We start from the raw sequence: 41387 nt of genomic DNA on the forward strand, positions 1-41387 counted from the left end.
ACTAACCATTTTCGGTTACCCAAATCCAAGAGGGGTCAATATGACCGTTGGAGGGGTCAACATCACCGTTATTTCCAGAAGGCTTATTTGTGAGGTGATTTTAAAAATATTGGGCATAAATTATAAGTTTATACCCTTGAAAGCTAGAGTTGCTAAGATAGTATTTTTAAGGTTGATGTGAAATGGCCAGTTTAATTTACTGGGGGACTATGCCATTTGAATATGGTATTATGTATTTCTGCTTGCCATTTCTTAATATTATCCAAAACCCCAATAGTAACAATACTACACTCTTCTTTGCCTATCTCATTTACAGGTAGTTCTTCATGGTTATAGTATTTTCCACTTCTGATTACACTTTCTTTTCCCGGATAAATGAGTGCTACTTTTTTTGCATTATAGTATTTCATATATACAAACATCTGTCTCAAATCATCCGGAGAGGGATTATAACCATTAAGATTCTTCCATTTTGTATCTAATACAATACAGTCCTCTGTGTTTTTATTTAAAACAATATCTGGTTTTAGTTTTGAGCGATTTCCATTATCCGGCTTCCAAAAGTTCTTTGTATTCTGAGCTACAATACTAGAGCCATTAACTTTGTTTTTTCTTAGACTAAAATAAACGAACTGTTCCCATAACAGATTCATGTCAAACATAAGTGCTAGCACATTGTTACTTCCGTTGCTAATATCAGGATGGTAATTAAGTAATAATAGGCGAGCTATTTCAATGGCATTTTTGTATGGTTCAGTTTTCCTATCTAATATAATTTGATTGAATAACTGCTCCGACACTTTGATATCTCTAAATTCAGGGAAGTTAAGAAACAGAGAACCCAAACGGCTACTTAACTGGTTGTTTGTATTGATATATTTCAGGAGCTTAAGCGCTTTGTATAGGATAGAGTGTAATATGTGTTCCTTGTCGTATGTTGAATAGTTGACATAGAATCGTTCTTGATGAATCAAATTATGTGTTAAGTGCTTCGCAAAATGTATATTACCCTTTAATGAAGTAATATTTCCTTCTACCTTCCTATATTTTTTCACTAAACCTCGATGTAATAGGTATTCGAGTTCTTTGATGAATAGTTCAAAATATAAATCAAGTATGGAATTACTTTTTAAGCTTAGTTGACTACTACTTGGAGCATGAATATCAAATATACCAACGGTATGAAGCATGTCAATCAGTACATTTCTCCAACGGCTTTTAGATTCTTCAGAGTGGTTACTTGATTTGTCGGCTTTCGGCAATACCTCGATAATTGTATTACCTACTTGAATTACACCTACGAATTCGCAAAATTTCACACCATGATGTATTAAAGAATAATACGGAACTCCTTTCTCCCCGTAATATCTTTGCAAAGATTCAAGTTGAACAGGAGTAAGCTTCTTTTCTCCTTTGTCAACACGTAAGCTTTCATGTTCAAATACAACAATATGGTTGTTCTTTTTTGCCAATTTTTATTTTCTTAATAATGTATTTAGAGCTTCTTTGAATTTTACGTCATTCATCTCGATAGTATTGAGAAGGTGATATACTTCGCGTTCAACTAATGAACCACTGTCATAACCATTAAAAGAAGCAAAGAAGTTATCGTTATCTTCTTCAATCTTTTCCGTAAAAAAGCCTTCTCCTAAAACAAGTCCAATTTTTCCATAATCGCCGAAGAAGTACTCTTGTAAAAGAGGAATGATATTATTCTGAAAAGCAACCTTAAGGTCAAATAGGCTTGTTACGTTTAGGAAGTAACTGTGCCCAATCATGTGGTCTTTATCAAGAAGTTTTTCTATGCGCTTATTAATAATTTCCAGAAGTTCTTTTAAATTGATTCCGGTAAAAGTATTGTTTTGAATATCATCAAAATGTTCTATTGTCCACAATCCATCATCCAATTTGTCATCGTGAAATGGTTCTTCAAAATTCTTATTTATGCCGATTAAATCATATAGAGCATCAGCTTGTTTTCTAAACTTTTCATCCTCCCAAGCAACCTCAAATAAATCTTCCTTATTCCATAAGGACAATATCATATTTTTAGGCTCAAGGAGTTCTGAAACCGGAGGCATTTCTTTGAAACTAAATCTTCTTCTCAGAGCAGTATCCAGTGCTTCCACACTTCTGTCTGCTGTATTCATTGTTCCAATTATATAAAGGTTTGGTGGTACACCAAACCATTCTTTACTATAGGGCAGTTGTACCTGTAAGGCTTCGTCAGTTCCAAGGCGTTTATCTTTTTCAATCAAAGTAATAAGTTCTCCAAAAATCTGTGAAACGTTTCCTCTATTAATCTCATCTATAATTAAAATATGTGGAGTACCTTCTTTGCCTTTGTAGTCATCCTTTTTTAAAGCTTGAACAACCTGTTTTTTATCTTCCCACGTGTATTTGCGTTCTTCTTTCTTTGGAGCCTGAGCCTTATAGTTGTTTTTTCTAATAGCATTTAAAACTGACCAATATGCAGATGAATTACTACCTCCGATTATAGCCCTAAACTGGTCGTTAATATTATTTACATCATCTAAATCAGAAATTTCCTTTTGTAATTTAGAAGTTCTTGCTTTTGATACAGTATACGGTCTTGAACCACCATGATGCTTAATAATAACATTGCCATTGGGTGAAATACTATCTACCAAAACCTTACCTCCAGACTTGGTTTCTAATTCAACCTCTTCATTAGAGCTGAGTTTTTCTTCAACTTCTTCCACGAACTTATCAAATGCTAAAGAGAAGTCCAAAACACTTTCAGTTTCTTCAGATTCATTTTCCTTGGCCAAAGAAAATGAAGCATTAACACATAGCTTTCTAAAAATCCCTTCTTCTATTCTATAAATGACCGGGTCACCTTCTTTTTCCGGCTCAATTGGTTTAATGCCTTCAACGAAATCCTCATATGTCATGCTTTGATGAAAGGTGGTAAACACAATTTGACCTTCATCCACTTTCTGTTCAAATAGTTCTTTGATTTCTTGCCTCGATAAACCAGATAAGTTTTCTCCACAAATATCAAGTGCATGATTTATTGTATTGTAGGTCTTTCCAGTTCCCGGTGGGCCATAAAGAATCTGATTTAGAGGTATGTTTTTCATCATTGAACTATTTTTTTCTTCTATTAGATTGTTAGGGTTGGAGTTGTATCTATACCAAAGGCTAATTACTTTCTCTTTAATTCCCTTCTGCTGAACTTTACGAATACCTTGTCTTAGTTTATATTCAAACTCATCAGTAGAACTTAATTCTACGATATCCGCTGGAGCAACATTAACCCAATCTTCAAAATCAACTTCATAGCTTTCAAGAGGGTTTTGTAAATCGGCATTCTTTGTAACTTGAATAGGAGTTTCTTTAATTTGCCCTATTGCTTTGACATTGTATCCTTCAGTTATTGCAATTAAATCTCCAACCTTATATTTGAATTTATCGACTCCTAAGACAAATTTATTTTCAACTAAATAGTCATAGAATATTTTCGTTCCATTTTCTTTCCAAACACAACCTAATTTCCATACATCTCCCTTAAACTTAGGTATTAAGTGTTGATTAAAAATTCTTTGCCTGTAGTTTTTATCGAAAACTGCTTTCTGAAAGGCAACATTCTTATAAGATTCGTTTTTAGCTGAATGTCCTCTGTTAAACTCATTTTGAGTTGCTTCAGTAAGTTCATTAAAATACTTTAGTAGTGTATCACCTGTATTGTTTTTATACCAATACGCTTCAGGTTCTCCATTAAAAGGTTCTTCCTGTACTCCCGAAAAATCTAACTTCTTGGAGGAAATAAACCCAAACTTATCCTTGAATAATGATAGGCAGTACCGGGAGCCAATATGAAAGCTAAGTCTATTCTGACTAACACTAAAAATTAAGCTATCCTCTTCCGGTATTTGTAAATCATTAATTAGCTTATCAATCGAATTAAAGAATAGCTCATTTCCAGATATGCTTGATTGCTTTATGCGTTTGATAAAATCCTTTTCATCTGCATGAAGAGTGAAGTTAACTTTTGAGTTTTCCTCTTTCCACTGAGGCACAATAGCGGTTGTGGCATCTAAATAGTCATCCCATGAATCATACTTTAAATCATTTGTTTTGAAACTACTATTGGCAAGTTTGTGACCTTTTAATAATCCGCCATTAACTCCAGATTCGCTAACTCTAAAAAATATTTGATATGCTTTTTGTACATTTTCTGCTTGTTCCGGAATAACTGCTCCCCAAATGGCATCATCACCATAATTTTGAGAACCATCAAAGCCTACCGGGTGAATAACAACACCTTCAAGGTTGTTTTTGTCAATTATTTGCTGTCCGATTTCTTTGATGCATTCGGTAACGTCGGATTTTAATTGCTCCGGATAGAAAAATGTGTACAATATATTAAAGGGATTCTTCCATTGGGGAAACATACCTTTCTTGCTATCCTTGTAATTGGTCAAGCTCTCAATAAATTCAGGAGTAGCATCGTAGTACTCTGAAATATCACGATTCTCAATAGCTGTTTTTAATTCATCAATTACAGAAGCATTTACTTCCTTTTTTTGAAGTAGTAATTGCACTACTAAAAACCGAAGTAACACAACCGGACGAAATACACTATCAGGTTGTATTTGTTGCTCAATATTCTTTAATTCAGTTTCGCTTAACTTTTTAAGCTCGTCAAAAAGATTGTTTGCATCTTTTATCTTATTGAAGAAACCTGCTTTTGTAATTAATTCTTGAATCGTCATATTTTAATTAGTTCAGCCTATAGCAGTAATAGCTATGTTTATATCATTTTTTAGAAAATGATACTATGATTGTTGATTCCAAATAATTCTATAAAAATCAGATACAGATTTTTCACCCAAACCACTCAATGACAATAAGAACTTTCTATTTTCTTCACTTTCAGTTTCTAATAGTGTTCCTTGCACATTTATATCCTTCTCAGTAATAGTTTTGGCTGCACTTACCAATCTATCTGACATCATAAAGGTTAGTGAACCTCTATCATAACCTGCTTGCTTTAAACGCATTCCCACATCTTGAAAATCTGATTGCGCGATAAAATCCACATCAAATATTTTTTTCTCTTTTAACTTTGCGTAAGAATCTAAGGTTTTGGTTAATTCCCATCTATTAACAGATAAAATTAAACACACTATTTTTTCCCAATCATTCATAATAATAGATTTAGTTTAAACATAGATATTATTTGTATTCACATTAAACACTTCCATTAGAGAATTAATATTGAATAAAGCCATCTAATTCTTTAAGGAAACTCTATTTAATTCATCTTCAAATTTATTTTTGGTAAGGGCTTCATTGTAGAAAGGCATACCCCAAATAATATAATTTTTTCCTTTCCATAATTGTTCTAAAAAGTGAACTTCCTTCAGCTGCATTAAGAATTTTTCTTTCCATGCGTCTTTCTTTAAAAGGTGTTCACCTTTAGGTTCTATAAAAATTTGATAATGCATACTTTCTTCAGGCTGATGGTTCATTACAAACAAAACAAAGTCTGGTTCCGTAGGTCTACCATCATCAAAATTGTATAGTTTAAAATGCCTTTCATTTCGAACTAAGTAGATTTCCTCAAATTTGGTTTTTAATTTCTCGTATGCTTTATCTATGAATTTAATGAGTAATTTTTCTTCCGATGTACCAAAGCAATCTTCAAACGCATACCAATCCCTACTACTTAAATCGAGATGGTAATTTGTCTCTGTTGGGTTTATCATTGATTTTCCAAATTCTTTATCTGTACTATCGCTAAGTGCAAAATTTAAAACCTTATCAGTAATCTTATCTTTTATCATAAATGGCTTAAATTCTTTACTTCCCTTAAATTCAATCTTATCAGAAGCAATTACAGTTGCAATATCTTCCAGTACTTTTATAGTAGCATCAAGTTTCTCTCTTGCGGTTAATTTTTCAATTTGCTCTGGTAATCCTGATACATCCAATTTTACTTTACCCAAATAGTTCTCTGAGGTAATAAATTCTGAAATAGATGTAAGATTAGGAAGGTGTACTCTAAGATTAGAGAACTTATAAAAATCAAGTTTATTGATTGCTTTACGTACAATATGCTCTCCGAAATCAGCTAATTTGTATTCCTTTTCTTTTTTATCTACCGCAGCTGTAGAAGTTTTGCCGAAGGCAATACTTGACTTGGTGTAACCTGTTTTAAGAGAAACTTTGTGTGTTTGCTCAATAAGGGTGGATTTTAAACTGAATACATCTTCACGATTGTATTTTTCTTGCTTATTAAGGAATATGAAGCCCGCTTTATAAAAGGATGTTTCCTTGAATTGAGGTTTTAGCTTCATAGGTCTTTCAATAGACTGTTTGGCTTTAATACCGATTTCTTCTAAAGCTGTATTTAACTCCTGAATATATCTTGGATTGTAAGCACTGTGATAGTATAGTTCTTCACAAACTCTCAATTCATTGGTAACATCTTCATCAAACTTACGGCTAAAGAATTGCTGTTCTTCTGAAATTTGAAACGGACAATATCTTGCACCTCTACCAATAAGTTGAGCTTCCGCCATTGTGGTTTTACCGGGCTTTCCTTTTTTGGCATCCCTGGTATCATACAAACGAACAATATCAAAGAGGTTTAATACATCCCAACCTTCGTTTAACTTATCTACTGCAAATACAGCACGGTATTCGTTTTCTTCATCTTCTAAGGAATTGACAGCTAATTGCTTTTCCTCACTTTCATTCTTACTGTTTACAGAAATGAGTTTTTCTTCTGAGAAATCTTCTTTTAGCTCGGTAATAAGGTTTTCAAGACTAATATTATTATCCTCTAAATATTGAAACACTTTGGCTATTGCTTCATCAGGATTAGAATTTTTAATCTTTTCCAAATCAGAAACCTTTAGGTTTTTGATACCTTCTGCAAATTCATCAAAGAAGTTTTGACTATCCTTAATGGTTTTGGACTTAAAGAGAATTACAGGCTTGATAAGTTTTTTGTACTTCTCAAATACCTTACGTCTGTATTGACTTAATAAAACTCCCTGAATTGCTCTGTCGAATTGGGAAAGGTCTGCTTGCAGTACCTTGACTTCTTTAGAATAACCATCAATACGGAATTGCTTTAATGGATAATCAAAAATGAGTTTATCACTGTATTTTTCCTCAATTTGTGGGTTGGATAAATCGGCTGTTGCAGTAAACTCTAACAGTAGATTTTCCCTGTTGGCATTAAAAATACGGTTTACTGTTCCTTCCCAACTTAGTATATCTTCAACCTCATCTTTATTAAGCTCGTTTTTCTTTTTGGTTTCTGCGTTAATATGGTGGGCTTCATCTGAAATAAGAACAATCTTAGTTTCTTCAAAATCATCATAAGTAAGGCTGTTTTCTTTAGGTGTGTTTAGCCTTGAATGTAAGCCCTGAATAGTAGAGAATACAATATTTATATCTTCTTGGTTTGCCGCTTGAAAATTATCTACCTCTTTAATTTTAACCTGTTTATCGCCAATAGAAATACTATCTGCAAACAAATATTTAGATGATGTGGTATTAAAGAAGTTATCCCTTGTTTTCTCAATAATATTGGTGCTGTTTACAAAGAATAGAAAATTACGATACCCTTGCTCATACAGGTAAATGATAAGCCCCGCCATAACAAGCGTTTTACCACTACCAGTTGCCATATGATACAATAATTGTGTAGGTACTCCTTTTGGTCTATCGTGATAATCTTTCCAAAAGAAATTGAACCTACCAAAAGCTTCTTGCTGATAAGGTCTTGGACTGAAATCTGCTCTAAGATTTGAATAGACATATTCTGGAACCTGATTTTTGTAAAAATCGGGACCATTAAATTTTAAAGCTGCATCTAATATTTCGTGTAGTTTATCCATTAGCCTTAAATCAATTTTGTGATGTGAGGGTTAATAACCACTTCTTAAAAACTCCAAAGTCTTCAGTAATATTAGCGGTGGGTGGCACATCATTTTGGTAAAAAATACGGTTGTAATTAATTGAGTTTACTTCCGTATAACCAAATTTATTGCCGCTCTTTGTACTCAGCGTTAAAAGAACTATTGGCACACCATAAGCCTTTTTAAGATATACCATTGGAAGCCACGTCTTAAAATCACCACCTTTTCTTTGTGTACCTGAAAAATAATTTGCAGGGTCATATCTTTCAATAGGAAAACTCCGTGACTGACGGACTTCTATTGTTGCTATAACTGCATTATTTAAATTATTGAGGATAAAGCCATCCATATTACCACCCCACGAAAATCCATTTCTTTCGATAATATCATCAAATACAGTTAAGGCTTGTCTTGGCCTTGCTTCAACGGTTGGTTTAGTTTGACCTAATTTCTTAATAGAACGCCACCAATCAATAAAAGCAACCTCGTCTTGAAAATCAGTAACAGAATTGAAATTAATCTCATTACCATTTTTGACAACTTCGTGAAGTTTAAATAAGACTGTATCATTCGGCATATATGAAAGTAACAGTAAGCTGCTACCGAAGAAATTGGCTGATTTTATTTTATTTAACCATTCTTCATTTGTGAAGATGTTTTCGGGTATAAACTCTTCTTCGTTATCATACTCAACCGCTTCTAAACATTGAATTGGAATGTTACTATCGCTTGATTTGGTTGCCTCAATTAATTCATCATCTGTACAAGTAAAAACAAAACCTTGTATTTCAGATACAGGAAACTCTTTAATTAGCTGCTCCCAAATTGGATGAGGGTGTTTTTCAGTAGTTCTTATTCTTATTGGCATTTTTCAAATATGGATTAGGATTAAGGCTTAGCTGTAAATAAATCTTTATTGATTTTAATTATTTGATTTGACAAGCCATAGTCCAAATCATCTATTTCAGAGAGTGGCACGTATAACATATTTTTATCTAACACTTCAATTAGTGCTGATTTTTGTTTGTCTAAATCAAGTGATAGAAAATCCTCATTATCAATTGATAGTTCGGAGCTATTCAACTGATATTTAAGAAATGCTTTTTCCTTAATCGTATTCAATACCTGTTTTAACTCAGACAGATTTGTAGACTGTTCTATTAAATCAGCAAATTTCTGGTTGAACTTTAAAAGCTCACAATAAACAAATGAAGAACCACCAGACCAGTTTACATTTTCAGAAACACCTCCTTGTTCACCTTCAACCACTTTCTTCAATCGTAGTTTAGTTACACTTTCTACATAATCCATTTGCTCTATTGTTATGAAACGTCTTTTAAGTTTTAAAGCCGTTGCAGCTGTAGTTCCACTTCCAGCAAAAAAATCAAGAACATAATCTCCTTCATTTGAACCAATTTCAATTACCCGTTTCATTAACCTTTCGGGTTTTGGTGTTTTAAAAAGGTCTGTTTCCAGTAGTTTATTTAATTCTTGTTTCGCCTCTTGGTTATGACCAACTTCTGAATGAGTCCAAATAGTTAAAGGTGTTTGACCATCTTTTACGTCTGAAAGAAAGCGTTTTAAGCGAGGAACATTACTTCCTTCCGCACCAAACCAAACACGGTTATCACTAACTAATTCCTGAAATTTTGCTTTTGAAACTCTCCAACAAATTCCTTTAGGAGGATTTATTTCTTTCCCTGATGGAGTTGTTATAGTATAATCGTAATCTGCATTATATGTTTTAACGGTAAGGTCACCAGAAGTCCAAGGTCCACGAGGGTCTTCATCTGGGTTCTTATAACGAGCAATGGTTTTTTCGCTACGAGGTAAAAGGTTAGGTTTCCAAACCTCTTTATTTTTAGCATAAACAAGAATATGGTCGTGATTATCTGAAAAATATTTTGCATCATTTTGAGGTGCAAACTTCTTTTGCCAAATGACATTAGCAACAAAGTTTTCACGACCAAACATTTCATCACAAAGAACTTTAAGGTAATGAGCTTCTACATCATCTATATTTATCCATATTGAACCATCTTTAGTAAGTAGCTCTTTTGCTACTTCCAGACGGTTTTTCATAAAAGTTAGCCAACTGGAATGGTTAAATCTATCATTATATCCAAAATCATCATTCCCTGTATTATAAGGAGGGTCTATGTAAATAAGCTTAATTCTTCCTTTATGCGTTTCTTTTAAAGTGTAAAGAGTTAATAGATTATTTCCCTTTATTAAGTAATTATCATTAACGGAGGGATGTAAATCTTCTTTTTCATTGCCTGGGGTAACACGATTAAAGTTAGTTAGAACTTTTGCTGATAATATTCTATCTATTTCATCAGGAGCTAATATTTCATTCCAAAAATGTTCTTTTCGCTTTTCTTTATCAGAAACTTGATTGCCTTCCAAAACACAATCCTTATATGGCCAAGCCAATACAACATCTTTATTTTCTTTTATAAACTCATCATCATCAGTTAAACCAATACGGTTTTTAAAAGACGTATAGCTGTCAGGTAAAAAAGCTTTATTACTTACAAACTTTTGGAATTTAATTTTATCAAATACTAAGATACCCTCCACATTTTCAAAAAAATGCTTTTTGATACTTTCGTGTGAAAGGAGCATTTTAATTAATGCGGGGTCAAGTTGTAAAGCCAACTCAATAATTTTGTTTTTGAGTAGCTTACCATCTACTACAAGCCTTTCATCTTGTTGAAGTAGTCCAATTAGGTCATTTAATAAGTTTTGCATTCTAATATGCTATTTTATTTCGTTTATTATTCTTTTTAAAGCTTCCTTTAGATATGGTTGTCCATCAAAATCTATTTTAATTTTCGTACAAATGTATTTGACTTGTATATCTTGAAAATTAATATCCAACGTTTCAGCCCAAGGCTTAACCATACTAATTGTAATTGGTCTTTCTCCAAGCTCCATCTTTGATAATGTGCTTGTATCAACGTCTACTGCATGCGCAACTTTTCGTTGTGGAATACCTTTGTCTTCTCTAAGAGCCTTTAAATAAGCCCCAAATTCTACGCTCTTCATTAGAAAAATATTTTTAGACAATTTAGTCAAATATAGAAAAACAAAATGAAGAATTACGCAAGAAAAAGATTATTCTAAACAGATTTTATGAAAAAAGGGTACTTAACTTACTTAGCTTCTATTATACGTTTGAGTAACTGTAATTTGTACATATTAGAACTTTAGAATTTTGCTAAGTACCCAAGTGGTCACTAAGTAATGAATTACATATAGGATGATTGATTAAGTAACTCTAAGTAATCTCAAGTAACCAGATAGAGTTAATGAAGTTGCCATAACTCTTTAGTATTTAATAAATAATCCTATTCTAAGTATTATAAGTTACCTAAGTAACTGAATTTGTAAGAAGATTTCGTGTTTTAAGAATCTATTCCAACTGCTTTTTAATTTTACCCAATAAAAAATCGAGAGCTTCTCCAGAAGAAACCCTCGTTTTGCCAATAAGATTGAATGTAATGTTATTGCCTTTTTGCACTTTCCAGATTAAGATTAAGTTGGTCGAGATAGAATACAAAAGCGGTGGTACTGGTAAACTTCTTATTGCCATTTTCATCGTATTCCTGCATTCCGCTTTTGGCATCAATTTTCTTAAAGCTTACTTTCTTGGTATCACAAATAAAAGATGGACTGTTTTTGAGGTAATACTCAACCGTAGCTTCCGGGAGAGGTTTATCACCTTCTCTTAATGCCTGTGATTTATACAATCCAAAAACCCGGCTTACAGATAATAAAAGAATATCCTGTGGTTCGGGAAGTACAATTTCGCTTTTTTGCCATTCGCCATTTTGCTTAAATGTTCGGTTAATCCTGTCCATATACATTACCTTGTAATCACCACCTTCAAATAGCATATTGGAGCTGATAAGGTATTGCACGGTTTTCCAGAACACACCCAAATCATCGTTACGAGCTGTTTCTTTGTTCTGGGTTGTCATCATCTTTACAAACAAACGAATGATTTCATCGTAATTAAACGGCAACTCTACAATTTTTGCAACAGTAGCATAGGCCGATGCAATGGTGAGCCAGTTATTGAAAATCCGGGTTTCAATTGAGGTATCAGCTAATAATTCCCGGAACTTCTCACTAATGGCACTTACCGTTTGGTTGTAATGCTTGGAAAATGCTTCACGGTGCTTGAGTAATTGATGAGTGATTTGTGTCAATCCCTGTTTGTTTATCTTCTCCAGTTCGTGAAAGGCTTGTTCTTCTTCTTGTGAGAATACTGTTTTTGAAAAACCCAATGCCACAAAGCGACTGAACAAAGCAATATCAGCTGTGGCGATTTGCTGACCGCAGACAATAATACCCTGATTTACTTTTGAGGTTTCTTTCTTCTTATCCTTGTCCATGTTCATCCGGGTACGTCCGGTTTTATCCCAGAATCCTTTAAGTAGTTCACGTTTCTCCATTTCAAGGTCGTTCCGGTATTCATCCAGAACACATACAGCATTGGCGCTTGTAGCCACATGGTCGGCAATGGATGGTTTACTGGAGTTATGCAGGTTAGGTACTTTGCCTTTTTTACCAAACATGTACAAGATGCTTTCGGCACAGGTGTTTTTTCCAGAACCTTTCTGGCCATACATGTTCAGGATGGGAAATTTATCGAAGCGTTTAGCAACCACATCCATAAACAGACAAGCAAAGTAAAAAGCCAAGGTTACTATGCCATTGTCACCGAATACAGCCGTGTATTTTTGAGCGTATTCATAAAGCGTGACATTACCTTCGTTATGAATGAAATGGCGTTCAAACTCAAACAAGGTATCGTCATCGGAATAAATTTCAGAACAGGCAGGAATGTAGTAGTAGCGGTCTGTATGTTTTACAATGCCGTAGCGGTCTGCTTTTATAAATTCATCGCCATTGAAAATGCCATTTCCCCAACAAAAGAAACCTTCACGCTGCCAACCTAGTTGAGTAATCTCTTTACAGCTCTTTGTCTTTTCGTAAAGCCATGCTTTGAGCTTGTTGAGTTCGCTCTCACCACCAGTCCAAAGAAAGTTGCCTAAAGATTCAATTTGCAGTTTAAAGTTGGTAATACTGACCAAATCCCTTTGCGGTAGTTCAACAATCTTAGTCAGGTTGTGCCTGTTCTTAATCTCATATAATCGCTTGGCATTAATGGTACTCTCAATATGAAACAGGGGAGACATCACAAAATTAGAATGCGTTACAAAATCATCGCCTTTTTTATTTCGGAACACGTAACAATTATCTTCCACATAAAAACCCCAACGATTGAAATCATTTAAACTAACGTGCTTCGGAATGGTATAACGTTGATTATTTTGAGGTTCGTCCTTAGTGAGTTCTTTTAGAGCATCCTGCCACGCTTTCTTTGGCTTAATGTGTTCGGTACAAAACTCAATATAAACCTCCTGTTTGCTTTTGTCGTAATTGGCAATCAACTTCGAAATACGTTTAATAGCTTCCGATTTAAACACAGGGTCGGAGGTGGACTTTTTAGCATATTGAGCCGTTTTAAAAATGATATAATCAGTTTGCTTCTCGTTGTACTGAAGAAATATCTCTTTTGAAGTAAACAGGCTGTCCGGGTCTTGCTTCTCCGGCAGTATTATAACCGATACATGAAACTGATTTTTAATCAGTATTTCAGCATTCCGGTCGGTAGCTCTTAGTCCGGCACTATCACCATCGTAAATTAGTGTTACTTTATTGGTGTACCGCCTTAATAGTTTTGCTTGTGCTGTAGTTAGAGCCGTTCCGCATGTGGCTATTGTGTTGGTAATACCAACGGAATGCATTCGTAATACATCAGGATAACCCTCGACTATATATGCCCGGCCTTCTGATTTAATGGTAAATCTTGCAGCATTTAAAGCATACAATTCATTTCCTTTTACATAGATACTGCTCTCTGGAGTATTCAGATATTTTACTTTGGAGTTTTCACTCAAATCACGCCCGGCAAAAGCGATGGTTTGACCTCTGGAATTGGAGATTGGAAATATCAACCTATTGCGAAAGAAGTCATAAACACCTTTGTCGTTACTTTTTAAAACTCCAATCTCTTCCAGTATTTCTGTTTTTACTCCATTCTTTCGGACATAAGCCAGTAGTGCATTACCATTTGGAGCATAACCCATACTTAGACTTTCATTGTCCGGAGTTACCAGTTTACGTTGTTCAATGTACTTTTTTGCTTCCGGGTTGGATAAGTTTTCAGTAAAGTAACGCTCGACTATATTGCAGGCTACCTGCATGCTTTCAATATGCCTGTATTTAGCTTGGTCAAAATTGGAGCTTTTCTTCCATTCAAAATCCAAGTTCAGTTTCTTAGCACCAATTTCAACGGCTTCCTTAAAGTCAACACCTTCATGTTCTTTAATAAACTCAATTGCATCACCGCCTTTATCACACCCAAAACACTTGAAAATACCTTTTGCCGGATTCACACTGAAAGATGGTGTCTTTTCATTATGAAAGGGACAACAAGCAGAAAAACTGGTTCCGGATTTTTTGAGTTCAATAAAATTGGAGATAACGCCATGAATATCACCGTTTATTTGTTCTATTATATAATTTGCATCCATCATCTACCAGTCTTTACCTGTGAACATTTCCCTATTTGTACCATCTAAGCACATAAAGAACTCATAGATATTACCTCGGTAACTGTAAAACTTATCCAATAGGTGATAGCCCATAGATGAACCCCATATTTTGAGAAATAATTCTGTTAGTTCTTGGTGTGAGGCATCAATCATTTCTTGCACCTTTTGTCCATCAAAAGGAACAGAATTGAAACCATGTTTTTCGTAAAAGCTTCTTACCCTGTTATCGAAGTAAAAAAGTTTGGAGACTGTATTAGAAGGTAATGATATTACTGACATATAAATCGTTTTTAAAAGTATAGAAAAGGTGGAGCTGCCCTTGTTCAACTCCACCGTAACCTATCTAGCTTTCAAGGGTGGTTATTAATTTTCTTATATCTTCAGGAGAAAAGCAGAGCGGTATTTTATCATCCATCGCTGCTGTAAGCTCAATTCGAGCAATTGTACTTTCTTTCCATTTAGGTAGCATGTAAATAGTGCTGCTACTGTGAAGAAAGCTAAAACGCAAACTTAGGTTTTCAGCCCAACTAAGTTTGTCAAGTTCTTTTGCTTCTGGAGTTATAATTGTGCAGCCTAAATCAAACAAGTTGGCTTTTAATCTATCTAACTCTTGCTTGTTGGTTTCGTAATTGATTCCGGAGAGGTAAACTACCATAACTATAAGATTTAATTGGGACGACCTAGTTTTTCATAAATGATACTCACTTGCTTCGGGGTGTATGTTTTTCCTCGATATTCTCCCAGTTTTTCATGCAATGGTTCAAGCCAACTGTTAAACGTTTTGTAACTCACGTTATACGCTTTAGCCAAATCAATTTTACTTTGAGCTATTATTTTTTCTTTCTTCTCCATTATCTGATATTTAACTGATTGTCTTCTGCTTCCTTATTAAGGCGCTCTATTTCGCTGGCTGCAATATGCCATGCACCTCCTTTATGCGCCTGATGCGCTTTTAACAGGTTGTTTTTGCAATAATGAATGACAGTAGTATATGGCATACCTGTTTTCTTACTAAACTGAGTAGGACTGAAAAATTCAGGTTTTTCCTTTTCCAGTAACCTACGTAGTTCGCTAATAATTTTATCTGAATAATGTTTCAAATCAGCGATAGTTACCAGATTGTTTAAATCATCTTTCGTCATAAAAATGTATGTTTTATCAATTCGTGAACTTGTAGGCGAACATACATTTGCTTCAAATGTCAAAAAAGGGACAGAGGGGGATATCCCCCTCTGTCCCCTTGAGCTAACATTCAGTTATTCAGTAAATAATGATTTTCATTTTTTTGAAAAAAAATTTACGAATGCTCTGACATACAAGTAGCAGATAACTCTGTTAGGAGCTTTCCTACATTCTTTTTTACATTATCATTTACCTCTGTGAACTGTTTTCGTATCTGACTTGCTTTTGGGGCATCCGCTTTCTTTGTTGAGAAATGGTCTGCCAATATATTTGAGAAAAGCGTTCGGTTAAAATTCTCGTCTTGTGCAATTTTTTTCATGATAAGAATTGACAGAAATGCTAATTCCGGACTTGAAAGATTTGTTTTAAGGCGCTCAAATGAAGCTTGCTCTATTGTTTTAAGTTCGATACCGTCATTTAAAGCAATTGACTTTATCATTTCCATCGCTTCCTCAATCTTGTTGTTGTGCAATAAACATACAAGGTGTAGTTTCTGATATGCACTTCTTACTTTTGTGAGGTATCGTTTCTTTAGAAACCGAGGGTATATGTATCGGAAACAGAACTTCCGTTTATAAATACAATCATAGCTTTCCTGAAGTGTTCTGTTTACCTGACCATTCAATGATTCTTTTGTATGAATAAATTCATCATGTAGGTTTTTTAGAACCGTTTTTCTCGACTGTCTGGTATTTACCAGAAAAGGTAAATTGATTATTTCTTTACGAAACTCACGAAAATATTTGTCTAACTTATCATTATACGCTGCTTCTGATGTAAACTCCTCTAGTACACCAAGGCATTTTCTTCTGTAATTAACTTTTATCCTTCCTATTTTTTCAATGAAATCATATGCAACCATTAAGCTTTCCTATTAAAAATTTGTTATTCGATTAGTTAAAAACCTGCAAAGAAATTTCAATTGCGATTTCATATTATCAGAATTAGGTCGCATATGATTTCAATTGATAAGTTTTTACTTGGCTATTTTATATGAGAACTGCTGAGAGCAGTATGGACACTCCAGATTCAATTTATTAAGCCTTATTACACCTTTCTCGAATGTGAGAACCGGATTGTCGCAGTCCGGACAAACAGCCTGATTGTAGTTGTCGTCATTATCATCAAGCTTGTTAAGTTTATTCCACTTCGACATTTCTTCAATTCGTTTATCGTCAATAACCTTGGCATAAATTTGAGTGGTTTTCAAATCGCTATGCCCCATAATATCAGATACGGTTTCAATGGACATTCCCAGAGTTAATGCACTCACAGCAAAAGTGTGACGGGTGGAGTGGAAGGTGAGGTATTTATTAATACCAACTTCCTTCATTATGTGCCTTAACATGGGATTGATGTCGGTACTGTTCCTGACAAAGCCCTGATAAATCTTATCGGTAGGTTTCTTATTGCCATCTACGTCCAATATAGATTCAAGTCGTTTGGTAATAGGAATTCGAAGCATTTTCTCCTTGTTCTTCCGGCTTTTAGCCATAGGCATGATAATCATATCATTCTCGATATGTTTATATCGTAATAGCTTTAAGTCAGAAAGTCGCAATCCTGAATAGCAGCTAATAAGTATGTGCTGTAGAGTTTCCTGATATTTTAATCCGGTTAGGTAAGTCTTACCACGGTCATCATGACTGGTTACATCCAAGAAATGTTTGTTATTATAATACTTGTGGAGCTTGTCCAGTTCATCAAGAGTAAGGTGTTCCTTTTTGCCATCCTCCTTTTCAAATGAGAAATTGTGGAAGGGATTCGTTTTGATGATGGACTTTTTGTGAGCTACGGTGATGTATTTCCTAATCATGGAGAAATCACCATAAATGGTGTTTAATTTATTCCCTAATACTTCAATTAGTAAATTCCGATAGCTCTCTAACCAATCTTCATCAATTTCATATAAAGTTACATTCGGATGATGTCTTTCTAACTTATCAAGTGCCCACACAAGACCTTTATACGTATTCGCTTTTAATACATTCCTTTCGTTTTCTAGACGTGCCCTTGCAAATTCAATAAAGCTGCCATTAACTTCTTTATTCTCATAAATGTTTAAAATGTTGGTGAAGGTAACAGGTTGCTTTCTTCTTTCTAATTCAATAATGATTTGTTCAACTTCACTTTCTTTTTCCTTTAGATAGAGGTTGTTCTTCTTTGCATCCGGAACCTCTTTAACTTCTTTAATCCTTTTCGTACTTGGATTGTAATAATCAGGATTGATATAAAGATTCAAAGGAATCTTTTTTACCTTTCGGTTTAAAGTTACCCTGATGTAAAAACGAGACGTACCATCTTTTTTTGTGTACGAGCTGTCTAAATAAATACTCACTGTAGCATTCGCCATAATTACTAAAATTTGTGCTTTCGCAGTCGAGTGAATTATTCGGAAACAATTCGGAAACAAATATTGTATTTCTCGTAATTCTACTTTCTCCCAAATAATAGTAAAGGATAGTAAAGGCGCGTAAAGACTAGTAAAAGAAGTGGATACAAAAAAGACCGTTCTTGTTATCTACGGTCTTAAATGCTTTCTACTAGTTTGAGGGGCCTGTGGAAGCAATTCCGTGCAAGTTCGAGTCTTGTTCTGGGCACACCACTACATGACAAATGAAGTTGAAAGCACTTAAAATATTGATTTTAGGTGCTTTTTTATTTTCTGCAAAATCCATAAAAAGTAACCATAGGAGGGCATTGTAACCAATAGGTCACCTGAAATTTTTTGGTTCGGTAACGTGCAGATATATAGCATGTTGTTTGACTTGTTTTAATGTTGTTTGTGTTAGGTTTTTAGATACAAAAAGCTTAGTTCAACAGTATATAGGTGACCGCTAAAATAATAATCGATGGTCGTGAATTCGATTTATTTGACAAATCATTCTCAACTACCAACCCTACAAAGTACATACGAGTTAACAGAAGAATCAACATCATTTGCTATGAAAGAAAACAATTAGAATTGTTACAATTATAATTAGCAACATTGATTGAGCCTCCAGGATCTACCCATTATCTATTGGAGAAAAACCAACCGTTTTCGAATCTCGGGCTGAAATACTATTTTCTCCCCTGTATTATATGCAATATATATATAAATCTTATTAATATTCTTACCACCTTTAAGCAATGTAAACCGGCATGGCCTCCAGACAGCTGCAGACAGGAAGCCAATAATTAGGCCAAAAATAAGGATCAAATGTCCCGAACTAGTTTCGGTAGACTGGTTTATAACAGGATTAGAAATTTCAATATGCGCTGGTGATCTGTAGCTTATACCATTTTGACTATGGAATGATCACTTGGTATTGTGCAGATGATTAATGATAGCGTTTAATACGAAGTAAATTTAACGCTAATATCATTAACATATCGGTATTACTATTTTTAAACATAGGAAAACTAGAATTTATGAGGAAAAAAAAACTGACATTTATTATCTGTTTGATGATGGTTATTGCATCTGTTCATGCAAAGATAAAGGTCCTTATTGTTGATGGACAAAATAACCATGCGGTATGGCCCAAGTCAACCATTATGATGAAGCAATACCTGGAAGAAACAGGATTGTTTAAAGTTGATGTTTACCGAACTCAATATACCTGGAAAGGGCAAAGGGAAAAAGAATTCTTGCCCTTGGCCAAAGTTGGTGAAACGCACGATTTAAAAGAACCCAAACACGATCCTGAGTTTGCGCCCAAGTTTAAGAAGTACGATGTGGTAGTTTCTAATTTCGGATGGAAAGCAGCGAATTGGTCGGAAAGTACCCAAAAAGCGTTGGAAGACTATATGGAAAATGGAGGCGGATTTGTTTCGGTTCATGCGGCTGATAATGCGTGGCCCGATTGGAAAGCGTTTAATCAAATGATTGGCCTTGGAGGCTGGGGCAACAGAAGCGCAAAAGACGGCCCCTACGTGTACTATACCAATGAGGGCGAGTTAAAGAGGGATCATTCCGAGGGCAAATGCGGTGCGCATGGACCGCAACACCTTGTGCCAATCACGGTTCGGGTAGCGGATCATCCTATTACCCAAGGAATGCCGAATGTTTGGTTAACGGCTAAAGATGAGTGTTATGCCAAGCTAAGGGGACCTGCCGTAAATATGACTGTTTTGGCTACTGGTAAAGATGCTTCGGGTAAGGCTCCAACGGATAGGCATGAACCTATTCTTATGGTGGTGGATTATGGCAAAGGACGAATTTTCCATACCACCCTGGGGCATGATGATTATTCGTGCGAAGGGGTTGGGTTTATTGTTTCCTTAACCCGTGGAGTGGAATGGGCTGCTACAGGAAAAGTAACGCAAGCTATTCCGGAAGATTTTCCGACAAAAGAGAACAGTACCAGCAGAAAATTCGTTTTAAACAGTAAGTAGCTGTCTCGAGAGTATTTTGTTGAACTGTCTTATTGCGCATTGAATGCTATTCGTTTTTTTACCGCTCCCAGTGCAACTGACAGACGGCAAATCTCTCCGGCACCTGCCGGAAGGCTAAAGTTCCCTTAAAAGGAGGTAGGCGCACGCCTAAAGGAGCGCTACTTACAAATTGAAAGTTCCCATAAATAAACACAAACTTTAGAAACAATGCCATTTGCGAAAGCATGCTCGACAAGACTTCACCGTTGGAAAACTGATTATTAAACAAATCGAAATAACTGCGTAATTCTATTTTTTTTTGTGCGCTACTTTTGCTAATTAAACTAAATAATTTGCTTTTGAGATTTTGAACACCGATCTTACAGAGCTACAAATATTATTGAATAATTATAATTAATCGACGTTAATTAAAACTGATATACATGAAAACAAAAATCTTGCTTCTGGCTTTAACCGTACTTATGTCGGGCAATTTGGTTGCTCAGAAAACAGTCAAAGTAAAATACCCTGCTAAAAAAGTGAAGTCCAAAGACTGGAAAGTTCTTTTGGACAACGATCTCACGGCTTGGGAAGTATGGACCGGGGTTCCTCACAAATCGATAAAAAACCTGCCCGAAGGATATCAAAAAGAAGCCAATGGGGAAAACAAGAAACCGGTTGGATTAGGTGATCCGTTTGACTTGTTTACGGTCAGTACCGATGAGGATGGAGAACCGGTGTTAAATATATCGGGGCTGGCTTATGGGGGGCTTACTTCAATAGAATCCTACTCTAACTATCACCTCACTTTGCTTTTTAAGTGGGGAGAAAAGAAATATGAACCACGTTTGAATAAACCAAGGGATTGCGGATTGTTGTACCATTGCCATGGAGAACATGGTGCATTTTGGGATGTGTGGAAATCCTGTCTGGAATCTCAAATTCAGGAGCGTGACTTTGGTGATTTGTTTACTTTGGCCGGCACCAGTGCCAAAGTCAGGGCGAATGATGAAAAACGCTGGGATCCCACTTCTGATAATTTTGTAAAAAGTGCAAAAAGATCTTTTGATGCGGAAAGCCCGCATGGTGAATGGACAAGGGTTGATCTTTATGTGATAGGGGACAAGGCCGTACATGTAACCAATGGTGTGGTTGTGCTGGCTTTAACCGATGCCAAAAGTAAAAACGGGAATCCTTTAACAAAAGGTCAAATTCAGATTCAATCGGAAGGTGCCGAATGCTATGCCAAGGATATCTGTATTCGTCCTATAAATAAATTCCCCAAAAAGGTTTTGAAAGCTGCTGGTTGGTAGTTAACTATGCGGACACAACTTGTTTCTATTTTGTAGGGAATGATAAATAACCACGAAGTGCTTAAATATGAAAAGAGGTGTCCGAATTTAAGTTTGTGAAAATTGTAAACTTACGAATTATAATTACAGAACGAATGGCTCTTCCCCTTAGCTCCGAAGCTGGGGGAAGTACCGTATCAAAGATGTGGGGATGGGGGTTACAGAGTCTCTCTGCTTTTAATCTGTTAGTGCCAGGGTTAATTAAAAACATTATTGGGCACCCCCATACTGACGAAATACACCAAAGCATTCACACAAATTTAGAAATACAAATAAACTTTGTGTCGGAAACACTAAAAGTGGATATCTAAGGCTTCTTTATTCTTGATGTTTACGATAAATTGAAGGACGAACATATAACTACCGGTACCACGACTAATCCTATACAAAAATTTTATTAGCAAAATCCAATCTTCAAAATGAAAAAACAAAACTTCAATTTGCTAGCACTTGTAACCCTTATCCTGTTGAATTCCTGTGCGCCTGACCATGAGACCAACTTTGTAAAACTATTCAACAGGGTAAACTTGGATGGTTTTTATCTTAAACTTCGCAAAGATGATGCAGAACTGGCTAGCAAAGTATTTGTTGTAGAGGACAGTATGATTCATGTTTTTAACGATCATTTTCCCGATAGCATTGATTTGGCTGCGAGAACAAATGCGACACATGGATTATTCTATACCGATCAAACATACAGCAAGTTTATATTGAAATTCGAATACAAGTGGGGAAGTAAGATCGCCAATAACTTTGATCAGTACCAATACGATGCCGGATGTTATTATCATGTAGTGGATGACAAAATATGGCCTGTGGGTATTGAATACCAGATTCGTTACAACCATATTAAACACATGAACCATACAGGTGATTTCTGGGCTACACAGCCATTGATGTGGTTTGGGGCAAAGGATAGCTCACGGTTTTTGAATCCCAAAGATGGCGGGATTAGCATCCCAAAGATAAATGAGGTGTTGGCCTCTAAACCCAAACAATACAATGCGTTAAACAATCGATGGAATAAGTGTGAGGTTATCGTGATGGAAGACAGATACGCGATTCACAAACTCAATGGCGAAATTGTTAATATGGCCACAAACCTTCAGCTTAAGGAAGGTAAAATAGGGTTCCAATCCGAAACAGCAGAAATTTTTTATCGTAACATCGAAATCAGGGTATTTGATAAAGTGGTACCCATGATGAAGTTTTTATAGTAAATTTTGCGATAATAATCTCAGGCATATACATGGTCCAGAAAATCATTCTAAAAAGACTGAGGAAATTGGAATGAACAGAGTACAGACCATCATATTATTCGGACGAAAGAAATTAATACTTAGATTTTCTACGAATGTCATTTTGACTAAGTAATCAGCACTTGGTATTATGCCGATAACCTGTCCTGAATATGTTTCGGGAATTAATGATAGCGTTAAATACGAAGTAAATATAACGCTCATATCAATAGCATATCGGTAAAAAAACGACAAACTGTGCTAATCTGTTACACCATCGTACAAGTAAATCGAATACTGTAAAGCAGTAAACAATAAAAATCGAATAATCGTTTGCTTTCAAAAGCAGTACTTAGAATACGAAATAATATAACTTGAAATACCTTTTTTATAACGGGCTGAACGCCAAAGTAAGGGTTCCATTTACCAACCTGTTCTCATTGTCAACCCCACTGATGTTAACACGCTCCATTACGATAATACCCGAAAAATTAAACCTGAAATTCAGGATGGATCCTTTGTTGATCAGTTCTATTCTGTCTTTTTCAATACGGACGTTTTTTGCGGGTTAAAGCTCTCTTCAACATCAAACTTGATCTTGTAATATCCGGGTACCTTGCCAAAAATGGATGCATATGGGCTGTTAGTGGACAGCTCCAGAAAGTGCCTGGCCGCTAACTTACTGTCGTTTACAATGCGCTTGTCTCTGATTTCCATAGCAATATATGGTGGGATTTCCGGTGTGCTGGCCATTTTATCCATTTTTTCCTTGGTGTCGCATCGCTCCAATATGGCTCTTCCGGCTACCGTATTGGTGTAAATGTCGAATGTGCAATAGGTTCCTACCAAATAATTAAGACTGGCAGGAGATTTGTGCCCGATATAATAAATCTCACTGGCTCCTTCAATATATCTGCCACCCGAAAGGGTTTTGGTTTTTATGGAAATGGTATCTCCTTGCCGTATCCCAGATCCGTTGCTGTAATGTTCTCTTATGGTACCATCGGGCAGAGGATACATAAAAATAAGTTGTATTTCCAGTTGTTCGAGATAATGGTTTTTCCTTTGATTATTCTCTCATCTTCACCAAAATAATAGATGATGTAGTAATAGGTGAGGTTGGCTTTATCACCGCTAATTAGCGAAAGCTGCTTCTTGTTTTCTTCATCCGTTAGTTTGTATTTGTCCAGATATTTTTGAAAATCGTCAAAACCAATATATAGCAGAATGATGGATTTGTAGTAGTCGTTTAGTTTGATGGCGGTTCTTCCCTTTTCAAACTCCCTGTATTTGTCGTACATATATTTGCCGTTAATAACCTCCGAACCTATTTCTTCAAAGTCAGTTTTCAAACTGGGTTTACTTTCGTCAAATGAACCATACCCATACAGCTGAAAGGCTTTTGGTAACTTATTTATAAGATGCTTTTTCTGAAAAGTATCCAAAACCAAATCAATTAGTAGCTTGAAATACTCGGGTGTAAGTGTGAGCGTGCGACTTCCATATCTTGAAAAAATTAAGCAGCTTTTTGCATCAGCATTATAAAAAGATGAAGCAAAACTTTCTGCTCCACTACTTCTATGGCGAAAATGAGAATGCTATACGTACACAAGTATGGTGTACCCTCATAGGGCAGCTTTTGATGACTGTTGAAAAAAAGAGGCACAAACCAATAAAGCTTTTTCTGTGGTCGCATCACTTGTGAGAATATACCAGGTAGGCATGCTTGAATGAACAGAGCCTTTAGGTAATACCAGCAGATGTTTTAAAAAGCAAGTTGGAGGTTCTCCACGGCCAATATAGTTAAATTGGTATGGGTCTGATTTAAAAATGAAAATTGAACGCCCAATTAATGGGCGTTACAGAAGATAGTTCTATGAATCTTGACTTTAAAATAGTGATGTTTCTAACATAATGCACAGTAGTCGCCTCTCTAATCTCTTAGCTCCATTCCCTTTGTCTTTGGGCAACTGATAAATGCGAACTGCTGACTGTTGACTGCCAACAGAATCAGAGCCTTTCTCGTTTACTAAAGAAAAAGTTACATTCCTTATCTGCGCTTTCATCGCTATCCGAACCGTGAATGGCGTTATGGGTTTTGTCTGTGGCAAACATTTTCCTGATTGTTCCTTCCTTTGCTTCATTAGGATCAGTAGCGCCAATCAAAAAACGAAAGTCGGCAACCGCATTTTCTTTTTCCAAAATAGCGGCAGTAATGGGGCCTGAAGACATAAAATCAGTTAAATCATCAAAAAATGGTTTTCCTTTATGCTCTTCGTAAAATGTTTCCGCATCGTGCTTGTCAAGTTTTAAAGTTTTAATAGCAGCAAATCGGTAACCGGATTCTTCAATTTTATGTAGGATGGCGCCCAGTTTTCCATTTTTTACCGCAAAAGGTTTGATTATCGTTAGTGTTTTGTTCCCTGCCATAGTTTATTTGTTTTATGTAATAGCTTTGATATTAACATCCCAACCGAAAGGTTGTTTAAAATTTTTCTTCTTCTCTAATGATAGTAATAATTTGTAGCATGTCAAAATCCTGTTATTGATATTTATTTATCTTTGATCTTTCAAAATGTTGATATGATAGATAAGTTAGATACGCCTTCGTTAAAGGCGACATTACATGGAGCTGAGCACATTGTCATTATCCCGCACCTGAATCCGGATGGAGATGCCATGGGGTCTTCTTTGGGAATTTACCATGTTTTGCGAAATATTGGAAAAAAGGTTCAGGTTGTTTCACCATCCGCCTACCCCAAATTTTTGTCTTGGATGAAAGGAGCGGAAGATGCCGTTAATTTTGAGGTAAACAAGAAAGAAGCGATAAAAAGTTTAAGCAATGCCGACTTGCTGATATTTGTAGATTTCAACAGTTTGAAACGTGCTGGCGATTTAGAGAAAGAGATAGGGAAACTAAATGCCAAAAAAATAATGATAGACCACCATCCATATCCCGAGGAAATAGCGGATATAATGATTTCTGTTCCTTCTTCATCTTCAACTTGTGAATTGGCCTATAATGTAATAAACAAATTGGGGTGGAACGATTATGTGGACACCGATACTGCAGAATGTTTCTACACCGGTATCATGACAGATACGGGTTCGCTCAGCTATAATTCCTCCAACCCTGAGACCTATAGGATGGTTGCCGGATTATTGGAAAAAAATATTAACAAGGACAAAATTCACCAGTTGGTGTTCCATAGTAACTCGTTTTATAGGATGAAATTATTGGGACATGTTTTAGGAAACAAGATGTCTTTAATGCCTGAACAAAAAGCTGCCTTTATGTGGTTGGATAAAAAGGAATTGGAGGCACATCATTTTCAGCCTGGGGATACGGAAGGCTTTGTGAACTATCCGTTGGGTATTGAAGGAATCAATGTTTCGGCCTTTTTTATGGAGAAAGACGATAAGGTAAAATGTTCATTCCGTTCCAGGGGAGAATTCCCGGTGAACTTGTTTTCCGAACTTAATTTTTCCGGTGGCGGACATCGCAACGCAGCGGGAGGGGAATCTTTAGTATCTTTGGAATTAACTTTAGAAAAATTTAAAACGGAACTGCCTCGATTCTATGAAAAATTTAAAAACAATGCGTTGTAAATATATCGTCGTTAGTGCCCTATCGTTAATAATAATGGTAGGATGCAAACTGCAAAATAATGAAAAACCTCAGAAGCGGAAAGTTACCGCGGAGGAACTTATTTCTGTTAACAGGTACATGGTGGAACAGGATGCTTCTGCCATTAAAGCCTATGTGGAGAGGAACGAATATCAGATGTTGGAAACACAAACCGGACTATGGTATCAGATTGAAGAAATAGGTGAAGGGGAATTGGTGCAGAAAGGGGATGTGGTAAAAATCGCCTATGATGTTTCCTTACTGGATGGAACGCATTGTTATTCGTCTGATTCCCTGGGTTACAAATCCTTTAAGGTAGGACAAGGGGGCGTAGAGTCGGGACTCGAAGAAGGGATTTTACTGTTGCGCAAAGGATCCAAAGCAACTTTTATTATGCCGCCGCACAGGGCGCATGGTTTGGTAGGCGATGACGACAGAGTGCCGGGAAGATCTACCCTTCTGTACAAAGTAGAGTTGGTGGGTTTAATAAGGAATAAATAAGCATCGTATTTTGTAGGATTACAATAAAAGATTTACTTTGTGGTTCAATAAAAAGGAGAACATATTAAATGATTAAAATACTTACAAAGTTAGTTGGCCTGTTGGTGTTGGTACTGGCTATTAGTTGCGAAACAGATACTGTTTTAAGTTCGAGGCAAAGGTTGGCTATTGAGCAAGAGCTTTTGCAGGAGTTTTTAGAGAGTGTGCCCGATTCTAATAATCCAGCAGGATTGAACTACAAAGACTTTTGGACGTTGGAGGCGGTGGACACCATTGACAAATCGTTAGAGACAGGCTTGATATATTTTGAGCTGGAAACCGGCACAGGAAAGGCTGTTTCTGTTGGTAATCAGGTGGGGTACAGGTATAACAGGTATGTTATAGCCAGGGATTCACTGGATCAGCCCGGGTTATTCTGGCATTCATCCGACCCTTCAAATTACGGTTATGTAGATCCTGATGTTTTTGTGGCTGGAAGTGGCTCAGGCGTGTACAGCGGAGTAGAGCAGGCCATACTGAATATGAGAAAAGGGGGGAAGAGCAAGGTTATTGTACCCTCAACCGTTGGTGATGGTAGCTATATCACCTCGGTTTACGATATTGAAGTGACCTATATCAGTGACAACTAAAAAGTATACCGTTGCAGCAAGTATTTATTCCGAAAAACGAATTTGAATATTGCTGTATAACTTAAAAAAATAAAATCACCGTTCTTTTGATGACGGTGATTTTTTTATGCCTTTTTTTATGGTGTCACCTATGAAATTCGTGTGTAAATCAAGAAAAAAACCTTCTTTGTCAAGCAATGACCTCTATTAACACGTGTTAACAGTAAAGTGTCATAAATTAGTGGTCTCATTTAATAGCAAACAAATATAGCTTTGCTTAGGTGGTTTAAAATAGATGGCATTACCCAAAGCATACAATATCTGCTGCATCGGTGCAGGATACGTAGGCGGACCTACAATGGCTGTCCTGGCACAAAAATGTCCTCAAATAAAAGTTACGGTTGTTGATTTGAATAAGCAACGCATTGCCGATTGGAATGATGCCGATTTAACTAAATTGCCGGTCTACGAACCCGGTTTGGCAGACGTGGTTAGGGAAGCACGCGGCAGGAATCTGTTTTTTAGCACCAACGTTGAGCAGGCAATAGAGGAAGCACAAATGATATTTATTTCGGTGAACACACCTACTAAGACTTATGGTGTGGGCAAAGGTAGGGCCGCCGATTTAAAATATATTGAGCTTTGTGCGAGACAGATTGCAAAGGTGGCCAAGGACGATAAAATCATTATCGAAAAGTCTACCCTTCCGGTTCGTACGGCTCAGGCGATTCGTACTATACTAAACTCCACCGGAAACGACGTCAACTTGCAGGTGTTGTCCAGTCCCGAATTTTTGGCGGAAGGCACTGCTGTTACAGATTTGCAATCGCCGGACAGGGTGCTGATTGGTGGAGGTGAGGATGAGCAAGGGCAGGAAGCCATTGCCGCATTGGTTAAAGTGTACGAAAACTGGGTTCCTCGCAAACGTATTATTACCACAAGAGTGTGGTCGTCCGAGCTATCCAAACTAACGGCTAACGCTTTTTTGGCACAACGCGTTTCGTCTATCAATGCCATTTCGGCATTGTGCGAAAAAACAGGTGCCGATGTGGATGAAGTGGCCTATGCAATAGGTACCGATAGCCGTATCGGACCTAAGTTTTTAAAGTCCTCCGTGGGGTTTGACGGTTCTTGTTTTCAAAAAGATATCCTTAACCTGGTTTATTTGTGTCACCACTTCAATTTGCCCGAAGTGGCAGATTACTGGGAGCAGGTGATCGTCATGAACGACTACCAAAAACACCGCTTTGGAAAAGTCATCATGGATAAACTTTTCAATACAGTCTCGGGAAAAAAAATTGCCTTCCTCGGGTGGGCTTTTAAAAAGGATACCAACGACACTCGCGAGTCGGCCGCTATTTATGTGGCTGATCAGTTGTTGCAGGATAGAGCAGAAATTCATGTGTACGACCCTAAAGTAACCCAAGAACAAATATTTGGGGACTTGGAATATTTGCAAACCAACCGTCTTGGCCGATATACGCAGCATGGTGAGCAGATGGATATGGATGAAATAAGAAATTTGGTTACCTTACACGAAAATGTATACCAAGCGATGGACAGCGCCCATGCTATTGCGGTATTAACCGAGTGGGACGAGTTTAAAACGTACGACTGGAAAAAAGTATACGATGCCATGCTAAGACCGGCCTTTGTATTTGATGGTAGAAACATCCTGAATAAAGAAGCTTTGCTGGAGCTAGGTTTTGATGTTTTCAATATTGGGAGAGGATAGTTGTTAGTGAAAGCAAGGTACGCTTTGTTTAAAATAATGGGTGCTTGACATTTTTAACAGGCAGCAACAAATATGTTACCGGTAATATTGAATAGGGTTTGTTGAAAAAGTGAGTTAAATTAATTAATTACAAAAAATGCTATTTGCCTCCATACAATTTTTCTTGTTTTTCTTTACACTATTAATCATTTTTTATAGTGTTCCTATTAAGTACAGGAAAGTGATATTATGCATATCCAGCTTCTTTTTTATAGGGGCTTTTTCGTTGTCCTTTTTAGTTTATACCTCTTTGTTTACCCTGCTCAATTTTATGGTGGGTATCGGAATGGATACCTTAAAAGATACGAAAAGGAGATACGCTTATTATCTCGGTCAGGTGCTTAATATAGGAGGGTTAGTGTTCTTTAAGTATATTAATTTTCTGGTCGAAAATGTCAATGTTTTGCTTGGGGGGATTTCAGGTTTTGAGATCCCTTATGCGGATGTGCTAGTGCCCATTGGTTTGTCTTATTATACTTTTCAGGCTATTGGTTATTTGTACACTATGTATAAAACAAAGGAGCAGGCCGAGAAGAACCTATTGGATTTTACCCTGTATATGTTTTTTTGGCCAAAAATTGTTGCTGGCCCAATTGAAAGGCACAAAAATTTCCTGAGCCAGTTGAAAAATCCAATAGAATTTGATTATACAAGCGTTGTAACAGGAGGGCAGTTGGTTTTATGGGGCTTGTTTAAAAAATTGGTTATTGGGGACACACTGGGTATAATTGTTAGCACAACATATAATAACGTTGAACATTATCAAGGAGTTGGATTGCTTCTTACTTTTTTAATTCAACCCATTCAATTGTATTGTGATTTTTCGGGATATACGGATATGGCGTTGGGTTTTGCCAAAATATTTGGGGTTCAATTAACCGATAACTTTAACAGGCCTTTTATGGCCAGGACAGTAGGCGAATTTTGGAGGAGATGGCATATTTCATTAACAACTTGGTGTAATACATTTATATATAACCGGGTGTTGTTAAAACATAGAAAGTGGGGGAGCAACGCCATTTACTATGCCATATTTGTCAGTTTTACATTTATTGGTATCTGGCATGGTGCCAACTGGACTTTTATATTTTTAGGGTTTCTTCAAGTCCTTGCATTGATGTATGAAAACAAGACCAAAAGATGGCGGAGTCAATTGAAGTATAAAATTTCAGAACCTATTTTGAAGTGGGGAAGCAGAGCGCTGGTTTATTTGTTTTTTGCCAATTCGTTGGTTTTCTTTTTTGCAAAAAGCATCAGGGATGTAGGTTATTTTTATTATAACCTGATGCACTTGAAAATGGATACTAACGAGGGCGGAGCAAGCCTGCGGAACCCGGAGTTTTACCTTGTGTTTTTTATGGCAATTTTTGTTATTGTAAGAGATATTATTGATGAAGATAAAATTAAGCGCTTACAATCTTGTAATGTCTTGAAGACTAATAATGTATTTAGATGGACGCTCTATATATTTTGGATTATGTTTGTAGTGTACTTTTCAAAAAACCAGACAAATTTTGTTTATATGCAATTTTAAGAAAATTATGAATGGTAAATAATTTTTAATTATGAAGATCAAGTTTTTTTCAAAAATTTTAAAACTGTGTATTATTATAGCTGTACTTTGTTCAATTAGTTTTTATTTTAATGATCGACTAATTAAAGAATATAGTTATCAATGTGCAGATTCAACAGAGGTGCTGTTGACTGGTAGTTCTCTTACCAGCTGGGGCTTGGATCCAGCACTAATTAAAAATTCCGAAAACATTTCTCAACGAGCAGAACCAAATATTATTAACTATTTTAAGCTGCGGGAGATTTTGAAACAAGATAACTCAATAAATAAGATAGTTATTTCAACAGGATTGCAGGAGATGAATTTTAAAGGAAATGTTTTTTACGGCAAAAAGTCGGTTTCCAGTGAAATGTTTTCCAGATTAGTTTCGCTTAGAGAAGTAGTCTTGCCAAAGGAGCTTACCGTTTTAAATGTGGATAGGTTAAATTATATGGAAGTATTTATTCGTTATAGAATATTCCCTCATTTTAATTATATAAAACGTTGGTTAAGAGGAGCGGAAAAAAAAGGTGACAGTAAAGATTTGGTCCATAGTCGGGGTTTTGTGAATGGTGAAGGTTCTAAATATTCAACGTATAACAAAAAGGAATATGGTTCTTTTATCGCAGAGCATTTCAATAGTGGCGATTTTAATTCTCGATATAACGACATAAATATTAGTTATATAGATTCTATCGGGGAGTTGTGTGAAGAAAAGGATATAGAGTTGATATTGCTTGCTTTTCCAATTAGACAAGAGGTGTATCGTTTAATACCAGATTGTTATCATGAATATTATGAAAACTTTAAGTCAAATGTGATTGAGAAAAATAATTACAAATTTATTGACTATGCGCATCTGGGAGATTCAACATGGTTTATGGATTATGTTCATTTGAATTGGAAAGGGGCAGGAGAATTATCCAAAAATCTAAATATTGTTTTAAATCAGAAAAAGATTGTAAGAATGACTTCGGTAAAGTATTAAACTACTGGATGTTATTTTTCCTCCAATATTATATGATTTTGTGTGAAGTGCGACTTTAAAAAAAACGCTGTCTTCTTGGTTATGAGACAGCCTCATTCGATATTTAGATGTCAATGTCATGTTGTGCCTGTCCCGACAGACCAAGTTTATTTCTTTCTTACGTATTATAAAAAGGCATACGTAGCTATGACTCCCGCATAGTCGGGACAGGTTATGCTTACTTTTTGTAATTTCGTAAGATTCAAAAAATAAAGTCGACTTAACCGTCATTTCAAGTGTGACTTGACACTTCTATGTTCCAAAAAATAGCAATATGCAAAAAATAATATTATGGAATAAAAGCTATTTTCGATGTGTTAATAATTATATCTGAATTGTCATAATTTAAAACAATTTTGTACAAACCCGTTTCAAGCCCCGATAGGTTTAGTACGGCTTTGTTAGTCCCTTCTTTAGAAACAATTTGCTCTGTTAATACGAGCTGGCCCATTTCGTTATAAACATTGATTGGAATAGAGGCTACCTCTTTACATGTAAACACAATAGCAAAAAGATCCCTTGTGGGTGTAGGAAAGCATTTTGTAATATTAATTCCCGGTATTTTTGAGAAATTTAGATGATTAAGTTGTAGTGAACCATCCAAAACCTGTAGCCTTAAAACTTGGTCATACCTTTCATCAATATTGATATCGGTTAAACGAATAGTTTCCCATTCGTAAGAATCTTCTTTTGGAGCAAGCACAAACTTACCTAATTCAAGATTATTTAAAGTGAGGATAATATTACATGTGTCAACAACGTTGTTTATGCACTTTAGGTCAATGTTATATAAACCGGATTCTACGGTGCTGATTGTGTATTCCAGCCATTCTCCACGTTTTAAATCGGAAATATAATTGACTTCATTGGATTCATCCATAGGCTCAATTCCAACTTTGTCCTTTGAACTTCGAATGTTTGCTTCACTTGTGTTTATTACATTATACGCTATACCTTGACCTCCTTCGTCATAGTTTTCCAAGAAAATAATACCGGGTATTTTGTGCGGCATGATTGATGATTGAGCTGTGCTGGTTTGTATCAGAGAGACATTGTCAATATAACCGTTCAGATTTCCTTTTTCTTTTTCTAGGATAATCGTGGCTGAATTTGAGGCACTGCCAGTTTTAAATACAAGACCTTCTTCGCCGGTCCAATAGGCATAGCCAATCTCTTCTGTTATTATTTTGTTATTATCATAATCCTTAACGCTTAATTTTACCCTTTCTGATAAGTTTGTGTTTAGCAATCGGATACGGTCAATTCTGCTGCTTGTGTTCGTGCAATCTTTAATGATCAGATATACTTTGTGAGTCCCTATGACAGATGGAATTTTAGCGCTGGACATATTCCAGGTGATCTCTGTACCTCCCTGGATATCGAAAGTGGTCAACAGGTCACCATTTAAGTTGTCAAGTCGAATTTCTATTTCAATTTCACTGTTTCTGTTAACCCCTATCTCTATAGTGTTGTACAAAGCCTCATCAGTGCCAAAATTTACATTGTCAAAACATAACCATTCCCCATTGTTTAAGTCACCATAAGAAAATTCGTTTCCATAGTGAGCTTTATCAAAACTACCGGAATACGAGGTATGGCTTTCGATTTGAATGTCTTCGGACAATACACGAGCCTTAGCCGTAAATTTGTAATTGGTATTTGGTTTTAGTCCGCTTATATATTGTTCAATTTCATGTCCGTTCTGAAGTTCTAGCGCATTATATCCATTTGTAGCTAAGGCTTGTTCTTTGTAATTCCAGGAGTTACCATAAATAGCTTTTGGATCACCTTGATTAGTCGTCCAGTAATTTAAATCGGATTCAAAACTAGGGTTCGAAATAAAATTAGAAAACGGGATTTCGTACCAGTAATAGCTTGGATTTGGAAGGGAGTTGAAGTCGTGACCATATTCCCACATTTGCTCACCAAACTCAACAGCACCTGCATCGGGAGCGGCTCCATTAAAACTGTCTGTGATGCCTTCTATTTCAATTCCGCAATCTATTGCGTTAGAACCTTGAATTAGTGTAAAATCTCCAGTCGACACATCTGTAAAGTTACTCCCGCTTTGGGTTAAATAATTACCTTCGAATTCTGCTCCCGAATTGATTAAGACTTCATGAGCGTCTGAGTAAATATTGTTATAAATCCTTACGTTTTGAGCTTCGGATTCATCGGACACCGATGATGAATGTATTGTGCCGGGCTGAAAAACAGTGTTGTTGAAAAAGAAGATGTTTGTAGCGGGTATATTTATCTTCATACCCCAATAATGCCCCCCATAAAATATATTATGGTGCACGGTGATGTCGGAACCCATAAAGTCCATATAGAATCCAGCGCTCATATTTGCCATATCGTGAAAAACATTGTGATGTACAATGCTATTATTGAATGAACTGTTCCCAAAACCGACCGCACCAACGTCTGCCGTTAACATGCATGTATTGCTAAACTCATTGTATTGTATAATTAATTGGTATGCGCCTCCTACGCTACTTATCACAGAATGGCCTACTTCGGTAAATGTGTTATGGCTGATTAAGTTTCCGGTATCACATTTTTTAAGCGCCACACCTGCTCCATCTGCGTTGTTATAGCCAAGCCTGTGAAAATAGTTATTTATAATTGAATTGTTTGCACCTGACAGAGTAATGAATTGACCACAAACACCCTCTATCTCGTTATCCCTTATGATATTATTTGAACCATCAATATTTAACGATGTGATATCGAAATCGCTGTCCATTCCAAAATCCCAATCGGGAACATAAATGTGGGCACCTGTTAATAAAATATGGTTTGAGCCCGCCATATTTATATCTCCACCTCTAAAATCAATTCCTTCAAAATTGATATAATCATTGCCATTTAGCTCGAAACAGTTTTCCCTAACCTTAACTTCGACGGATACAGTGTTAGGGTCTGCATCATTTGGACACCATAGATACAGCTCGTTATTATCATCGTCAAAATACCACTCTCCGGCAGAATCAAGAGCGTGATAGGAATCTAAAATTAAATACTTGTACTTATCCAGGTTAACATCTAATGATCCATCAACCGTAATTGTTCCTGTGCTTCCATTAAAGCCAGTGATTTTGCGAGGCCAAATAGACCAATCGTTCACTTGAATCCATATATACGCATCCTTCCAATAATCATTAGGAAAACCCATTAAATCAGAATCCGATATTGTATTTGATGAATATGAATCTACGGGTGAATACTTGTCAATATCAAGCAGGTCAACATTTTTACCCACACTTGACCAATGTGCTTCATTCACCCATAGGCCATCTATAAAAACAGTCATTTTATTTCTAGGCGTAACATTAGAATCAAATGTGGTTTTGTAGATGTTTCCATCATTTTGAGTCCATCCGGACAATAGATTTGTGGTTGTAATAGTTACCTGTTCCTCATTATAGGGAGTAAAGATAATGGGTTGACCTTCGAGGCCGGAACTTGTGAGGTTAACTTGTTCCCTGTATACACCTTCGCGGATATAAACAGTTTCACCTGCCTGAACCATATCTGCAGCTTTTTGTAAGGTAGCGAAAGGTGAAGTTAAACTTGTGCCATTATTTTCATCGGATCCTTCGTTTACTGATACGTAATAACTTTTTTGTCCAAATAAACCATTGGAAAGCAATATTAGAAAATATGCAATCAGCGTAAATTTTGTAAAATTTGTCATGTTGTGTTGTGTTGTGTTGTATTGTTGTTCGTTATGTTACGGTTGTTATCACATATTTAGTTTATTGTAATTGTTATACTTGTTTTTTGCGTTTAAGTTTTAAAAACACCAACTATTTATATGGATTTATGATCTAAAATGTTTCATTTTTTTTTCAGTACAAAATTAGCGTTTTTTTTATGGATAATTCTTTTGTATGATTAAACGGATGAATGCCACAATAATTATATGCGACTCAACAAAAAATATGAAACTGAACTTTGAAAGATATTTAACAAGAAATAAAGGGGGGTCATCCTAAAAAAACACATGTACACAAAAGAAATGGGGGTGTTAGTCAAGGTCAATTTTCAGTTAACACGTTTTAACAATAAAAGCAGCTAATTTCGAAACGTAGTTTTTAGTATGGTCGATTGTGAAAAAGAGGCTGTAATCAGATGTAATCGGTACCACAAGTATGGGGACTGAGCGGACGAAGTTATATCAATGAATGAACTGAACCAATACTTTTTATCACTATAATCGCATATGCAAGCTGCTAATCGAGTCGCAAAAAATACACTTATACTGTATGCCAGGATGGCAATTACAGTTTTCATTTCTCTTTACACCACAAGGCTTATACTATCAGCTTTGGGAGTGGGGGATTTTGGCATTTATAATGTAGTGGGTGGAGCGATAGCAATGCTTACATTTTTGAATTCGGCCATGGCGAGTGCAACTCTGCGCTTCATGAGTTACTTTCAGGGGGATAGAAACTTTCTAAAGCAAAGACAAGTATTTAACGTAAGCGTTTTGTTGCATTTGCTTATTGCAATTGCTGTTGTGATTATACTTGAAATAGCGGGTGTCTTTTTATTTGATTCGATATTGAAGATTGATCCTAATAGGATGGAATCGGCAAGGCTTGTTTTCCAATTTTTGGTTATTAGTACTTTTTTTATTGTTATTTCAGTTCCGTATGATGCAGTTATTAATGCTCATGAGAATATGCTTTTTGTAGCCTTATTAGGTATATTGGAAGCCATATTGAAATTAAGTATTGCTTTCTATATTTCTTATACAAACTTTGATAAGTTGGTTAGCTATGGTTTATTGATGGCATCGTTAACATTTTTGCTTTTGATAATAAAGCGTATATATTGTCACCTAAAATATGAGGAAGTAAGAATTAATTTTGTTAAATTCTATAATAAAAATCTATTTAAAGAGATGTCAAGTTTCGCTAGCTGGTCATTTCTTGGATCTTCTACTAGTATGGTCTCGAATTATGGCCAAAATATAGTAATTAATATGTTTTTTGGCACAATAGTAAATGCTGCCCAAGGTGTGGCTGTGCAAATTAGTGGTCAGTTAAGTGTATTTGCTAATGTTTTATTGAAAGCATTAAATCCTGTTATTGATAAAAGCGAAGGAGCAGGGGATAGGAAGCTAATGCTAAAAGCATCTATAATGGGAAGCAGAGTGTCTTTTTTTATGTTAATGTTTTTTTATATACCGGTAATGGTTGAAATGCCATATATTTTTAACCTTTGGTTAAAAGACGTACCTGAATTTGCCGTCGTGTTTTGCAGACTGACGCTGATTCGTAATTTGGTAGAACAGTTGTTCTTGACAATCGAATCTTCCATTTCCGCAGTTGGGAATATAAAGCAATACAAAATATACCAATCTATTTTTCATCTCTTCCCTTTAATTTTAACGTTTGTTTTATTTTCCTTTGATTCTCCCGCATATATAATGTATATCGTATTTATATTTTATTCTGTTTTTACAGGTGTTTTAACTGTGTTTTTCGCCAAAAAAACATCGGGTTTATCAGTCCGTTTATTTTTGAACGAAGTTGTTTATAGATGTGGGGTTTCCTTTCTGTTTGTACTTCTTATTTCAACCGTGCCTGTACTAATCTTTTCGGAAGGGATATTAAGGTTATTGCTTGTTGTAGCAATCAGCAGTTTATTGTATGGGATAACAATTTGGAACTTCGGGTTTACTGAAGTTGAGAGGATTACAGTTAAGAATATAATAGCAAATAAATCGAAGAATTTAAGTTTTAAATACTTTTTTAGATAGCGCAATTATGGGTGCAGATATTATTAGGTATAAAAAGGGGGGGGAGAGGCGACCTGCTAATGGTTTTAAAGAAAAATTTTCTTTAAAACTAAACGGAATTCCCTTTTTAAGAAATTTTTTTTTAGTTAAAAAATTCGTATGCAAGGCATTTGACTTACCCGAAAGTACCTCAATAAATAAAGATTTTTATAGTTCTTCACCAAATCTTGTTGTTGGAGAAAATGTTGGTTTGGCCGATACGTTTATAATAGCTTACGCACCTGTGACAATTGAAGAAGGGTGTTCTTTTTCCTTCAGGAATATGTTAATTACGTCAACGCATGACTATGATGATTTTGCTACAATAGTTGCAAAACCTATTAAAATTGGAAAAAACGTTTGGGTAACCACAAACGTTACTATTTTACCAGGAGTAACTATAGGAAATAATACTGTGATTGGAGCGGGTAGTGTAGTAACAAAAGATATACCTTCCGGTGTTTTTGCAGCAGGAAATCCATGTAAAGTAGTACGCAAAATTAATTTTAAGAAATAAATATAGTTCTATGAATTCATTCGCAATATTTGTTAATACCTGTGATAAGTTTGATGATTGCTGGGATCCTTTTTTTAAATTATTTTCAGAATATTGGCCTAACTACAAAGGGAAAATATACTTAAATACGGAGTATAAAGATTATTCGTATAAAGATTTAGATATTGTAGCATTGAAGATTGCAGAAGAAAATCGGGATGCCCACAAAATTACTTGGAGCGAGTGTTTACGACGGGCCTTAAATAAGATCGAAGAAGATATTGTGCTGTATGTACAAGAGGATTATTTTTTTAAGGATAGAGTAAAGGACGAAATTGTGAATGAATTTGCACAGTTAATGATAAGTAATAAAGACATTCATTGCATACAGTTAACGGATCAAGGTTCGCCAGCAGAAATTCCTTCGGAATACAAAAAATTATGGAAAGTGCCAAGGTTTCACAGGGATCGTATTTCATGTCAGGCATCTTTTTGGAGAAGGGCCGTTTTAAATCAACATATCCGGACGTATGAAACTGCTTGGAATTTTGAGTGGTGGGGTTCTAAAAGGTCAGCTATTTTAGATCACAATTTTTATGTTGTAGATCCGGGTTGGGTGGAGAAAGACAAATTCGAACTAATTCCTTATGTTTTTACCGGAGTGATTGGTGGAAGATGGTTTAAAGAAGTTGTTCCGTTATTTGAGAAACACAATATTTTGGTGGATTATAGCAAAAGAGGTTTCTTTGAGCAAAAACCGAAACCAATAAAAAAGAGGATTTCCGCAAAATTTAAGCGGTTTCCCATAGAAGTAAGAAGCTCCATGGATTTAATACTACTCAAACTTAATATAGCAAAATGAAAGCTCATATTCTATTAAGCAAGTTAAAGAGAAGACTGAGGAGCTCGGTGATTAAAACAACCGCTGGTAAAAGAGTTTATCCTTTGTTTTATATGGCTTATTGGCATGCGCGTTTTTACCGTCCAAAATCTAACGTGGAAGGCAATTATTTTTCTGCGATACCAAACCCGGGAGCTGGTATTGGTCATCAAATTGCTAATTGGATCGCCGGTTTTTGGTATGCAAAACAATTCGGGCTCAAGTTTGCGCACATACCTTTTTCATCACAACAATGGGATAATGTTCTAGGTTTCGGAGATAACGAAGTTTTGGTAGAGGACTTAATAAGGAAAAAAGGTTACAAAAAGATTCGATTACCTCTGTTTAATGAGGATAAAAAGTGTGATTTGAATTTAATCCGGAAGATTGTTACCTCATATAGGGATCAACAAGTTGTTTTTATATGTGAACAAGATCAAGCATATCGCGATCAGTTTGGGGTTCAAGAAGACATAAAACAGAAGTTCTTTATGGCCAAAGAGCGGGAGAATGAAAAATTAGTTTTTTCGGAAAGTGATTTTAATATTGCCGTTCATGTGCGTCGCGGGGATATTATTCCTCAAAAAAATGTCGATAACCCTAACCTTCAGATGCGTTGGCAGGACAATACTTACTTCGAAACGGTATTGTCAACTATTGTAGATAATTTGCTTATAAATAAGACAATTAATATATATCTGTTTTCTCAAGGAGAACGAAGTGACTTCGCCGTATTTGAGAAGTTTAAAAACATCAATTATTGTTTGGATATGTCTGCTCATGATTCATTTGTGCATATGGCTTATGCAGATTTGCTTATAACCAGTAAAAGTTCCTTCTCTTATAAACCGGCTTTATTAAATAAGGGTATCAAAGTGTGTCCTATAAACTTTTGGCACGGATATCCGGGTTCAAAGGAGTGGATTTTGGTTGACGAAAAGGGAGGTTTTGATGTCAAACGTTTGCAAGCTCTAAGTAAGTCAGTAGTAGATTTGCAGAATGAATAAAAGATGTTTGCTTTTTCGGTAAAGTAAATAATTTTGAGAAGAAAACATTTATGAATAAGTTAAGTAATTTCATACTAAAAGGGCTTCGAAGGGTATATTTGAAAATAAATAAAAAAGAAATAGGTCATCTTCCGGAGCATGATAGTGACGCTGATTCCATAGCACAAAAGATATATGGTTTATTATCTCAGGATAAGCCATGTATGATTGCCAGATTTGGGGCTTTTGAATTGGCAACAATAACTAATTATTTGGGAGTAAGGCAAGGCAGGCAGAGTTTATACAAGTATATTAAAGGAGATGTTATTGATTGGTGGTGGAACAAGACCTTGTTGAATTTTATGCATCAAAATGCGGGATTCTTCCCAATGTCGGAAAGGTATATAGAAAAATTCTGTCAATTGATGTTGGAGGAGACAAAAAATGTTGATATACTGGGAAGCTGGCAAAAAAATGAATTTTTTATTCAAAAGGAACTGAACGAGGCAAGTAAGATTCAACTCATATATTTAGATCCTTATTGGAGCAAAAAACCATGGACCAGAATACTCGAAGGAAAAAAGGTTTTGGTTGTACATCCCTTTAAACATACCATTGAAGCGCAATATAAAAGACGAGAATTGCTTTTCGAAAATCCGGCAGTCCTACCGAAATTCCTGAGCCTACAAGTTATAAGGGCCGTTCAGAGTATTGGCGGTTCCGATAATGGGTTTAAAGATTGGTTTGAGGCTTTGAATTACATGAAATCCGAAATAGATAAATGCGATTATGATATTTGTTTGATTGGTTGTGGGGCGTATGGATTTCCGTTAGCCGCGCATGTTAAACGGATGGGGAAAAAAGCTGTTCACCTAGGGGGCTCTCTTCAGCTTTTGTTCGGAATAAAGGGTAAAAGGTGGGAACACCCTGAATTTGGAATTGAGGATTTTAATGAAAAAGGAAAATATTTAACCTTAATGAATGAGTATTGGATTTATCCAGGTGCGCAAGAACGTCCTAAAAGTGCCGGAAAGGTTGAAGATGCCTGTTATTGGTAGTGTAGTACCATATTTTTAATGGCCTATTGGGGCTAGACACAGCATGTTTATCTGCGATTTTTTGAGGTGGAGATAACCTGACTTACTGTAAAAAAATGGAGATCCTAATAATCAGCAAACTGATTGAGGTATGGTTTTAAGTGCTTTAGCGTAACTGTTTTAATAAATACAATTCAACGCCGGTGTTATATAAACCATAAGTGAAGAAACATATTGATTGTATCGTAACGAAAGCTGTGTTAAACAATACTACTGACTCACATTAGCTTTTTGCAATAGGGGGGGTATTCTTTATAAAAAATAAGGCAAAATTACCTTGCCTATTGCGATCAAATAATATCAAATTAGATAAAACGGAGTTTACCCACCCAAAAAACGGTTTGTCCTCAGGCTCATAAATTGTCAAAAAAGCGTCAAAAAAA

The 41387-nt window shown here is 35.8% G+C and carries 33 protein-coding genes; 15 read left to right on the forward strand and 18 right to left on the reverse strand.

All coding sequences use genetic code 11. The features are described from left to right. Positions 1 to 181 (forward strand): hypothetical protein (locus tag ACRD64_RS22035; RefSeq protein WP_430936160.1); only part of this gene is annotated, 181 nt, incomplete at its 5' end. A 10-nt stretch (positions 182 to 191) separates the two neighbouring features. On the opposite strand, the gene ACRD64_RS22040 is transcribed toward ACRD64_RS22035, so the two are convergent. The 14 genes from ACRD64_RS22040 to ACRD64_RS22105 all read right to left on the reverse strand — a co-directional run bounded on the left by ACRD64_RS22040 (position 192) and on the right by ACRD64_RS22105 (position 18068). Next, positions 192 to 1472, reverse strand: a complete 1281-nt coding sequence (locus ACRD64_RS22040) for an McrC family protein (RefSeq protein WP_430936162.1) — start codon at positions 1470 to 1472, stop codon at positions 192 to 194. A gap of 3 nt (positions 1473 to 1475) precedes the next feature. Further along, positions 1476 to 4739 (reverse strand): McrB family protein, encoded by a 3264-nt coding sequence (locus ACRD64_RS22045; RefSeq protein WP_430936164.1) that lies wholly within the window; start codon positions 4737 to 4739, stop codon positions 1476 to 1478. Between the two features lie 63 nt (positions 4740 to 4802). Beyond that, positions 4803 to 5174 (reverse strand): hypothetical protein, encoded by a 372-nt coding sequence (locus ACRD64_RS22050; protein ID WP_430936166.1) that lies wholly within the window; start codon positions 5172 to 5174, stop codon positions 4803 to 4805. Positions 5175 to 5258: 84 nt separating this feature from the next. Then, a complete protein-coding gene (locus ACRD64_RS22055) occupies positions 5259 to 7880 on the reverse strand; it encodes a DEAD/DEAH box helicase family protein (protein ID WP_430936168.1) in 2622 nt (873 codons plus the stop codon). A 10-nt stretch (positions 7881 to 7890) separates the two neighbouring features. Continuing rightward, positions 7891 to 8769 carry a hypothetical protein gene (locus ACRD64_RS22060; RefSeq protein ID WP_430936170.1) on the reverse strand — a complete coding sequence of 293 codons (879 nt, stop codon included), beginning with the start codon at positions 8767 to 8769 and terminating at the stop codon, positions 7891 to 7893. Between the two features lie 20 nt (positions 8770 to 8789). After that, a complete protein-coding gene (locus ACRD64_RS22065) occupies positions 8790 to 10655 on the reverse strand; it encodes a DNA methyltransferase (RefSeq protein ID WP_430936172.1) in 1866 nt (621 codons plus the stop codon). 9 nt (positions 10656 to 10664) lie between these two features. Then, entirely contained in the window at positions 10665 to 10952 is a 288-nt protein-coding gene (locus tag ACRD64_RS22070; RefSeq protein WP_430936174.1) for a helix-turn-helix domain-containing protein, read from the reverse strand. Between the two features lie 458 nt (positions 10953 to 11410). Continuing rightward, on the reverse strand, positions 11411 to 14515 hold the full coding sequence (dnaG, locus tag ACRD64_RS22075; protein WP_430936176.1) for a DNA primase: 3105 nt from the start codon (positions 14513 to 14515) through the stop codon (positions 11411 to 11413). After that, complete coding sequence (locus tag ACRD64_RS22080) at positions 14516 to 14812, reverse strand: hypothetical protein (protein WP_430936178.1); 297 nt, start codon at positions 14810 to 14812, stop codon at positions 14516 to 14518. Between the two features lie 64 nt (positions 14813 to 14876). Then, positions 14877 to 15188 (reverse strand): DUF4406 domain-containing protein, encoded by a 312-nt coding sequence (locus ACRD64_RS22085; RefSeq protein WP_430936180.1) that lies wholly within the window; start codon positions 15186 to 15188, stop codon positions 14877 to 14879. 11 nt (positions 15189 to 15199) lie between these two features. Beyond that, positions 15200 to 15385, reverse strand: coding sequence for a hypothetical protein (locus ACRD64_RS22090; protein WP_430936182.1), 186 nt, complete (start codon positions 15383 to 15385; stop codon positions 15200 to 15202). Next, positions 15385 to 15675 (reverse strand): hypothetical protein, encoded by a 291-nt coding sequence (locus ACRD64_RS22095; protein WP_430936184.1) that lies wholly within the window; start codon positions 15673 to 15675, stop codon positions 15385 to 15387. Before ACRD64_RS22095 ends, ACRD64_RS22090 begins: the two co-directional genes overlap by 1 nt. A gap of 155 nt (positions 15676 to 15830) precedes the next feature. Next, positions 15831 to 16577 carry a hypothetical protein gene (locus ACRD64_RS22100; protein ID WP_430936186.1) on the reverse strand — a complete coding sequence of 249 codons (747 nt, stop codon included), beginning with the start codon at positions 16575 to 16577 and terminating at the stop codon, positions 15831 to 15833. Between the two features lie 114 nt (positions 16578 to 16691). Beyond that, the gene (locus ACRD64_RS22105; protein ID WP_430936188.1) at positions 16692 to 18068 is read right to left on the reverse strand and encodes a tyrosine-type recombinase/integrase; all 1377 of its coding nucleotides are present in this window, start codon (positions 18066 to 18068) and stop codon (positions 16692 to 16694) included. A 1061-nt stretch (positions 18069 to 19129) separates the two neighbouring features. Between ACRD64_RS22105 and ACRD64_RS22110 the strand changes: the two genes are divergently transcribed. The 3 genes from ACRD64_RS22110 to ACRD64_RS22120 all read left to right on the forward strand — a co-directional run bounded on the left by ACRD64_RS22110 (position 19130) and on the right by ACRD64_RS22120 (position 22643). Further along, on the forward strand, positions 19130 to 20095 hold the full coding sequence (locus tag ACRD64_RS22110; protein ID WP_430936190.1) for a ThuA domain-containing protein: 966 nt from the start codon (positions 19130 to 19132) through the stop codon (positions 20093 to 20095). Between the two features lie 422 nt (positions 20096 to 20517). Continuing rightward, complete coding sequence (locus tag ACRD64_RS22115; protein ID WP_430936192.1) at positions 20518 to 21387, forward strand: 3-keto-disaccharide hydrolase; 870 nt, start codon at positions 20518 to 20520, stop codon at positions 21385 to 21387. Between the two features lie 458 nt (positions 21388 to 21845). Next, entirely contained in the window at positions 21846 to 22643 is a 798-nt protein-coding gene (locus tag ACRD64_RS22120; RefSeq protein WP_430936194.1) for a 3-keto-disaccharide hydrolase, read from the forward strand. 552 nt (positions 22644 to 23195) lie between these two features. Here ACRD64_RS22120 and ACRD64_RS22125 read toward each other — a convergent pair. The 3 genes from ACRD64_RS22125 to ndk form a co-directional block, all read right to left on the reverse strand. After that, complete coding sequence (locus ACRD64_RS22125; RefSeq protein WP_430936196.1) at positions 23196 to 23684, reverse strand: hypothetical protein; 489 nt, start codon at positions 23682 to 23684, stop codon at positions 23196 to 23198. Beyond that, complete coding sequence (locus tag ACRD64_RS22130; RefSeq protein ID WP_430936198.1) at positions 23657 to 24109, reverse strand: hypothetical protein; 453 nt, start codon at positions 24107 to 24109, stop codon at positions 23657 to 23659. The genes ACRD64_RS22125 and ACRD64_RS22130 overlap by 28 nt, the downstream gene beginning before the upstream one ends. A gap of 565 nt (positions 24110 to 24674) precedes the next feature. After that, on the reverse strand, positions 24675 to 25094 hold the full coding sequence (gene ndk, locus ACRD64_RS22135) for a nucleoside-diphosphate kinase (protein ID WP_430936200.1): 420 nt from the start codon (positions 25092 to 25094) through the stop codon (positions 24675 to 24677). A gap of 153 nt (positions 25095 to 25247) precedes the next feature. Here ndk and ACRD64_RS22140 point away from each other — a divergent pair, with 153 nt between their 5' ends. The 6 genes from ACRD64_RS22140 to ACRD64_RS22165 all read left to right on the forward strand — a co-directional run bounded on the left by ACRD64_RS22140 (position 25248) and on the right by ACRD64_RS22165 (position 31715). Beyond that, positions 25248 to 26273, forward strand: coding sequence for a DHH family phosphoesterase (locus ACRD64_RS22140; protein ID WP_430936202.1), 1026 nt, complete (start codon positions 25248 to 25250; stop codon positions 26271 to 26273). After that, on the forward strand, positions 26263 to 26793 hold the full coding sequence (locus tag ACRD64_RS22145) for an FKBP-type peptidyl-prolyl cis-trans isomerase (RefSeq protein ID WP_430936204.1): 531 nt from the start codon (positions 26263 to 26265) through the stop codon (positions 26791 to 26793). The genes ACRD64_RS22140 and ACRD64_RS22145 overlap by 11 nt, the downstream gene beginning before the upstream one ends. 68 nt (positions 26794 to 26861) lie before the next feature. Continuing rightward, positions 26862 to 27422: a hypothetical protein gene (locus ACRD64_RS22150; protein WP_430936206.1), complete on the forward strand. Its 561-nt coding sequence runs from the start codon at positions 26862 to 26864 to the stop codon at positions 27420 to 27422. A 274-nt stretch (positions 27423 to 27696) separates the two neighbouring features. Continuing rightward, positions 27697 to 29136, forward strand: a complete 1440-nt coding sequence (locus ACRD64_RS22155) for a nucleotide sugar dehydrogenase (protein ID WP_430936208.1) — start codon at positions 27697 to 27699, stop codon at positions 29134 to 29136. A 220-nt stretch (positions 29137 to 29356) separates the two neighbouring features. Further along, the gene (locus ACRD64_RS22160) at positions 29357 to 30709 is read left to right on the forward strand and encodes an MBOAT family O-acyltransferase (RefSeq protein ID WP_430936210.1); all 1353 of its coding nucleotides are present in this window, start codon (positions 29357 to 29359) and stop codon (positions 30707 to 30709) included. A 31-nt stretch (positions 30710 to 30740) separates the two neighbouring features. Further along, complete coding sequence (locus tag ACRD64_RS22165; RefSeq protein ID WP_430936212.1) at positions 30741 to 31715, forward strand: hypothetical protein; 975 nt, start codon at positions 30741 to 30743, stop codon at positions 31713 to 31715. 328 nt (positions 31716 to 32043) lie between these two features. Here the strand turns inward: ACRD64_RS22165 and ACRD64_RS22170 are convergent, their stop codons facing one another. After that, complete coding sequence (locus tag ACRD64_RS22170; protein ID WP_430936214.1) at positions 32044 to 35454, reverse strand: carbohydrate-binding protein; 3411 nt, start codon at positions 35452 to 35454, stop codon at positions 32044 to 32046. 579 nt (positions 35455 to 36033) lie between these two features. On the opposite strand from ACRD64_RS22170, the gene ACRD64_RS22175 reads away from it, so the two are divergent. Genes ACRD64_RS22175 through ACRD64_RS22195 form a run of 5 tightly spaced genes read left to right on the forward strand, consistent with a single transcriptional unit; the run spans position 36034 to position 40965 of the window. Further along, positions 36034 to 37527, forward strand: a complete 1494-nt coding sequence (locus ACRD64_RS22175; protein ID WP_430936216.1) for a hypothetical protein — start codon at positions 36034 to 36036, stop codon at positions 37525 to 37527. A 7-nt stretch (positions 37528 to 37534) separates the two neighbouring features. Then, a complete protein-coding gene (locus tag ACRD64_RS22180; protein ID WP_430936218.1) occupies positions 37535 to 38062 on the forward strand; it encodes an acyltransferase in 528 nt (175 codons plus the stop codon). 10 nt (positions 38063 to 38072) lie between these two features. Next, entirely contained in the window at positions 38073 to 38903 is an 831-nt protein-coding gene (locus ACRD64_RS22185) for a hypothetical protein (RefSeq protein WP_430936220.1), read from the forward strand. Beyond that, the gene (locus ACRD64_RS22190) at positions 38900 to 39928 is read left to right on the forward strand and encodes a hypothetical protein (protein WP_430936222.1); all 1029 of its coding nucleotides are present in this window, start codon (positions 38900 to 38902) and stop codon (positions 39926 to 39928) included. The genes ACRD64_RS22185 and ACRD64_RS22190 overlap by 4 nt, the downstream gene beginning before the upstream one ends. A 50-nt stretch (positions 39929 to 39978) precedes the next feature. Beyond that, entirely contained in the window at positions 39979 to 40965 is a 987-nt protein-coding gene (locus tag ACRD64_RS22195) for a hypothetical protein (RefSeq protein WP_430936224.1), read from the forward strand. The last annotated feature ends 422 nt before the right edge of the window (positions 40966 to 41387 follow it).

Source organism: Saccharicrinis sp. 156 (assembly GCF_050589685.1).
GTDB lineage: Bacteria > Bacteroidota > Bacteroidia > Bacteroidales > Marinilabiliaceae > Saccharicrinis.

Bases quoted from the DNA above. Each gene is read 5' to 3' on its own strand.
- ACRD64_RS22045 (WP_430936164.1), bottom strand. From the start codon at position 4,739: ATGACGATTCAAGAATTAATTACAAAAGCAGGTTTCTTCAATAAGATA.
- ACRD64_RS22050 (WP_430936166.1), bottom strand. From the start codon at position 5,174: ATGAATGATTGGGAAAAAATAGTGTGTTTAATTTTATCTGTTAATAGA.
- ACRD64_RS22055 (WP_430936168.1), bottom strand. From the start codon at position 7,880: ATGGATAAACTACACGAAATATTAGATGCAGCTTTAAAATTTAATGGT.
- ACRD64_RS22060 (WP_430936170.1), bottom strand. From the start codon at position 8,769: ATGCCAATAAGAATAAGAACTACTGAAAAACACCCTCATCCAATTTGG.
- ACRD64_RS22065 (WP_430936172.1), bottom strand. From the start codon at position 10,655: ATGCAAAACTTATTAAATGACCTAATTGGACTACTTCAACAAGATGAA.
- ACRD64_RS22070 (WP_430936174.1), bottom strand. From the start codon at position 10,952: ATGAAGAGCGTAGAATTTGGGGCTTATTTAAAGGCTCTTAGAGAAGAC.
- dnaG (WP_430936176.1), bottom strand. From the start codon at position 14,515: ATGATGGATGCAAATTATATAATAGAACAAATAAACGGTGATATTCAT.
- ACRD64_RS22080 (WP_430936178.1), bottom strand. From the start codon at position 14,812: ATGTCAGTAATATCATTACCTTCTAATACAGTCTCCAAACTTTTTTAC.
- ACRD64_RS22085 (WP_430936180.1), bottom strand. From the start codon at position 15,188: ATGGTAGTTTACCTCTCCGGAATCAATTACGAAACCAACAAGCAAGAG.
- ACRD64_RS22090 (WP_430936182.1), bottom strand. From the start codon at position 15,385: ATGGAGAAGAAAGAAAAAATAATAGCTCAAAGTAAAATTGATTTGGCT.
- ACRD64_RS22095 (WP_430936184.1), bottom strand. From the start codon at position 15,675: ATGACGAAAGATGATTTAAACAATCTGGTAACTATCGCTGATTTGAAA.
- ACRD64_RS22100 (WP_430936186.1), bottom strand. From the start codon at position 16,577: ATGGTTGCATATGATTTCATTGAAAAAATAGGAAGGATAAAAGTTAAT.
- ACRD64_RS22105 (WP_430936188.1), bottom strand. From the start codon at position 18,068: ATGGCGAATGCTACAGTGAGTATTTATTTAGACAGCTCGTACACAAAA.
- ACRD64_RS22110 (WP_430936190.1), top strand. From the start codon at position 19,130: ATGAGGAAAAAAAAACTGACATTTATTATCTGTTTGATGATGGTTATT.
- ACRD64_RS22115 (WP_430936192.1), top strand. From the start codon at position 20,518: ATGAAAACAAAAATCTTGCTTCTGGCTTTAACCGTACTTATGTCGGGC.
- ACRD64_RS22120 (WP_430936194.1), top strand. From the start codon at position 21,846: ATGAAAAAACAAAACTTCAATTTGCTAGCACTTGTAACCCTTATCCTG.
- ACRD64_RS22125 (WP_430936196.1), bottom strand. From the start codon at position 23,684: ATGTATCCTCTGCCCGATGGTACCATAAGAGAACATTACAGCAACGGA.
- ndk (WP_430936200.1), bottom strand. From the start codon at position 25,094: ATGGCAGGGAACAAAACACTAACGATAATCAAACCTTTTGCGGTAAAA.
- ACRD64_RS22140 (WP_430936202.1), top strand. From the start codon at position 25,248: ATGATAGATAAGTTAGATACGCCTTCGTTAAAGGCGACATTACATGGA.
- ACRD64_RS22145 (WP_430936204.1), top strand. From the start codon at position 26,263: ATGCGTTGTAAATATATCGTCGTTAGTGCCCTATCGTTAATAATAATG.
- ACRD64_RS22150 (WP_430936206.1), top strand. From the start codon at position 26,862: ATGATTAAAATACTTACAAAGTTAGTTGGCCTGTTGGTGTTGGTACTG.
- ACRD64_RS22155 (WP_430936208.1), top strand. From the start codon at position 27,697: ATGGCATTACCCAAAGCATACAATATCTGCTGCATCGGTGCAGGATAC.
- ACRD64_RS22165 (WP_430936212.1), top strand. From the start codon at position 30,741: ATGAAGATCAAGTTTTTTTCAAAAATTTTAAAACTGTGTATTATTATA.
- ACRD64_RS22170 (WP_430936214.1), bottom strand. From the start codon at position 35,454: ATGACAAATTTTACAAAATTTACGCTGATTGCATATTTTCTAATATTG.
- ACRD64_RS22175 (WP_430936216.1), top strand. From the start codon at position 36,034: ATGGCAATTACAGTTTTCATTTCTCTTTACACCACAAGGCTTATACTA.
- ACRD64_RS22180 (WP_430936218.1), top strand. From the start codon at position 37,535: ATGGGTGCAGATATTATTAGGTATAAAAAGGGGGGGGAGAGGCGACCT.
- ACRD64_RS22185 (WP_430936220.1), top strand. From the start codon at position 38,073: ATGAATTCATTCGCAATATTTGTTAATACCTGTGATAAGTTTGATGAT.
- ACRD64_RS22190 (WP_430936222.1), top strand. From the start codon at position 38,900: ATGAAAGCTCATATTCTATTAAGCAAGTTAAAGAGAAGACTGAGGAGC.
- ACRD64_RS22195 (WP_430936224.1), top strand. From the start codon at position 39,979: ATGAATAAGTTAAGTAATTTCATACTAAAAGGGCTTCGAAGGGTATAT.